This window comes from Ruegeria sp. AM4, assembly GCF_056540665.1.
Genome location: NZ_JBQFXD010000013.1, coordinates 1 through 55,373, shown reverse-complemented (window position 1 = coordinate 55,373; position 55,373 = coordinate 1). Strand labels below are relative to the sequence as shown.

General features: G+C 60.4%; 57 protein-coding genes (1 of these 57 running past the window's edge). 33 read left to right on the top strand and 24 right to left on the bottom strand.

The window, feature by feature from the left end; genetic code table 11:
- Together ACR0JA_RS19315 and ACR0JA_RS19310 are read left to right on the top strand one after the other, a co-directional pair.
- Positions 1 to 191, top strand: partial view of an enoyl-CoA hydratase/isomerase family protein gene (locus tag ACR0JA_RS19315; RefSeq protein ID WP_480578573.1) — the 3' portion only. Its footprint begins 418 nt before the window's first position; only the last 191 of its 609 coding nucleotides appear in the window; its start codon lies beyond the left edge, outside the window; the stop codon is at positions 189 to 191.
- A complete protein-coding gene (locus ACR0JA_RS19310) occupies positions 188 to 925 on the top strand; it encodes a VOC family protein (RefSeq protein ID WP_480578571.1) in 738 nt (245 codons plus the stop codon). The genes ACR0JA_RS19315 and ACR0JA_RS19310 overlap by 4 nt, the downstream gene beginning before the upstream one ends.
- On the opposite strand, the gene ACR0JA_RS19305 is transcribed toward ACR0JA_RS19310, so the two are convergent.
- Positions 922 to 1,218, bottom strand: a complete 297-nt coding sequence (locus ACR0JA_RS19305) for an HNH endonuclease (RefSeq protein ID WP_480578569.1) — start codon at positions 1,216 to 1,218, stop codon at positions 922 to 924. The two genes, ACR0JA_RS19310 and ACR0JA_RS19305, sit on opposite strands and share 4 nt — an antisense overlap.
- A gap of 46 nt (positions 1,219 to 1,264) precedes the next feature.
- On the opposite strand from ACR0JA_RS19305, the gene ACR0JA_RS19300 reads away from it, so the two are divergent.
- Complete coding sequence (locus tag ACR0JA_RS19300) at positions 1,265 to 2,440, top strand: TIGR03862 family flavoprotein (RefSeq protein WP_480578567.1); 1,176 nt, start codon at positions 1,265 to 1,267, stop codon at positions 2,438 to 2,440.
- On the opposite strand, the gene holA is transcribed toward ACR0JA_RS19300, so the two are convergent.
- From holA to ACR0JA_RS19280, 4 genes are all read right to left on the bottom strand, one after another.
- Positions 2,437 to 3,465, bottom strand: a complete 1,029-nt coding sequence (gene holA, locus ACR0JA_RS19295; protein WP_480578565.1) for a DNA polymerase III subunit delta — start codon at positions 3,463 to 3,465, stop codon at positions 2,437 to 2,439. The genes ACR0JA_RS19300 and holA overlap by 4 nt on opposite strands.
- Positions 3,462 to 3,953, bottom strand: coding sequence for an LPS assembly lipoprotein LptE (gene lptE / locus ACR0JA_RS19290; protein ID WP_480578563.1), 492 nt, complete (start codon positions 3,951 to 3,953; stop codon positions 3,462 to 3,464). The genes holA and lptE overlap by 4 nt, the downstream gene beginning before the upstream one ends.
- Entirely contained in the window at positions 3,940 to 6,492 is a 2,553-nt protein-coding gene (gene leuS / locus ACR0JA_RS19285; RefSeq protein ID WP_480578561.1) for a leucine--tRNA ligase, read from the bottom strand. Before leuS ends, lptE begins: the two co-directional genes overlap by 14 nt.
- A gap of 72 nt (positions 6,493 to 6,564) precedes the next feature.
- The gene (locus ACR0JA_RS19280) at positions 6,565 to 7,047 is read right to left on the bottom strand and encodes a DUF3576 domain-containing protein (RefSeq protein WP_480578559.1); all 483 of its coding nucleotides are present in this window, start codon (positions 7,045 to 7,047) and stop codon (positions 6,565 to 6,567) included.
- A gap of 280 nt (positions 7,048 to 7,327) precedes the next feature.
- Here ACR0JA_RS19280 and ACR0JA_RS19275 point away from each other — a divergent pair, with 280 nt between their 5' ends.
- Entirely contained in the window at positions 7,328 to 8,275 is a 948-nt protein-coding gene (locus tag ACR0JA_RS19275) for a porin (protein WP_480578557.1), read from the top strand.
- Between the two features lie 102 nt (positions 8,276 to 8,377).
- Positions 8,378 to 9,037, top strand: coding sequence for a YggS family pyridoxal phosphate-dependent enzyme (locus ACR0JA_RS19270; protein ID WP_480578555.1), 660 nt, complete (start codon positions 8,378 to 8,380; stop codon positions 9,035 to 9,037).
- Here ACR0JA_RS19270 and ACR0JA_RS19265 read toward each other — a convergent pair.
- The gene (locus tag ACR0JA_RS19265; RefSeq protein WP_480578553.1) at positions 9,021 to 9,521 is read right to left on the bottom strand and encodes a L,D-transpeptidase family protein; all 501 of its coding nucleotides are present in this window, start codon (positions 9,519 to 9,521) and stop codon (positions 9,021 to 9,023) included. The genes ACR0JA_RS19270 and ACR0JA_RS19265 overlap by 17 nt on opposite strands.
- Entirely contained in the window at positions 9,518 to 10,612 is a 1,095-nt protein-coding gene (gene ribA / locus ACR0JA_RS19260) for a GTP cyclohydrolase II (RefSeq protein ID WP_480578551.1), read from the bottom strand. The genes ACR0JA_RS19265 and ribA overlap by 4 nt, the downstream gene beginning before the upstream one ends.
- 161 nt (positions 10,613 to 10,773) lie before the next feature.
- Between ribA and ACR0JA_RS19255 the strand changes: the two genes are divergently transcribed.
- Positions 10,774 to 11,460, top strand: coding sequence for a response regulator transcription factor (locus ACR0JA_RS19255; protein ID WP_424831655.1), 687 nt, complete (start codon positions 10,774 to 10,776; stop codon positions 11,458 to 11,460).
- A 150-nt stretch (positions 11,461 to 11,610) separates the two neighbouring features.
- On the opposite strand, the gene ACR0JA_RS19250 is transcribed toward ACR0JA_RS19255, so the two are convergent.
- On the bottom strand, positions 11,611 to 12,066 hold the full coding sequence (locus tag ACR0JA_RS19250; RefSeq protein WP_480578549.1) for a hypothetical protein: 456 nt from the start codon (positions 12,064 to 12,066) through the stop codon (positions 11,611 to 11,613).
- 211 nt (positions 12,067 to 12,277) lie between these two features.
- Between ACR0JA_RS19250 and ACR0JA_RS19245 the strand changes: the two genes are divergently transcribed.
- From ACR0JA_RS19245 to ACR0JA_RS19230, 4 genes are all read left to right on the top strand, one after another.
- Positions 12,278 to 13,066: an exodeoxyribonuclease III gene (locus ACR0JA_RS19245; protein ID WP_480578547.1), complete on the top strand. Its 789-nt coding sequence runs from the start codon at positions 12,278 to 12,280 to the stop codon at positions 13,064 to 13,066.
- Between the two features lie 76 nt (positions 13,067 to 13,142).
- Positions 13,143 to 14,060, top strand: a complete 918-nt coding sequence (trxA, locus tag ACR0JA_RS19240) for a thioredoxin (RefSeq protein ID WP_480578545.1) — start codon at positions 13,143 to 13,145, stop codon at positions 14,058 to 14,060.
- A 27-nt stretch (positions 14,061 to 14,087) separates the two neighbouring features.
- Entirely contained in the window at positions 14,088 to 14,729 is a 642-nt protein-coding gene (locus ACR0JA_RS19235; protein ID WP_480578543.1) for an LON peptidase substrate-binding domain-containing protein, read from the top strand.
- Positions 14,726 to 14,911 carry a Trm112 family protein gene (locus ACR0JA_RS19230; protein ID WP_480578541.1) on the top strand — a complete coding sequence of 62 codons (186 nt, stop codon included), beginning with the start codon at positions 14,726 to 14,728 and terminating at the stop codon, positions 14,909 to 14,911. The genes ACR0JA_RS19235 and ACR0JA_RS19230 overlap by 4 nt, the downstream gene beginning before the upstream one ends.
- On the opposite strand, the gene ACR0JA_RS19225 is transcribed toward ACR0JA_RS19230, so the two are convergent.
- Complete coding sequence (locus tag ACR0JA_RS19225) at positions 14,908 to 16,170, bottom strand: FAD-dependent monooxygenase (RefSeq protein WP_480578539.1); 1,263 nt, start codon at positions 16,168 to 16,170, stop codon at positions 14,908 to 14,910. The two genes, ACR0JA_RS19230 and ACR0JA_RS19225, sit on opposite strands and share 4 nt — an antisense overlap.
- 54 nt (positions 16,171 to 16,224) lie before the next feature.
- Between ACR0JA_RS19225 and ACR0JA_RS19220 the strand changes: the two genes are divergently transcribed.
- The 4 genes from ACR0JA_RS19220 to ACR0JA_RS19205 all read left to right on the top strand — a co-directional run bounded on the left by ACR0JA_RS19220 (position 16,225) and on the right by ACR0JA_RS19205 (position 22,397).
- Entirely contained in the window at positions 16,225 to 17,553 is a 1,329-nt protein-coding gene (locus ACR0JA_RS19220; protein ID WP_480578537.1) for an amidase, read from the top strand.
- Between the two features lie 108 nt (positions 17,554 to 17,661).
- Positions 17,662 to 18,843: an aminotransferase class I/II-fold pyridoxal phosphate-dependent enzyme gene (locus ACR0JA_RS19215; RefSeq protein ID WP_480578535.1), complete on the top strand. Its 1,182-nt coding sequence runs from the start codon at positions 17,662 to 17,664 to the stop codon at positions 18,841 to 18,843.
- 14 nt (positions 18,844 to 18,857) lie between these two features.
- A complete protein-coding gene (locus tag ACR0JA_RS19210) occupies positions 18,858 to 21,761 on the top strand; it encodes a DNA translocase FtsK (RefSeq protein ID WP_480578533.1) in 2,904 nt (967 codons plus the stop codon).
- A 39-nt stretch (positions 21,762 to 21,800) separates the two neighbouring features.
- Positions 21,801 to 22,397 carry a LolA family protein gene (locus tag ACR0JA_RS19205; RefSeq protein WP_480578531.1) on the top strand — a complete coding sequence of 199 codons (597 nt, stop codon included), beginning with the start codon at positions 21,801 to 21,803 and terminating at the stop codon, positions 22,395 to 22,397.
- Positions 22,398 to 22,407: 10 nt separating this feature from the next.
- Here the strand turns inward: ACR0JA_RS19205 and ACR0JA_RS19200 are convergent, their stop codons facing one another.
- On the bottom strand, positions 22,408 to 22,989 hold the full coding sequence (locus ACR0JA_RS19200) for a transglycosylase SLT domain-containing protein (RefSeq protein ID WP_480578529.1): 582 nt from the start codon (positions 22,987 to 22,989) through the stop codon (positions 22,408 to 22,410).
- A gap of 219 nt (positions 22,990 to 23,208) precedes the next feature.
- Between ACR0JA_RS19200 and hspQ the strand changes: the two genes are divergently transcribed.
- Complete coding sequence (gene hspQ / locus ACR0JA_RS19195; RefSeq protein WP_480578527.1) at positions 23,209 to 23,535, top strand: heat shock protein HspQ; 327 nt, start codon at positions 23,209 to 23,211, stop codon at positions 23,533 to 23,535.
- A gap of 24 nt (positions 23,536 to 23,559) precedes the next feature.
- Here the strand turns inward: hspQ and ACR0JA_RS19190 are convergent, their stop codons facing one another.
- From ACR0JA_RS19190 to ACR0JA_RS19180, 3 genes are all read right to left on the bottom strand, one after another.
- Positions 23,560 to 25,137 (bottom strand): gamma-glutamyltransferase family protein, encoded by a 1,578-nt coding sequence (locus tag ACR0JA_RS19190; protein ID WP_480578525.1) that lies wholly within the window; start codon positions 25,135 to 25,137, stop codon positions 23,560 to 23,562.
- A gap of 217 nt (positions 25,138 to 25,354) precedes the next feature.
- On the bottom strand, positions 25,355 to 25,804 hold the full coding sequence (locus ACR0JA_RS19185; protein ID WP_480578523.1) for an ATP-binding protein: 450 nt from the start codon (positions 25,802 to 25,804) through the stop codon (positions 25,355 to 25,357).
- Positions 25,805 to 25,826: 22 nt separating this feature from the next.
- Entirely contained in the window at positions 25,827 to 26,165 is a 339-nt protein-coding gene (locus ACR0JA_RS19180; protein ID WP_480578521.1) for an STAS domain-containing protein, read from the bottom strand.
- A gap of 101 nt (positions 26,166 to 26,266) precedes the next feature.
- Between ACR0JA_RS19180 and ACR0JA_RS19175 the strand changes: the two genes are divergently transcribed.
- On the top strand, positions 26,267 to 27,439 hold the full coding sequence (locus tag ACR0JA_RS19175; protein WP_480578519.1) for an acetyl-CoA C-acyltransferase: 1,173 nt from the start codon (positions 26,267 to 26,269) through the stop codon (positions 27,437 to 27,439).
- A gap of 61 nt (positions 27,440 to 27,500) precedes the next feature.
- Positions 27,501 to 28,019, top strand: a complete 519-nt coding sequence (locus ACR0JA_RS19170) for a GNAT family N-acetyltransferase (RefSeq protein WP_480578517.1) — start codon at positions 27,501 to 27,503, stop codon at positions 28,017 to 28,019.
- Between the two features lie 22 nt (positions 28,020 to 28,041).
- On the opposite strand, the gene ACR0JA_RS19165 is transcribed toward ACR0JA_RS19170, so the two are convergent.
- Positions 28,042 to 28,386 carry a DUF1294 domain-containing protein gene (locus ACR0JA_RS19165; protein WP_480578515.1) on the bottom strand — a complete coding sequence of 115 codons (345 nt, stop codon included), beginning with the start codon at positions 28,384 to 28,386 and terminating at the stop codon, positions 28,042 to 28,044.
- Between the two features lie 55 nt (positions 28,387 to 28,441).
- On the opposite strand from ACR0JA_RS19165, the gene ACR0JA_RS19160 reads away from it, so the two are divergent.
- Positions 28,442 to 29,011: a helix-turn-helix domain-containing protein gene (locus ACR0JA_RS19160; protein ID WP_480578513.1), complete on the top strand. Its 570-nt coding sequence runs from the start codon at positions 28,442 to 28,444 to the stop codon at positions 29,009 to 29,011.
- On the opposite strand, the gene ACR0JA_RS19155 is transcribed toward ACR0JA_RS19160, so the two are convergent.
- Complete coding sequence (locus tag ACR0JA_RS19155; protein WP_480578511.1) at positions 29,005 to 29,154, bottom strand: hypothetical protein; 150 nt, start codon at positions 29,152 to 29,154, stop codon at positions 29,005 to 29,007. The two genes, ACR0JA_RS19160 and ACR0JA_RS19155, sit on opposite strands and share 7 nt — an antisense overlap.
- Here ACR0JA_RS19155 and ACR0JA_RS19150 point away from each other — a divergent pair.
- From ACR0JA_RS19150 to rarD, 7 genes are all read left to right on the top strand, one after another.
- Positions 29,148 to 29,528: a GFA family protein gene (locus tag ACR0JA_RS19150; RefSeq protein ID WP_480578509.1), complete on the top strand. Its 381-nt coding sequence runs from the start codon at positions 29,148 to 29,150 to the stop codon at positions 29,526 to 29,528. The two genes, ACR0JA_RS19155 and ACR0JA_RS19150, sit on opposite strands and share 7 nt — an antisense overlap.
- A gap of 15 nt (positions 29,529 to 29,543) precedes the next feature.
- Positions 29,544 to 31,997, top strand: coding sequence for a GcvT family protein (locus ACR0JA_RS19145; protein ID WP_480578507.1), 2,454 nt, complete (start codon positions 29,544 to 29,546; stop codon positions 31,995 to 31,997).
- A 2-nt stretch (positions 31,998 to 31,999) separates the two neighbouring features.
- Positions 32,000 to 33,052: an alcohol dehydrogenase family protein gene (locus ACR0JA_RS19140; RefSeq protein WP_480578505.1), complete on the top strand. Its 1,053-nt coding sequence runs from the start codon at positions 32,000 to 32,002 to the stop codon at positions 33,050 to 33,052.
- Between the two features lie 11 nt (positions 33,053 to 33,063).
- On the top strand, positions 33,064 to 33,957 hold the full coding sequence (locus ACR0JA_RS19135) for a homocysteine S-methyltransferase family protein (RefSeq protein WP_480578503.1): 894 nt from the start codon (positions 33,064 to 33,066) through the stop codon (positions 33,955 to 33,957).
- Positions 33,958 to 33,968: 11 nt separating this feature from the next.
- Positions 33,969 to 34,952, top strand: a complete 984-nt coding sequence (locus ACR0JA_RS19130) for a GlxA family transcriptional regulator (RefSeq protein ID WP_480578501.1) — start codon at positions 33,969 to 33,971, stop codon at positions 34,950 to 34,952.
- Positions 34,953 to 35,040: 88 nt separating this feature from the next.
- A complete protein-coding gene (locus tag ACR0JA_RS19125) occupies positions 35,041 to 37,494 on the top strand; it encodes a GcvT family protein (protein WP_480578499.1) in 2,454 nt (817 codons plus the stop codon).
- A 181-nt stretch (positions 37,495 to 37,675) separates the two neighbouring features.
- Entirely contained in the window at positions 37,676 to 38,581 is a 906-nt protein-coding gene (rarD, locus tag ACR0JA_RS19120) for an EamA family transporter RarD (RefSeq protein WP_480578497.1), read from the top strand.
- Here rarD and ACR0JA_RS19115 read toward each other — a convergent pair.
- Both ACR0JA_RS19115 and ACR0JA_RS19110 read right to left on the bottom strand, forming a co-directional pair.
- Complete coding sequence (locus ACR0JA_RS19115; protein ID WP_480578495.1) at positions 38,572 to 39,282, bottom strand: SGNH/GDSL hydrolase family protein; 711 nt, start codon at positions 39,280 to 39,282, stop codon at positions 38,572 to 38,574. The genes rarD and ACR0JA_RS19115 overlap by 10 nt on opposite strands.
- A 2-nt stretch (positions 39,283 to 39,284) precedes the next feature.
- Entirely contained in the window at positions 39,285 to 39,695 is a 411-nt protein-coding gene (locus tag ACR0JA_RS19110) for a nuclear transport factor 2 family protein (protein WP_480578493.1), read from the bottom strand.
- A gap of 97 nt (positions 39,696 to 39,792) precedes the next feature.
- Here ACR0JA_RS19110 and ACR0JA_RS19105 point away from each other — a divergent pair, with 97 nt between their 5' ends.
- On the top strand, positions 39,793 to 40,440 hold the full coding sequence (locus ACR0JA_RS19105) for an RluA family pseudouridine synthase (protein WP_480578491.1): 648 nt from the start codon (positions 39,793 to 39,795) through the stop codon (positions 40,438 to 40,440).
- 2 nt (positions 40,441 to 40,442) lie between these two features.
- Here the strand turns inward: ACR0JA_RS19105 and ACR0JA_RS19100 are convergent, their stop codons facing one another.
- A complete protein-coding gene (locus ACR0JA_RS19100; protein WP_480578489.1) occupies positions 40,443 to 40,634 on the bottom strand; it encodes a hypothetical protein in 192 nt (63 codons plus the stop codon).
- Between the two features lie 105 nt (positions 40,635 to 40,739).
- On the opposite strand from ACR0JA_RS19100, the gene ACR0JA_RS19095 reads away from it, so the two are divergent.
- From ACR0JA_RS19095 to ACR0JA_RS19080, 4 genes are all read left to right on the top strand, one after another.
- Entirely contained in the window at positions 40,740 to 41,441 is a 702-nt protein-coding gene (locus ACR0JA_RS19095) for a helix-turn-helix transcriptional regulator (RefSeq protein ID WP_480578487.1), read from the top strand.
- 118 nt (positions 41,442 to 41,559) lie between these two features.
- Positions 41,560 to 42,231 (top strand): YiaD family glycine zipper/OmpA-like lipoprotein, encoded by a 672-nt coding sequence (locus tag ACR0JA_RS19090; protein ID WP_480578485.1) that lies wholly within the window; start codon positions 41,560 to 41,562, stop codon positions 42,229 to 42,231.
- Between the two features lie 135 nt (positions 42,232 to 42,366).
- Positions 42,367 to 42,909 (top strand): NADPH-dependent FMN reductase, encoded by a 543-nt coding sequence (locus tag ACR0JA_RS19085; RefSeq protein ID WP_480578483.1) that lies wholly within the window; start codon positions 42,367 to 42,369, stop codon positions 42,907 to 42,909.
- Positions 42,910 to 42,953: 44 nt separating this feature from the next.
- Positions 42,954 to 43,766: an HTD2 family dehydratase gene (locus ACR0JA_RS19080; RefSeq protein ID WP_480578481.1), complete on the top strand. Its 813-nt coding sequence runs from the start codon at positions 42,954 to 42,956 to the stop codon at positions 43,764 to 43,766.
- Here ACR0JA_RS19080 and ACR0JA_RS19075 read toward each other — a convergent pair.
- Complete coding sequence (locus tag ACR0JA_RS19075) at positions 43,758 to 44,792, bottom strand: NAD(P)/FAD-dependent oxidoreductase (RefSeq protein WP_480578479.1); 1,035 nt, start codon at positions 44,790 to 44,792, stop codon at positions 43,758 to 43,760. The genes ACR0JA_RS19080 and ACR0JA_RS19075 overlap by 9 nt on opposite strands.
- A 55-nt stretch (positions 44,793 to 44,847) precedes the next feature.
- Between ACR0JA_RS19075 and mnmC2 the strand changes: the two genes are divergently transcribed.
- A complete protein-coding gene (gene mnmC2, locus ACR0JA_RS19070) occupies positions 44,848 to 45,513 on the top strand; it encodes a tRNA (5-methylaminomethyl-2-thiouridine)(34)-methyltransferase MnmC2 (RefSeq protein WP_480578477.1) in 666 nt (221 codons plus the stop codon).
- The gene (locus ACR0JA_RS19065) at positions 45,510 to 46,379 is read left to right on the top strand and encodes a DMT family transporter (protein ID WP_480578475.1); all 870 of its coding nucleotides are present in this window, start codon (positions 45,510 to 45,512) and stop codon (positions 46,377 to 46,379) included. Before mnmC2 ends, ACR0JA_RS19065 begins: the two co-directional genes overlap by 4 nt.
- On the opposite strand, the gene ACR0JA_RS19060 is transcribed toward ACR0JA_RS19065, so the two are convergent.
- The gene (locus ACR0JA_RS19060; RefSeq protein ID WP_480578473.1) at positions 46,353 to 48,326 is read right to left on the bottom strand and encodes a lytic transglycosylase domain-containing protein; all 1,974 of its coding nucleotides are present in this window, start codon (positions 48,324 to 48,326) and stop codon (positions 46,353 to 46,355) included. The two genes, ACR0JA_RS19065 and ACR0JA_RS19060, sit on opposite strands and share 27 nt — an antisense overlap.
- A gap of 135 nt (positions 48,327 to 48,461) precedes the next feature.
- Here ACR0JA_RS19060 and dapA point away from each other — a divergent pair, with 135 nt between their 5' ends.
- The gene (dapA, locus tag ACR0JA_RS19055; protein WP_480578471.1) at positions 48,462 to 49,334 is read left to right on the top strand and encodes a 4-hydroxy-tetrahydrodipicolinate synthase; all 873 of its coding nucleotides are present in this window, start codon (positions 48,462 to 48,464) and stop codon (positions 49,332 to 49,334) included.
- 126 nt (positions 49,335 to 49,460) lie between these two features.
- Here dapA and ACR0JA_RS19050 read toward each other — a convergent pair whose 3' ends face one another.
- The 4 genes from ACR0JA_RS19050 to pta form a co-directional block, all read right to left on the bottom strand.
- Complete coding sequence (locus tag ACR0JA_RS19050) at positions 49,461 to 50,348, bottom strand: dimethyl sulfoxide reductase anchor subunit family protein (RefSeq protein WP_480578469.1); 888 nt, start codon at positions 50,346 to 50,348, stop codon at positions 49,461 to 49,463.
- Positions 50,348 to 51,097, bottom strand: coding sequence for a 4Fe-4S dicluster domain-containing protein (locus ACR0JA_RS19045; protein ID WP_480578467.1), 750 nt, complete (start codon positions 51,095 to 51,097; stop codon positions 50,348 to 50,350). Before ACR0JA_RS19045 ends, ACR0JA_RS19050 begins: the two co-directional genes overlap by 1 nt.
- Positions 51,094 to 53,913 (bottom strand): molybdopterin oxidoreductase family protein, encoded by a 2,820-nt coding sequence (locus tag ACR0JA_RS19040; protein WP_480578465.1) that lies wholly within the window; start codon positions 53,911 to 53,913, stop codon positions 51,094 to 51,096. Before ACR0JA_RS19040 ends, ACR0JA_RS19045 begins: the two co-directional genes overlap by 4 nt.
- A gap of 358 nt (positions 53,914 to 54,271) precedes the next feature.
- On the bottom strand, positions 54,272 to 55,279 hold the full coding sequence (gene pta / locus ACR0JA_RS19035) for a phosphate acetyltransferase (protein WP_480578463.1): 1,008 nt from the start codon (positions 55,277 to 55,279) through the stop codon (positions 54,272 to 54,274).
- Between the last annotated feature and the right edge of the window lie 94 nt (positions 55,280 to 55,373).

The window sequence follows — 55,373 nt, the reverse complement described above, 5'->3', positions numbered from 1 at the left end:
TCGGTCCGGCGCGGACGAAGCTGATTCTGATGGCGGGACAGAAGATTACCGCTCAGCAAGCCTATGATTTTGGTCTGGTAGACCGGATCGTCGAACCGGACTCGCTGATGCCGACGGCCCGCGATCTGGCGGCAGATAGCTTGGCGGCCAAGCCCGACATCGCCGCTGGCATCGCGGGGTTGTGCAGATGAGGCTTTCAGCCCTTCGCCTTCGAGTGGCACACCCCGAGACGCTGGCGGCGTTCTATCGCGATATTCTGGGTATGTCCGTCAATGAGGAAGGCGCAAACTGGCGCGTTGGCTACCTCGGTGCGGACGCGGATTTGCTGCTGATGCCGGGCGGTGGCGGCTATGCCCATGACCGTGGGCAACGATATTGGAAGATCGGCATCACGTTGCCGGATGTCGATCTTGCCGCAGCACATCTGCGCAACAAAGGGTTGGCCGTCAGCGCGCCGGGTCAATTTCTGGACATCGGCTATATGTGCCACCTGTCCGACCCCGAAGGGTTCTCGATCGAACTGTTGCAACATGATTTCGAGGGTAATCGCCCGGCAAACGCGGCGGACCCCGACGCCCCGTTCGGCAAGGCGCGCATCGGTCAGATCACCCTGCGCACCGGTGACATCGCAGCCGAGGACGCGTTCTGCCGCGATCTGGGGATGCGCCTTTTGTCGATGCAAGGGGTCGCCCCATACGGGTTTGACCTGCATTTCTATGGCTTAACCAATGATCACCCGCCCGAGCGCGATCTGTGGTCGGTTGGAATCCGCGAGTGGTTGTGGAAGCGCCCCTACACAACGCTGGAATTTCAGCACATTGCGGGCGCGCAATTTGCTCCGGTACCGGATTTCAGAGGGATTGAGGTCGAGGGCTTGGCCAAGCCGCTGACCGACGCAATTGGCGACCCGGTTCTGCCCGGCTAGCGTCCGCGTCGTTTTCCGGGGACTTTCGAACGGAACCCGGGCGGACGTTTTTGAACCCAGCTCAGGAACTTGGCCAGCCTGGGATGCGCGCGCAACGCCTCGATAGTGTTGAATTCGCGCGCGAGCTCGGCTTCGGTCAGGGTGGCGTGAACCTCTTTGTGACAGATCTGGTGCAGCAGGACCGTCGGACCACCCTTGCCTCCTTTGAGTTTTGGGATCAGATGGTGCAGGCTGCCGCCCCCGTCGGGGATCGGGCGGTCGCATAGCGGGCAGATCGGTACGTCATCACTCATGATGGCAGCAAACACTTTGACCCGCAGGCAAGGCAAGAGGGCGGTGATGGCGCAGACAGTTGTGATCGGGGCAGGCCCTGCCGGGCTGATGGCGGCTGACGAACTTGCTGCGGCAGGTCACGACGTTCTGGTTGCCGAAGCCAAACCCTCGGTTGCGCGCAAGTTTCTGATGGCGGGTAAATCCGGGTTGAACCTGACCAAGGATGAACCGTTTGAGACCTTGATGACCACCTACGGCGAGGCAGAGCCCTGGCTGCGCCCGATGATTGCCGATATGGATGCCGAGGCCGTTCAGAACTGGGCGCGGGGACTGGGGCAGGAGTTGTTTACCGGCTCGACCGGTCGCGTGTTTCCGCAGGCGATGAAAGCCTCGCCTCTGTTGCGCTCGTGGCTTGCGCGGCTGGACGGGCAGGGTGTCCAGATCAGAACACGCTGGCGCTGGCTGGGATGGAATGAAGGCGACCTGCTGTTTCGCACGCCTGAGGGCAAACAGCGCGTCCGCGCTGACGCAACCGTTCTGGCGCTGGGCGGCGCAAGCTGGGCGCGGCTGGGGTCTGACGGGGCATGGGCGGAAATTCTGGCGCTCGAGGACGTGCGGCTTACACCATTTGCACCCGCCAATTCGGCGATCTCGGTGGATTGGAGCCCGCATATGCATCGCCATCTCGGCGCGGCATTGAAATCGGTTCGCTGGATGGCCGGAGATTTGGACAGCCGGGGTGAAGCAACAATTAGTGCTACAGGATTGGAAGGCGGCGGGCTGTATCCGTTGACACCGGCACTGCGGTCCGGCGCGCCTCTCTTCGTCGATCTGGTGCCCGATCTGGATGATCAGACGTTGTTGGCGCGGATTGCTTCGAAGGCCCCCAAAACCACGCTGTCACTATGGTTAAAAAAATCCCTGCGCCTGTCGTCGCAGAAAATTGCACTGTTCCACGAGATGGCAAAGCGAGACACGCAGCCTCTGATAAACTCGATCAAGCGCTTGCCCGTTCAGCATTCCGGTCTGCGCCCAATGGATGAGGCGATCTCAACCGCTGGCGGAGTGGCACGATCCGCGCTGAATGACAGGTTGATGCTGACCGCGTTGCCCGGTGTGTTCTGTGCCGGAGAGATGCTGGATTGGGAGGCTCCGACCGGTGGCTACCTGTTGACGGCCTGTCTGGCGACTGGTCGCTGGGCAGGGCGGTCGGCTGCGGACTGGGCGCGACGCGGCGGCTAGCGCGACCGCGCCAGCATGGCCAGCCGGATCATGGCGCGCTCCACCAGCGCCATCGCAGGCGCGGTTTGCCCGGCCGAGCGCAGCGACAGGTCCGTATCCGTCAGCACGGTCAACGCGGTCTGCAATTTCGGCGCGCCCCAGCTTTGCGCCTGCCGCAGAATCCGATCCCGCCGCTTGCCGTAAACCGGCGGGCGGAGCTTGCCGATCCCTTGCGCAGCGCCGCCCGGATCGGACGCGCAGGCGTACAGCGTTCTGAAATGGCGCGTCGCCCCGATACACAGCGTCACCCCGTTCGTGCCTTGCGCCTGCAATCGACGGATCAGCGGCCCGATCTGACCGGCCTGACCTTCGGCGACGGTGTTCAGCACGTCATCCAACGCTGCCTCGGTCGAGCGCGGCGCGCAGGCGTCAATGTCTTCGATGGACAGCTCAGCTGTGTCACCGCGCTTGTAAAGCGACAGCTTTTCAACGGTTTGCGCAAAGTCCCCGGGGCTGAGCGACACCGCAAGTTCGGATAGTGCCGACATCGAATCGCGGGGAATGTTGCCCAGGCCCGCCTGGCTGAGAACCCGTTCGACCTCGGCCCGCGACGGCGGATCATCATAAATGCCCACCGCATAGGCCGCTGGGTGCGATTCGAACGCTTTGCGAATTTTCGAGCTTGGTTTCAACTGCCCGGCGGTCACGATGATCTGGGCGTCCCCGGGGGCCCAGTCCTCGAGCGCAGCTAGCAGCGCGGGGGCCGCGGTCTCGGTCGTATCTTCGACAAACACCGCGCGCGGGCCGGGGAAAAAGCCGACCGCCTTGACCGCATCCAGCACCAGCGCCGGATCGCCGCGCAGGTCGGCACCGGGGATGCGGGTCAGGCGCATCTCTTCTTCGGCCGCAGGTCCTAGCAGAGCGCCCAGGACCTGCTGCCGTTTCAGGGCCACCCGCATGGCGTCGGCGCCATAAATCAGTAACCCAAGCTTGTCCGCGTCCGGTTTGGCAAAATACCCTTCGGCCTCGCGCGGGCTCAGCTTCATGAGGCAAGGCCTGGCGTTGAGTAAAGACGGGCAATGATCTGGTCCGACAGGATCACCATCAACCGCTCGGTCGCGGCGCGTTCGTCGGCAAGCGTGGAAACGGTTGATCCGGCGGCCGAGTAGGACACGAAATCGGCCACCTGACCGGATGTCAGAACCTGCCCGGTCTCGTCAGATGACAGGGAATAGCGAGCAATCCCATTGATGGAATAACGGTCGGTCTCATTCGAGGTGGTGATCGAGACGGCGCGGGTGGTTGTCGAGACGCTGACCGCAAGCTTGTAGTCGCTGCCCGAAGTGGCACTGCGCCCTAGCTGCTGCTCAAGGTTCTGAACCAGCAAAAAGCTTTCGACCGTATTGGGTGCCGAAACCGCCACTCTGCCGTTCAGCGCAGCCCCGGCCCCGCCCGGCGCGTAAACCGGTTGAAAGCCGCAGGCAGCAAGCGCCAGCGGCATCAGCAGCAAGGTTCTGCGGTCAAACGACGACATTGACGATACGGCCCGGAACAACGATCACTTTCTTCGGTGCAGCGCCCTCCAGCGCCTTTTGCACAGCTTCGGTGCTGAGCGCGATTTTTTCAACCTCTGCCTTGTCTAGATCTTTGGCCACGCTGATTTCCGCGCGGCGCTTGCCGTTGATCTGGATCGGCAGAGTGATGGTGTCATCGACCAGCATCGCCTCGTCTGCGACGGGCCAGGCGGCGGTTGCGACCAGTCCTTCGCCGCCCAGCATCTGCCACAACTCTTCGGACAGGTGCGGTGTCATCGGCGACATCAGCTGTGCCAGCGTCTTGGTCGCCTCGCGCTTGGCGGCGGTGCCTGCCTTGGATTTCGCCAGCGTATTGGTAAAGGCATAAAGCTTGGCGATCGAGGCGTTGAAACCGAAGGATTCGACCCCGCCGGTCACATCATGGATCGCTTTGTGCATCTCGCGCAGCAGGGTTTCGTCCTCGGCGTTGGCTGGATTGTCCGAGTCCGCGATCTCGGACGCGATGCGGTGCACGCGGCTGAGATGCTTGAACGCAGCCTCGGCCCCGGATGCGGTCCATTCCACGTCACGTTCAGGCGGCGAATCGGACAGCACGAACCAACGCGCGGTATCGGCCCCGAAGGCCGAGATGATACTGACCGGGTCGACCACGTTCTTTTTGGATTTCGACATCTTGGCCGAAGGGATGACCTCGACCTCGGTGCCGTCGGCCAGTTTGCCGTCGGTGACGTCTTCGGGAAGGTGATAGACCGGTCGGCCCTTGGCGTCGCGGGTCTGGAAGATCTCGTGCGTAACCATGCCTTGGGTGAACAGCGCATTGAAGGGCTCAATCGCTTTTTTCGGCAGGTGGCCGGTGATGTTCATGGCCCGCGCGAAGAAACGGGAATAGAGCAGGTGCAGAATCGCATGCTCAATACCACCGATATACTGGTCGACGTTCATCCAGTATTCGGCCTCGGCCAGATCGGTGGGCGTTTCCGCACGAGGGGCAGTGAAACGGGCGAAATACCACGACGAATCGACGAATGTGTCCATCGTGTCGGTTTCGCGCTTGGCCGGAGCGCCGCAAGACGGACACGGGGTATCACGCCAATTGGGATGGCGGTCCAGCGGATTGCCGGGAATCGAAAAGTCGATCGGTTGGCCGTTGCCGTCGTCATACGGCAGCTGAATCGGCAGATTCTCTTTCTTTTCAGGGACGGTGCCGCATTTGTCGCAGTGCACAACGGGAATCGGGCAACCCCAATACCGCTGGCGGCTCAGACCCCAGTCGCGCAGGCGGTACTTGGTGACCCCTTCACCCCAACCTGCCTTTTCGGCGAAATCGACGGTGGCATTGATCGCCTCGTCGCCGGTTGCTTCGGTCAGACCGGCAAAGTGATTCACCCAACGGACTTTTTCAGTTTTTGGCGGCACAAAGGCGATTTTGTCGACGGGCGTTGCGTCGTCCAGTGCAAAGAACGTGTCGATCACCGGCAGGCCGTATTTGCGGCAAAAATCCAGATCGCGCTGGTCGTGAGCCGGGCAGGCAAAGATTGCGCCGGTGCCGTAATCCATCAGGATGAAATTGGCGATCCAGACCGGCAGTTCCCAGCTTGGGTCCAGCGGGTGTTTGACGCGGATACCGGTGTCGTAACCCAGCTTTTCGGCGGTTTCGATGGCCTCTTCGGTGGTGCCGCCTTTGCGGCATTCGGCAACAAATTCAGCAACTTCGGGGTTTTCAGCCTCAAGCTGTTTGGCAATCGGGTGATCCGGTGAGATACCGACAAAAGACGCACCCAACAACGTATCGGGCCGAGTCGTATAGACAGTGATCGGCGCGCCGCCATCGGTGCGTTCGAAGCCAAATTGCAACCCGCGCGACTTGCCGATCCAGTTTTCCTGCATCAGACGGACCTTGGCGGGCCAGTTGTCCAGAGTGTCCAGCGCATCCAGCAGTTCCTCGGAATAATCCGAGATTTTGAAGAACCACTGCGTCAGTTCCCGACGTTCCACCAACGCGCCCGAACGCCACCCTCGGCCGTTTTCAACCTGTTCGTTCGCCAGAACGGTCATATCGACCGGGTCCCAGTTCACTACGGCGTTTTTGCGATAGACCAACCCGGCTTCAAGCATATCGAGGAACAGAGCCTGCTGCTGGCCGTAATATTCCGGGTCACAAGTCGCGAACTCACGCGACCAATCGATGGACAGGCCCAGAGGTTTCATCTGCCCGCGCATGTCGGCGATATTGTCATAGGTCCAGTCTTTGGGATGGCCGCCGATTGCCATCGCGGCGTTTTCCGCTGGCATTCCAAAGGCATCCCAGCCCATCGGGTGCAGAACATTGTGTCCGGTCGCCAGCTTGTGCCGCGCGATCACGTCACCCATCGTGTAGTTTCGCACGTGGCCCATATGGATACGACCAGACGGGTAGGGGAACATCTCAAGCACATAGTATTTCGGCTTGTCCGCCTTGTGATTGGCGGTGAAGATTTCGGCCTTGTCCCAGGCTTCCTGCCATTTTGCTTCGATTTCGGTGGCCGAGTAGCGAGACATCATGCGGTCCTTCGTAAATGCAAACGCCGGGTAGGAACCCGGCGTGGTCATAGAGTGATTTTCGGCGGGTTACTAGAACTTGTTGTCCGCAATCCGCAGCTGACGCGCCCGAGAGAGAATCGCATCCTCGACCGCGCGGGTGGTGGCGGCGCTTACCGGTGCCCCTCCGCTGGTCTGCAATGCAACGGACAGGGATCGCGCCGCAAGGGCCGGGTCGCTGATATGAACCGTTGCGCGGTAAGACCGTCCTCCACCCGGCGGCGTGCCATAGCCGGTCACGATTACGCCGGTGAACGGATCCACCTCTTGCAGGGGCAGAAAGTTCAGCACATCCAGCGAGGCGGTCCACAGATAGCGGTTGACGTTGGTGATCCGCTCGGCCTCGCCCCGGTCGAAAATATCCCAGATGGTTGACCGGTTGGGATCGTTCAGTTCCCGTTCATCCGTCGTGCCGCCAATGAGGTTCGGGTTTACAGTCGAGGTGCTGCGATTCTGTCCGCAAGCCGAAAGGGTTGCAGTCAGCACGATCAAAGACAAAATCGTCGGCAGGCGCATTGTAAGCGGGTCCTGTTTCACTGGTAAGGCTTTTGCTGGGGCATACTCCTAGCCAAGGACCCAGTCAGCAACAAGCCTATTCTTTTGAAATGTCCGTGCGTCGCGCCGATTGGGGGGTAAAATTGACTGTGGCATCCTTGCACCAATTTGGGCCGAATGACGGAATGTCGCTCATGCCAAGCTTGCGCTTTGGGGGCAAAAAGAGCGAAACGGTGTCCGTGCTGAGACATATGCTTTGCATGTGTCGAGTAGAAAAACCTTTGAAACCGAGGGAAACAAGATGAAAAAAGTTCTCTTCGCAACGACGGCGCTGGTAGCGACCGCAGGCGTTGCTGCAGCAGAAGTCAAACTGGGCGGTTACGGCCGTTTTGGTATTGGCTACCTGGAAGACCGTTCGACCGACGACAACGTAGACGACACCATCCTGGTTTCGCGCTTCCGTCTGAACATCGACGGCATCACCGAAACCGACGGTGGCGTACGCTTTGAAGGCCGTGTTCGTCTGCAAGCCGACGACGACGCATCGACCGGCGAGCAAGGCGCAGCTGGCCTGAACGGCGCACGCTTCTCGGTCATCTTCGGCGGTCTGCGTGTTGACGCGGGCAACGTCGCAGGTTCGTTCGACAACCTGGCAAACTACTACGGTAACGAGCCTGGTCTGGAAGCGTTCATCGGTCAGTACTCCGGTGTTGACTATGACTTCCTGGGCTATTCGTCGACCGGTACGGGCGCAAACGCTGTGTTCTTCCAGTACGCAGTTGGCGATTTCGCATTTGGCGCTTCGTATGACACCGACGCAACCGATGGTGCAGACCGCTGGGACATCAGCGCAACCTACACCTTCAACAACGTGACTGCGGCTCTGGCCTATGGTCAGACCGACGAAGGTGACAGCGGCACCGACGATCAGAGCCTGCTGGTTCTGACTCTGGGCGCAGAATTCGGCGACTTCTCAGGTACCCTGTTTGTTGCTGACGATGACGTTGCAGACGACGATCGTAACGGCACTGCATGGGGTCTGTCGCTGGCCTACAACGTTGGCGCAGCAACCACCATCACCGCTGCATACGGTGACGGTAACGCTGACGACGACAACCAGCAGTACGGCATTGGCGCGATCTACGATCTGGGCGGCGGTGCATCGCTGCGCGGCGGTATCGGCCACCAGGAGCGTGGTGACGCAGACGGTCAAATCCGTGCCGACTTTGGTGCTCAGTTCAACTTCTAAGTTGACCTGAACCACAAGGTTCAAGGGCAGGTCTTCGGGCCTGCCCTTTTCTTTTGCGCCAACATGGTGTTTTGCTGCGGCAAACGCAGAATGAGAGGCCCCATGTCGCTGCAAGATATCACCGACCGTATTGCCAAAGCCGAATCCGCTGCAGGGCGCGCAAAAGGATCCGTGCAATTGATCGCGGTGTCTAAAGTGCAACCCAATGACCGGGTCGAAGCGGTGTTGCAGCAGGGCCATAGGTGTTTTGGCGAGAATCGCGTGCAGGAAGCCGCCGGAAAATGGCCAGAGTTCAAGGAGCGCTTCTCGGGCATCGATCTGCACCTGATCGGGCCGTTGCAGACCAACAAGGCGCGGCAGGCGATGGAGCTGTGTGATTCCATCCATTCAGTGGATCGGCCCAAATTGGCAAAGACGCTTGCGCGACTGGCGCAAGAGATCGGCACGTGCCCGGATCTGTTCATTCAGGTCAACACGGGTGAAGAAGATCAGAAAGCAGGGGTTCTGCCTTCTGAAGCGGATAACTTCATCACTGATTGCCGGGGACTGGACCTGCCGATCAAGGGGCTTATGTGCATTCCACCGGTCGAGGAGGAACCCGCTCTGCATTTCGCCCTGTTGGCCAAGATCGCCGATCGGAACGGTTTGCAGGGGCTGTCCATGGGGATGAGCGGTGATTTTGAATCGGCCATTGCGCTGGGGGCAACCCATGTGCGTGTGGGGTCGGCCATCTTCGGCGCGCGCGTCAAACCTGAGGGATAATCAACCGTGTGCCCGGCAGGATCTGGCGGGCAATCCAATGCAGATGGCTTCGGCTGAAGGCAACACAGCCTTCAGTGGGATAACCCGAGCGACGCCATTGATGCAGGAAGATGGCCGATCCAGACCCGGGTATGGCATTGGGCCAGTTCCAATCGGTTATCAGCACCAGATCATATAGCGGGTCCGCACGGCGCAACCTTTCGTGGCTGGGCGCATATGGGGCCTGAACCAGATGGTTATAATCCTCGTCCGACGGGTCATCTGACCACAGATCCCAGGGCCCGATCGGACGCGCCCAACGGGCAGGGCGCGCGATCCGGTCCGCGCGATACAACATGCCGACGATTCGGTGCGTTCCGGTCGGCGTGGCACCGTCGCCTTCGCGTTTGGTATTGCTCAGGCCGCCTTTGCCGATAGCGCAAGGAAAGGGCCGCCCCAGAAACCGAACGCCCTGTGGGGTCAGCACAAGGTCGCCCGGCGTCACAGCAAATGGCCCGACTTTGCGGCCTTGGTCGCAAGGTAGCCACGATTATGGGCCGTCTCGCCCACTTTCAGCGGAACACGTTCGGTGACGGCGATCCCGGTCCGCTCCATCATCGCGATCTTGGCGGGGTTGTTCGTCAGCAGTCGCACCGAGCCGAAGCCCAGCGATTTCAAGATGTCCGAACCCAAGCGAAAGTCGCGCTCGTCGTCTTCGAAACCCAGACGATGGTTGGCTTCGACCGTATCGAACCCCTGATCTTGCAGGAAATAGGCCCGCATCTTGTTGGCCAGACCGATCCCGCGCCCCTCTTGATTGAGGTAGAGCAGAACACCCGCTCCCTCGGTCCCCATCTGCGCCAGGGCGCCGCGCAATTGCGGACCGCAATCACATTTCAGGCTGCCCATCAGGTCGCCGGTGAAACAGGCCGAATGCAACCGGGCCAGAACCGGTTTATCCCGATCCGGGCGACCAATTTCGACGGCATAATGCTCCTCTCCGCCATCTTCGGGGCGGAAGACGTGCAGGCGACCGGCTTCGGACACTTCCATCGGCAAGCGCGCGGCCACAATCTCGTGCAGTGCACTGCGATCCGCCAGATGTGGTGCCGCAGCGGTGTGGTCGATGCGCGTCAACCCGTGGGTTGCGGCAAGGCCGGGGCCATCGGGGATCGCTGCGACCACTGCGGCGGGCAGCAGCCGCGCGGATTTGGTTAGGGCAATAGCGATCCGATGCAGATGAGCATTCCCCTGCCGTTCGGTCATCAGGGGGCCCTTCATCGGCGCGCTCAGGTCGTCCGACGGATCCGCCACCGCCTGCACCCAGGCGTGATCCGCATCTGCCGGGATGACAACGCGCGCCAGATCTCCGTCATAGGCCCGCGCCTTCAACGTTTCCGCGCGGCGGACGGTGATGGCGACCACCGGCGTGCCACCCAACGCCCGCAAATCCGCCAAACGCTGCGGGCTCAATGTTTCCGACGCCACGGCCAGCACGCTGCCACCGCCATCGTCGGTCAGAACAACGGGAACGCCCATGCGCAGATCAGCCCGCGCGCGCGCAAGCAATTCGGTGATGTCGGGAGTGAGACTCATTCCTGCTACCCGGTAACGTTTCGTCATTCTCCTACCCCGATCATGGAGAAATGTGAAACATTTCCTCTGCATCAGACACGAGGGCGTGAGACACTTGCAGCAAAGCTTGCTGATTGCATTCTCTGTACGCAAGTGATGGAAAAGGCTTAGGAGGACCGCACATGGCTCAGCTCAAGAAAATCCTGCTGGTGGATGACGACGAAGACTTGCGCGAAGCGCTTAGTGAGCAATTGGTGATGACCGAGGATTTCGACGTGTTCGAAGCATCCGACGGTGCCTCGGCCATGGAACGCGCGCGCGAAGCGATTTACGACCTTGTCATCCTGGATGTGGGACTGCCCGACACGGACGGGCGTGAACTGTGCCGCCTGATGCGCAAACAGGGCGTCAAAAGCCCGATCCTGATGCTGACCGGCCATGACAGCGACGCCGACACGATCCTGGGTCTGGACGCGGGCGCGAATGACTATGTCAGCAAGCCGTTCAAGTTCCCGGTGCTGCTGGCCCGTATCCGCGCGCAACTGCGCCAGCACGAACAATCCGAGGATGCGGTTTTTGTGCTGGGTCCATATACGTTCAAACCGGCCATGAAGATGCTGATGACCGAGGATGACCGCAAAATCCGCCTGACCGAGAAAGAAACGAACATACTCAAGTTTCTCTACCGCTCGACCGATGGCGTTGTGGCGCGGGACGTCCTGTTGCACGAGGTTTGGGGCTATAACGCGGGTGTAACCACGCATACGCTTGAAACACACATCTACCGGTTGCGGCAGAAAATCGAGCCTGATCCATCAAATGCTCGCCTTTTGGTCACAGAATCGGGCGGATATCGCCTGGTTTCTTGATCTATAGTGGATTGACGCGGATCAAAGTGATACTCTGGGTGCAAGTATAGGTTACTCCCAACCCGCGCATGTCCGGGTCAAGACATGCACCTCCCTGTTGGACTGCCGGGCCGAAAGGCCCGGCTTTTTTTGGTCGGGTAGCGGGTCTTTCTAGCTTGCGTTACCATTCTCCAAAACAGTGCTGTAGGTTATGCCACTGTTAAGGCTACGAAAATCGGCGTAAATTTTACCGTCCTCAAAGGTGGCGTCGATCAAGCCATTGACATGGCGGTCTTCCCCCACCCGACTTTCAACCATAGCGATAGAGCCCGAGCCGTCGCGGCTGATCGTGCCGGTCACCTGACCTTCGTTCCAACGATCCGAGCTTGTCCGACTCCATTTGCTGGTGCCCCAGAACACGTTATCCTGTTGCTCCTTGATCTCAAGAACCCATTCGGACTGGTTGAAACGCGGGGCTCCATCGCTGTTTTCGTTGGGCAAGGCCGCAACTGTGTGGGTTCCGCTCCAAACGCCGCGCAGGTCGGGCGTGCTGTCGGCTGCCGCTAGGGTTGCAAAGGCAAAGGTGCTCGCCAGAGCAGCGGCACCAAGCGTCTTGAGTCTGGTCATGATCTCCTCCGTCTTGAATACCTTGAATGTTGGCGGCCGAGGGTCGGATTTCTATGTGGGTTGCGGAATATAAAGGGGAATTCATCTACACTTCATAGGCGCTTGGAGATTGCCGAGGGCGCATCTGAAAACTCATCACTGGCGTTCATTAGGCATGGTGCCGGGCTGAGCACCACGCTAACCTGCGCCAACCGCGACAAAGGAATCCCCCATGCCCTTCACTCTTGCCACCTGGAACATCAATTCGGTCCGCCTGCGCGAGCCTATCGTGTTGAAACTGCTGCAGGAAGAAGCGCCGGATGTTCTGTGCCTGCAAGAATGCAAGTCGCCGGTGGAAAAGATCCCGACCGATGGATTTGCCGAGTTGGGATATACTCACATGGTCGCGCGGGGGCAGAAGGGTTACAACGGCGTCGCCATCCTGTCACGCCTGCCGATGGTCGAGGTCGGTGACAAGGACTTCGCCGGTCTGGGCCATGCCCGCCACATTGCGGGACGGCTGGAAAATGGTGTGACGATTCACAACTTTTATGTCCCGGCGGGCGGGGACATACCGGATCGCGAAAAGAACGAGAAATTCGGACAAAAGCTGGATTATCTGACCGGCATGCGTGATTGGTTCCATGCGGAAAAGCCCGAAAAATCCATATTGGTTGGCGATCTGAACATCGCCCCGCGCGAGGATGACGTCTGGTCGCACAAACAACTGCTCAAGGTCGTGTCGCACACGCCGATCGAGGTTGAACATCTGGCCGAAACGCAGGATGCGGGTGGATGGGTCGACATTACGCGGCAGGATATTCCCGAAGGCAACCTCTATAGTTGGTGGTCATACCGGGCGCGCGATTGGGATGCGGCTGACAAGGGGCGACGGCTGGATCACGTCTGGGCGACCCCCGATATCTCGAACGCGGGCCATTCCAGCCGCATCCTGCGCGATGCGCGCGGATGGGAGAAGCCCAGCGATCACGCCCCGGTTTTTGCGACTTTCGATCTGTAAAGGGGCAACTCTGCCCTTGGTTTCCGCGCCCGACGGTTGCATATAAGGCGCAACTTCGAACCAGAGAGTGAATGCAATGGATCTTCTGAACGGCGCTGACAGTGCCCAAGCCACCGATCTGATCAAAGACGGGACCGAGGCCACATTCATGGCCGACGTGATCGAAGCCTCGCAGGAAACCCCGGTAATCGTGGATTTCTGGGCACCGTGGTGTGGCCCGTGCAAAACGTTGGGTCCGTTGCTGGAAGAGGCCGTGACCGCCGCTAAAGGCGCGGTGAAGATGGTCAAGATCAACGTGGACGAGGCGCAGATGATTGCCTCGCAAATGCGCATTCAGTCGATCCCGACGGTCTATGCCTTCCACAAGGGCCAGCCGGTGGACGGGTTTCAGGGTGCTGTGCCTGGGTCCGAGATCAAGGCCTTTGTCGATCGGGTGATCGAAACCACCGGCGGCGAAAGCCCAGGCGGGCAGCTTGAGGATGCGGTTCAGGCCGCCGAAGAGATGCTGGCCGAGGGGGCTGCCGTGGACGCTGCGCAGACATTTGCAGCCATTCTGGGTGAAGACGCGAACCACGCCGGTGCCTATGGCGGCCTTGTACGCGCGCATATCGCCCTGGATGATCTGGAGCAGGCCGAGGCCATCCTGAACGGAGCGCCCGCCGAGATTTCGTCGTCGCCCGAGATTGAAGCTGCGCATGCGCAGTTGGAACTGGCCAAGCAAGCCGCAGATGCCGGGCCGGTCGGCGAACTGACCGCTGCCGTCGAGGCCGAGCCCGACAACCATCAGGCGCGCTTCGATTTGGCGCAAGCACTGCACGCCAACGGTGACGTTGACGAAGCGGTTGCGCAATTGCTGGAACTGTTCCGTCGCGACCGCGAATGGAACGAGGGTGCCGCCAAGACGCAACTCTTCACGATCTTTGATGCGCTCAAGCCCAATGATCCGGTTGTTTTGAACGGACGTCGCAAACTCAGCTCGATGATATTTGCCTAAATCCCGATCAGGGCTAGACTTGAGGCTATGATGCATCCCGCTGATTTGCCGGAATCGGTTTCTGTTTTTCCACTGCCCGGGGCGCTGCTGCTGCCGCGGGCGCGCCTGCCGCTGCACATATTCGAGCCGCGCTATCTGCAGATGCTGGATGATGCGCTCAAGACCAAGGAACGGCTGATAGGTATGGTTCAACCCAACACCTGTCAGGGCGACGAAACCAAGCTGCACCAGATCGGATGCGCTGGTCGTGTCACGCAGTTCTCCGAAACCGAAGACGGTCGATATATGATCACGCTGACCGGCATCTCGCGGTTCCGGGTGATGTCCGAGCTTGAGGGGTTCACACCTTATCGCCGTTGCGCGGTTTCGTGGAAGGGGTTTGATCGCGATCTGGGCAAGTCGGAAACCGATGACGGCTTTGACCGCACGGGTTTTCTGCTGCTGCTTGAACGCTTTTTCGCCTCCAAACAGTTGTCGACCGATTGGGAGACGATGAAAGACGCCGATGACGAATTACTGGTCAACTCCCTGTCGATGCTGCTGGATTTCGACCCCGAGGACAAACAAGCGCTGCTCGAGGCTCCATGCCTGCGCACCCGGCGCGAAACGCTGGTGACGCTGATCGAATTCGCCATGCGCGGCGGTTCAAACGAGGAAAAACTGCAATGACCGAAACGGACCATGCGTTCGACCGCCACATGCTTGAGGCGCTGATCTGCCCCAAGACACAGACGACCCTGCATTACGATGCGGACCGGCAGGAACTGGTGTCCAAAGCGGCAGGGCTGGCCTTTCCGATCCGCAACGGTATCCCGGTGATGCTGGTGGATGAGGCGCGCGAACTGGACTAGATTGCCTGGCCCTGCAGAAGTTTCGGCAAGTCTCCGGTCAGTCCGGCAGCCTCGCGGACAAATCCGCGCCGCAGCCCCGGCAGCGATCCGACGATGCCCATCCCGATGTCACGACCAATGCGCAGCAGGGGGTTGTCGTTGGAAAACAGCCGGTTGAACACATCTGTGGCCATCGCCAGCGACGCGGTGTCGAACCGCCGCCATTCCTGATAGCGCTCCAGAACCAGGGTCGAGCCGATATCTTCGCCGCGTCGTCCGGCCAGCGTGACCACCTCGGCCAGCGCGCCGACGTCCCGTAGACCGGCGTTCAGGCCCTGACCGGCAATCGGGTGCATCCCGTGTGCGGCGTCGCCGACCAAAGCCAGACGATCTGCGATGAACGAATTGGCGATGGTCAGGTTCAGGGGATAGGTAAACCGGTCTCCGGCCAATTGGATGTCACCCAGAAAATCGCCAAATCGCGGGCGCAGAACCTGCAGGTAGTCATCCTCGGTTAAGGCATTGATGTGTTGGGCGGTTTCGGTGCGTTCGCTCCAGACAATCGAACTGCGGTTGCCGGTCAGCGGCAAAATCGCCAGCGGACCCGGTGGCATGAAGAACTGATGCGCGGTGCCGTGATGAGGCAGGTCATGCTCGATGGCGCAGACCAACGCGGTCTGGCCGTAATCCCAGCCGGTACGCTTGATGCCCGCCCGCTTGGCAGTACTGCTGGCGCGACCGTCGCACCCGACCAGCAGCCCCCCCGGTACCGAAGCCCCGTCATCCAAAGTTAGCATCACACCAGTTGCGGTGGTGTCTTGTGCGGTGACGGTTCTGCCGTTGATCTGCGTTATCGCCGCTGTGTCGCCCAAAGCATCCAGAAAGGCGCGTCGCAGGTGGCGATCTTCGACCATGTAGCCCATAGGCCCCTCTTCGATCTCGGCATGGTCGAAATGCATGAAGAACGGGGATGGTCCGGCCCCTGCATGGCCATCGGTGACCTTGATGTCCAACATCGGCTGGGCGTGTTCGGCAACGCGGTCCCAAACGCCGATTGCTTCCAACAGCCGTTTTGACGCCAACGCCAGCGCATAGGCCCGCCCGTCAAAGGCGGTGTCCCGGCGGGATTGTTCGGCCAGCGCGTCGATGACGGTGACCGAATGCCCCGTCTGAGCCAGTGCAAGGGCCAGCGCCGGGCCGTTCAGCCCGCCGCCGACGATCAGGATATCGGAACCTTGTGTCATGCCCTGCAATATGCGCGCCCTTTCGGGATTGTCCATGTGCGGTCCTGTCGCTACCGTCCGGGACACGCAAGAAAGTCAGGAGGGTGCAGGATGCAGGACTGGTTGACCATGACCGCATGTGATCTGGGTCGGGGGATCGGCATGGGGCAGATTGATCCCGTCGAGCTGACCGAAACCTACCTGAACGCCATCGACTCCCATCCGCATCGCGATACGATCTATGCGTGTGTAACCCATGACCGGGCCAGGGCCGAAGCGAAGGCCGCGCAGGATCGCGTCACATCCGGGTTGCGGCGATCTCTGCTTGACGGCGTGCCGATCAGTTGGAAGGACCTGTTCGACACCGCCGATATCGGCACCGAAGCGGGTTCGGCGCTGTTGAAAGGCCGGGTGCCGGACGCCGACGCTCTGGTCGTGCGGAACGCAACCGCGATGGGCACGGTCTGTCTGGGCAAGACGCATATGAGCGAACTGGCCTTCTCGGGCCTTGGCCTGAACCCGATCACGGCCACGCCGCCCTGTATTCACGACGAAAGCGCGATACCGGGGGGGTCTTCTTCGGGGGCTGCGGCGTCGGTTGCCTGGGGTCTGGCCGCATGTGGCATAGGGTCGGATACCGGCGGATCGGTGCGCATTCCTGCCGCCTGGAACGATCTGGTTGGTCTGAAAACAACCTCGGGTCGGCTCAGCCTTGAAGGCGTTGTGCCTTTGTGCCTGCGCTTCGACACGGTCGGCCCGCTGACCCGATCGGTCGAAGACGCTGCGCATATGCTGGCGCTGCTTGAAGGCGGCACCCCTGCCGATCTGCGCGGGGCGTCATTGCAAGGCCGTCGATTTGCGGATCTGCAGACAGTAGCGCGGGATGACTTGCGCGATGATCCTGGCCGCGCTTACGAGGACGCCTTGGAAAAGCTCAGGGCCGCCGGTGCCGAGATCGTACCGCTTGACGTCCCTGAATTAGCCGATGCGATGAGCCTGTCCGGAGTGCTTTACACGACCGAAGCCTACGGCCTCTGGCGTGACGTGATCGAGGCCAATCCCGACGCGATGTATCCCGAGATCCTCGAACGGTTCCGGGCCGGCAGGGATGTATCCGGCCCGGAATACCTGGCCGCCTGGTCCAAACTCAAGGCCTGCCGCAGCGCGTGGGATGCGGCAACCGCAGGGTTTGATGCCGTGCTTGCGCCCACCGCGCCGATCCTGCCCCCCAATCTCGAGCGGCTGATGTCCGACCATGACTATTACGTCACCGAAAACCTGCTGGCCCTGCGTAACACCCGGATCGGCAATCTGATGGGGCTGGCGGCATTGACGCTTCCGACCGGGACACCAAGCTGTGGGCTGATGTTGTTGGGGTATCCGGGCTCGGAAGAAGCGCTTTTGCGGTTGGGATCGGCGGCTGAATCCGCGTTGGCCTGAATGCCACAATCCCCTGATTCGGAACCTCTTTGTCTGGACTGTGGGATGTTCGATCTGTAATCTGCCAGAAAACGGGGCGAAAACGATCCCGGTATTGAGGCAGTTGTTATGAATTTCCCCGAGCGGTTTTCGGACCTACCGGCATATGCATTCCCGCGTCTTCGCGCCCTGTTGGATCATCATCAGCCGGGCGGTGAAGTCATTCATATGACCATTGGTGCGCCGACCCATGATTTTCCGGCCTGGGTGACGGATGTGATCATGGAAAACGCCGCCGGATTTCAGGGATACCCGCCCAATGAAGGTTCACCCGAGTTGCGCGGGGCCATCACCGACTGGATCAAGCGCCGCTATGGCGTGACGATGGACCCAGAGGCCAATGTCATGGCCCTGAACGGCACCCGCGAGGGGCTATATAATGCCGCGATGGCACTGTGCCCGGAACAGAAAAACGGCCAACAGCCGATCGTCCTGTGTCCTAATCCGTTCTATCAGGTCTATATGGTGGCTTCGATTTCGGTCGGTGCGCAGCCGCATTTTGTGCCTGCCACAGCAGCGACTGGACACCTGCCGGATTATGCGGGCCTGCCCGATGAGGTTCTGAACCGAACAGCGGTTGCTTATATTTGCTCTCCCGCCAACCCGCAGGGCGCGGTTGCGTCGCGTGAGTATTGGGTCGAACTGATCCGTCTGGCCGAACACTATGATTTCCGCATTTTCGCAGATGAATGTTACTCGGAAATCTACCGCGACACCGCGCCCGTCGGCGTGTTGACGGTGGCACAGGAATTGGGGGCCGATCCCGAACGGATCACCCTGTTCAACTCGTTGTCGAAGCGGTCGAATCTGGCCGGTTTGCGGTCGGGCCTGATTGCGGGCGGCCCCGAGACGATCAAGCACGCCAAGAAATTGCGCACCTATGCGGGCGCGCCGCTGCCGCTACCGTTGCAGGCCGCGGCAGCAAAGGTCTGGGCGGATGAACAGCACGTGCAGGAAAACCGCGCGCTCTATCAAGAGAAATACGCCGTCGCGGATGAGGTCTTTGCCGGTGTGCAGGGCTACATGTCGCCCGAAGCCGGGTTTTTTCTATGGCTGCCGGTGGATAACGGCGAGGAAACCGCATTGAAAGTCTGGCAGGACACCGGAGTACGGGTTCTGCCGGGCGCATATCTTTCTCAAGGTGATCCGGGGCAAAACCCGGGCGAAAACTTTATCCGGGTCGCGTTGGTGGCCCCAAAAACCGAAGTGCAGCGCGGGCTGATCAAGCTCCGCGACTGCATCTTTTCGTGAGGTACGAGGGCAAAATGGCATCATTGAACGCGCGAAACCGTGATCCGTTGCTGGACAGCACCACGCAGGCCGCCATCGAACGGCGCAGCAAGGAACTGATCGGGATCGCCCTGATCCTGCTGGGTCTGGCGGCGGCGGCGATGATCTGGTCCTACACGCCGGACGATCCCAACTGGATGGTCTCGACAGATGCACCTGTGCAGAACTGGATGGGGCGGATTGGGGCCTCGATTGCGGCGCCGTTGTTCATGATCGTTGGATGGGGCAGCTGGGGTATCGCCCTGGTGCTGATCGGTTGGGGCGTGCGCTTTACCAGCCACTTCGCCGAAGAGCGCGCCATTGCCCGCCTGATCTTTGCACCGATCTGGATCGCGGTTGTGTCGGTCTATGCAGCAACATTGGTGCCGGGTGACACGTGGCGTGCAACGCATAGCTATGGGCTGGGCGGCCTGTTTGGCGACACGGTCATGGGCGCCTTGCTGACCCTTTTGCCGATCTCCTCTCATTTCCTGGTCAAACTGATGTCGTTGGCCATGGCGCTGGGCATGCTGATGCTGGGCGTTTTTGTGCTGGGCTTCACCAAAACGGACGTCAAACGCGGCTTCCGCGCATTCCTGCTCGGACTGGTGATGGCCTATGATCTGCTAATGAACATGCTGGGCCGAGGGGCCTCGGCCACCGCACAGGCGGCGCGGGATCGCCGCGCCCAGTGGGCTGAACGCAAGGCCGAACGCGCCGTTCCGGTTCAAGCCGAGTTCGACGATGACCTTGCCTATGCCGACCCGGTGTTTGACGAACCCTTGATCGAAGAACCCGAGCCTGCGCCAAAACCCGGTTTGCTTGCGCGGATGCCCTCGCTGATCCGTCGCCCGGATCCGTTGCCCGAACCCGAGTTGGTGACGCAGGACCCGGTGCAGGGCTATGAGGAGATGCCGGGCGAAGATCGCATCCGGTCGAAGATTTCCGCCGCTGTGCGCAATCGCAAGGTTGCCGCTGGTGAAATGACACCGGAACATGATCCCAACCGACCCCTGACAAAGGGGCGCGGGCGAGGGCCCGATCCGTTGATCCTGAACGACGGCCCGGTCAGCGACCTGCCGCCGGAACCGCCAATGACGTCGGCGGGCTTGCCGCCCGAGCCGATGCTGACAGCCGACGCAGAACCCGTATGGGAAGATCCGATTCATCAAGACTATGCGCCCGAGCCCGATTTTGACGATGAAGCGGTGTTTGAAGATGCGCCGATGGCAGATCAGGTACAGCCGCCGCGTCAGGCTGTGAAAATCCCGGTTGCCGAGCCGCGTAAACCAGTCGTGGCACAGCCCGTGCGTCGCACGCCGCCCCCGTCACGCCGGGCACAGGCCGAGGCGCAGCCTGCGCTGTCTTTTGAAGAAAAGCATTCCGATTTCGAACTGCCCCCGCTGGGCTTGCTGTCCAACCCGGCCAGCATTCAACGCCATCACCTGAGCGATGAGGCGCTGGAGGAAAACGCGCGGATGCTGGAAAACGTGCTGGACGATTATGGCGTCAAGGGTGAGATCGTCAGCGTCCGCCCGGGCCCGGTCGTAACCATGTACGAATTGGAGCCTGCACCCGGTCTGAAGGCCAGCCGCGTGATCGGTCTGGCGGATGACATCGCCCGGTCAATGTCGGCCCTGTCTGCGCGGGTTTCAACCTTGCCGGGGCGTTCGGTCATCGGGATCGAACTGCCGAATGAAAATCGCGAGATGGTGGTGTTGCGCGAGATTCTCGCCAGTCGCGATTTCGGCGATGGCAACCACGCGCTGCCTTTGGCCTTGGGCAAGGATATTGGCGGTGAGTCCGTTGTTGCGAACCTGGCCAAGATGCCCCACCTGCTGATCGCCGGCACGACCGGTTCCGGTAAGTCGGTGGCGATCAACACGATGATCCTGTCGCTGCTGTATAAGCTGTCACCGGATGAATGCCGTCTGATCATGATCGACCCGAAGATGCTGGAACTCAGCGTCTATGATGGCATCCCGCACTTGTTGTCGCCCGTCGTGACCGACCCGAAAAAAGCGGTTGTCGCTCTGAAATGGGTCGTGGGCGAGATGGAGGATCGTTACCGCAAGATGTCCAAGATGGGCGTCCGCAATATCGCCGGCTACAACGGCCGAGTGAAGGATGCCCTGTCTAAGGGCGAGATGTTCAGCCGCACGGTCCAGACCGGGTTTGATGATGAAACCGGTGAGCCGATGTTCGAGACCGAAGAATTCGCGCCCGAGGCGATGCCCTATATCGTTGTCATCGTCGACGAAATGGCCGACCTGATGATGGTCGCGGGCAAAGAGATCGAAGCCTGCATTCAGCGCCTGGCACAAATGGCGCGGGCCTCGGGCATTCACCTGATTATGGCCACGCAGCGTCCGTCCGTGGACGTGATCACTGGTACGATCAAGGCGAACTTCCCGACCCGGATTTCGTTCCAGGTGACCTCGAAGGTCGATAGCCGCACCATTCTGGGAGAGATGGGCGCCGAACAACTTCTGGGGCAGGGCGACATGCTGTATATGGCGGGCGGGGCCAAGATCACCCGTTGCCACGGGCCGTTCGTCTCGGACGAAGAGGTCGAGGAAATCGTCAACCATCTGAAACAGTTCGGCCCGCCCGATTACATGAGCGGTGTCGTCGATGGACCGGCCGAGGAAAAGGCCGACAATATCGACGCGGTTCTGGGCCTGAACACAGGTGGCAACACGAACGGAGAGGATGCGCTGTACGATCAGGCGGTTGCGATTGTGATCAAGGATCGCAAATGTTCGACCTCGTATATCCAGCGGAAACTCGCCATCGGTTACAACAAAGCTGCGCGGCTTGTTGAGCAGATGGAGGACGAAGGCGTTGTTTCCGGGGCAAATCACGTCGGTAAACGCGAAATACTCGTCCCCGAGCAATAGGATATTTAATAACAAGGGCGGAACGCTTATCTGGGTCCTATGAAACAGATTGCTTTTGCCCTTGCTTTGACATTGGCCGCGCCTGCGGCCTGGGCGGCGGACAAGTTGCCGCTGTCGCAAATTTCGAATTACCTGAACGGTTTGAAAACGGTTCAGACGACCTTTACGCAAGTGAATGACGATGGTTCACTCAGCACCGGAAAGCTGTGGTTGCAGCGTCCGGGCAAGATGCGGTTCGAATATGATCCGCCAAATGATGCTGTGGTTCTGGCGCGATCGGGGTCGGTTCTGATCTTTGATACCAAGTCGAACCAGCCGCCCGAGCAATACCCGTTAAAGCGTACACCGCTGTCGCTGGTGCTGGCCCGCAATGTCAATCTTGGGCAGGCGAATATGGTGGTGGGCCACGACTTTGACGGCACCGCCACCGTAGTCACGGCGCAAGACCCGAAAAACCCCGATAGCGGTCGCATCGAACTGATGTTCACAAGTAACCCGGTCGAACTGCGGAAATGGGTGATCCATGACAATGCGGGCACCCAGACCACAGTTCTGCTGGGCCCGCTGACCGAAGGTGGTCGTCTGGATCAGAATCTGTTCTCGGATGGAAAAAAACGTGGATCAGCTGACCGCTGATCCACTATTTTTAGTACCAGCAACCTGCCAGTTGCGCCTGATACATTTGCGCCCGCACATCCACGTCATCGGCCACATTCAGCAACCATGACTTGCGATTATAGCTGCCGCGTGCATAACCGGTATGGCCTTCGTGATAGGCCAGATACTGGTTGCGCGTGTCTGTCGGGTGGATGCCGTTCCGCTCGTAGCTTTTGTTCATGTACCAGCCGATAAAGTCCGAGGCATCGCGAATGCGATCCCGCTTGGCGCGGCGTTTGCCGGTTTCGCGCTGATACTCTTTCCACGTGCCGTCCAGCGCCTGGCTGAACCCATAGGCGCTGCTTTGGCGGCCCATCGGGATGACGCCCAGCACGTATTTGTGCGGCGTGCGCGCATCGTGCTTGTAGCGGCTTTCCTGATAGATCGTCGCCATCTGAACGTGAACGGGGACGCCCCATTTCCGTTCGGTCTTTTGGAACGCCTTGATATAATCCGGCTTTTCGCGCGCAATGCTGCACGCGTCGTTCAATCTGCTGGGCGGTTGGTTCGAACCGCCCCCACAGGATGCCAAAAGCAGCACCCCGAAGAGTACGAAAAGAATTCTGCTCATGTGCCTCGTGCCTTTTTTCTTTATTCTAGCGCAGATTGAGCTGCGAGGGAATCACAATCGTTTCAGAATAATGGGTGCAATTGTCAGTATTGCCACTTTCCACAGCGCGCCGCTCGGGCACTGTCATAAGGATGTTCACAGACTGTTTCCCGAAATCTCCGATCAAGGATTGGCAATTTGGCCCGGAACAATGTAGAAAATACATTGGGGGCAAGGACAATGCTAAAGACAAACGCCAAGTACCGCCTGGGTCAGGTGGTTCGACATCGTAGACATCCCTTCCGAGGGGTGATTTTTGACGTGGACCCTGAATTTTCGAATTCAGAAGAATGGTACCAGGCCATCCCCGAAGACAGCCGTCCGATCAAGGATCAACCGTTCTATCACCTTCTGGCCGAGAACGACCAATCCTTCTATGTGGCTTATGTTTCAGAACAAAATCTGGTTGAGGACCAATCGGGTGAGCCTGTGGACCATCCCGACATTCCCAATATGTTCGGTCCGTTTCAGGACGGGTCCTACCCGCTGCATTTCCAGTTGAACTGATTTCTCTGGCGCTTTGGCGCGCCGCTAATATCCCAGCGCGCAACCGTCCTTGCGAGGATCGCTGGCCCCTTCAAGAACACCGTCTTCACGGATTCGGATCGCCTGTGCCCCGCCCAGTGGCGCGGGTGGAATTTCAACAATATGCCCCAGATTGGACAATTGTTCCCGAACAGTGTCGGGGTAACCCCGTTCGACTTTAAGTATGCCGCCATCCGCAAAGGCGCGGGGGGCATCAATGCTTTGCTGCAGGCCGAGATCAAAGTCCGTCAGGTTCGACACAAATCGCGCATGGCCGGTCGGTTGGTAAGCGCCGCCCATGACCCCAAAAGGCATCAGAACACGGGAGTGCTGACGCAGCATGCCAGGAATGATCGTATGCATCGGGCGCTTTCCGCCCGCCAATTCGTTCGGGTGACCTGCCTCCAGCGTGAACCCGGCACCGCGGTTCTGTAGCAGGATGCCGAACTTTTCCGATGCGATACCGGACCCGAAACCGTGAAAAATAGAGTAGATCAGCGACACGGCCATCCGGTCCCGATCGACAACAGTGATATAGATTGTGTCTTTGTGAATAGCTTCGGTCAGGGGCGCCGGGGCGGGCATCGCTCGGTTCGGGTCGATCAGGGCCGCCAGACGGGTTGCTGTTTCAGGGGCCAAAAAATGCGCCATCCGAGCGGTGTGATCGGGATCTGCGATAAAACGGTTGCGGGCGTCATAGGCCAGTTTGGTGGCCTCGGCTTCGATGTGAATACGCTCGGCCCCCCACGGATCCATCGCTGACATGTCGAAATGCGAGAGAATGTTCAACAAAAGCAACGCGGTCGCGCCCTGACCATTGGGCGGATGCTCCAGCAATTCGACACCGGCGTAGTTGCTGCCAACGGGCTTGGTTTCATCGCAGGTGGTTGCGGCAAAGTCGTCGGTCGTATGAACGCCACCCAGCTTTGTCAGAGCGTCCACCATGTCCTGCGCAATTTCGCCGGTATAGAACGCATCCCTGCCATCCTTTGCGATGCGGCGCAGAACTTCGGCCTGGCCAGGCGCACGAAAGACTTGGCCGATTCGCGGTACGGTCCCGTCGCTCAGAAAGTGCTGGCGGGCAGCGCCCTGCAACGTTGCTTCGCCTTCGGCCCAGTCGAATGCGACGCGAGGTGCGACTGGGACCCCGGTATCGGCATAGTGGATGGCCGGTTGCAGGATTGCGTCCAGGCCCATACGACCTTCGGTTCCGGCAAGATGGCAAAACGCATCCACTGCGCCCGGGATCGTCACGGCGTCTGGGCTGTTTATGGGGACGGTGGTTAGCCCCCTTTCCCGCAAAGTCGCGGCATCCGCAGCCATCGGCGCGCGACCAGAGCCGTTTAGCGCGCGAACCTTGTCCTCGCCCGCGCGGTTGAACAGCACAAAACAATCGCCGCCAAGCCCGGTCATCTGCGGTTCGCAAAGTCCCAACAGGACGGCGCCGGCGATGGCCGCATCCATGGCATTGCCGCCGCGCGCCAGGATGTCCAATGCCGTTTTGGCGGCCAGAGGATGTGATGTAGCACACATGCCTTGTGTCGACAGAACCTCGGATCGGCCGGGCAGATGCAGGTCGCGCATTGTGATGTCCCCTGAATTGGTCAGGCGAACTCTAAGCCCGGATGCCGGGTTGTCCAATAAATTCAAAGAGAGAGGGAGGTCCTCGGCGCCGTTCACTGGGTGGGGGCTGTGACGCTAGGCGCCGAGGGAAGCTATCTGAGCTACCCTGCCTTTCTGACCGGGGTTTGCGGCGCGACAATGGTTCGATCTGGGCCTTATTGTGACCATTTGGTGCCCGTTACGACGCGTCGGAAAAACGAAACGACAAACACAGGCGGTTAAACCCGTCATGTCTTTCATACCGAACTGCGCTGGCCAGATTGTGAATCATGAACCAGCCAAAGCCCCCTTCGGGCAGGTCTTTGCGTGCAACTTCGACCGTGGGCGGGGGGCCGTCCGGCGGCTGAAGACCGGGCATCGGGTTGCCGGTATCCACGATCTCGACTTCAAGAAACTCGCCCGACAGACGGCAGCAAATCCGCACTTCATCGGGCATCAACCCGTCATAGGCGTGTTCCACCACGTTGTTGATTGCCTCGGCCAGCGCGATCTTAACGCCATCGGCCCGATCTGTCGGAACCCCATGCGCCATCAACTGGCGGCTGAGGTCTGCGATTCCTGCGCTCGCCTCGGCCTCGGTGGCGGGAAAGCTCAGGTCGATGCAGCCATTTTTGCAGTTTTGGGCCACGCCTATTCACTCCCGACCGGTGTCAGTGGCAACCTGCGGCCAGCGCATCGTCCAGTGAGGCAAACAACCGGAACACCGTATCCATGCGTGTCAATCGAAACACCTTTTCGACGACAGGATGCAATCCCGCCAGATCCAGACGGCGTGCATCCCCCAACTGTTTCATCGAGGCGACGATCGCCCCCAGCCCACTGGAATCGATGAATTCAACCGAGGACAGATCCAGGATCACGCGCAGGCTGTCGTTTTCGGTTTCCGTCCGCATGTCTTCCTTGAACTGAATGGCCATTGCGGCATCTATCCGGTCGCAATGAACGGAAATCACCTGCGCATCGTTGGTCATGCTGCTGCTGAGCTTCATGGACAGCCACCCCTGCGGTTTGAAAACAGATCGTAGAAATACGCTAGACGGCAATTCTTACCATTCGGTATCCAAGAGAGGAAAACGCTGGGAGGCATCAGATGAACGAAGTTGTGATCGCGGGGGCCGCCCGCACGCCGATGGGTGGGTTTCAGGGCATGTTTGACGGCGTCCCTGCTGCGGAATTAGGCGGCGCAGCCATCCGCGCAGCGCTGGAAGGTGCAGGGGCGCAGTCGGTCGACGAAGTTCTGATGGGCTGCGTTCTGCCCGCCGGTCAGGGTCAGGCCCCGGCGCGGCAAGCCGGATTTGCCGCCGGTCTGGGCGAAGACGTGCCCGCGACTACTCTCAACAAGATGTGCGGATCGGGGATGAAGGCCGCGATGATGGCTTTTGACCAGATTGCCCTGGGCCATGCGGACACCATGGTCGCGGGCGGGATGGAGAGCATGACCAACGCTCCGTATCTGCTGCCCAAGATGCGGGGCGGTGCGCGGATCGGTCATGGTCAGGTGGTGGATCACATGTTCCTTGATGGGCTTGAAGATGCCTATGACAAGGGCCGCCTGATGGGCACTTTCGCCGAAGATTGTGCCGAAACCTATCAGTTCACGCGTCAGGCGCAGGACGAATATGCGCTGCAATCCCTCTCAAACGCCATCAGTGCGCAGCAAAGCGGCGCGTTCGACCGTGAAATCACGCCCGTGACGGTTCGGGCGCGCAAAGGCGACCTCATGCAAAGCACAGACGAGCAACCTCAATCCGCGCGGCCTGAGAAAATTCCAACCCTGAAACCGGCCTTTCGCAAGGATGGAACAGTGACAGCGGCCAATTCCTCTTCGATCTCGGACGGTGCGGCGGCGCTTGTTCTGGCGTCGGCGGCCGCGGCGCAGGCACAGGGACTGACGGTCCGTGCCCGTATTGTGGGTCATGCCAGTCACGCGCAGGCTCCGGGCCTGTTCACCACTGCGCCGGTGCCTGCGGCGCAGAAACTTTTGGATCGTATCGGCTGGTCCAAAAACGATGTTGATCTGTGGGAGGTCAACGAGGCCTTTGCCGTGGTTCCCATGGCCTTCATGCGCGAAATGGGTTTGTCGCGCGAGATCGTGAACGTGAACGGCGGTGCCTGCGCATTGGGCCATCCAATCGGAGCATCCGGTGCGCGGATCATAGTGACGTTGTTGAATGCGCTTGAAACCCGCGATCTGCAACGCGGCGTCGCCGCGATCTGCATCGGTGGCGGCGAAGGTACGGCCATAGCGATCGAGCGGGTCTAACGTTTTGCTTTGGCAAAGGACCTGCTAGATTTTGAAAATTCTGTAATCCGCTGGATCACGCATGATACCGAACCAATTCCTCACGCCGCGCCTTTCGGTCAGGCATTGGGACGTTGAGCTTTCAGAGCCGCAAGCGAGGCGCAGGCTGACCGAAGAGCTTGCCGCGCTGCTGACCCCTGCCGTTTTTGAGACTTTGCCGCCACCCGTGCACCTGACAGATCAGGGCGTGCCCGACTGGATCGCGGCCCGCCGCGCCGAAAGCGAGATCTTGCTGGTTCGCCAAAGCAGCGACGCTCAGCTGATCGGATTGTTGGTGTTGGCTGGTGACTTTGATGCCGGTGCAGTCCCGGATATCCATATCGGTTACCTGTTTGCAGAAAGTGCATGGGGAAAGGGCTACGCCTCAGAGCTGCTCAAGGGGCTTCTGTCCGCATTGACATCTGGCCCGTCACTGCGATTGGTTGCCGGTGTCGGACGCGACAACCCGGCCTCGGCCCGCGTTCTGCAAAAGTCCGGCTTCAAACTTTGGCCGGAACGCTCGAACCATAGCACTGAGATGTATGTTCGCGAGTTCGGCTGATTGAACGCCCACCAGGGCAAAGTCATGGCGCAAGGGTCGGTACGCCGAAGCTGAATGCAAAATACAAGGCCGTGAACTGTAGGGCGGCCACCCCGAACAACCAGGCGGAAAAGCCGCGCTTTCGGGATTTGTGCCCGAACAGCCATCGCCCCAACAGCGCGCCCGGGCTGCCGCCCAGCGCTGCGAGCCATAGCAACCTGCGTTCGGGCACGCGGCGTTTGCGCCGCTTTGCCCGGGCTTCGTCCCAGCCGAAACACAGCAAAGTCAGACCGTTAATTGCCCAAAGATAGATCACTGCAATCCACATGCCCGGGACATAGCCAATCGGGCATAGCGACCCAAGTGAAAAAATGCTTGGAAATTTCACCGATTCGCGCCATCGTGAAAAACGAGGAGAAAATTTCACGAGAATCGGAGCGGCCGTGAACAGCCAGGCCCCCCAAAGTGCGACACTCGGAGCGGACATCCGCGCGCTGCGAAAAGCGCGCGGGTTGACCTTGGTTGACATCGCCGCGCGTCTGGATCGTTCGGTCGGGTGGTTCAGTCAGGTTGAGCGTGACAAATCGGACCCCTCGATCTCGGACCTGCGCCAGATTGCGCAATGCCTGGGGGTTCCGATGTCGATGCTGTTTGCCCATTCAGCAGCCCCGGCGGATGAGCAGGGCTATGTCGTGCGCGCTGGCGCGCGCCGCCCGATGGGGTCGAACCGCGAAGGATTGATCGAGGAACTTCTGTCACCTGATCTGACCGATGATTTTGAGATGGTCCATTCCACGTTCGAACCGCAATCAAAAATGCAAACTCCGGCCAACCGACCGACGCAAGAGGTCGGATACGTGGTCTCGGGGCGTCTGGATCTGACCATTGGTACGCGTAGCTTCACCGTTGGAGAGGGCGACAGTTTTCGCATCAAACACGAACCCTATCAATGGGCAAACCCGTATGATGAGCCCGCTGTGGCCATCTGGGTCATCGCCCCGCCGGTCTACTGATGAGCGTTGAAGTCTGGACCATAATCGCCCTGTTCTGGGTGGTGTTCGTCACCACGCCGGGTCATCGCGGTTTGTTTCATCATCTGCAGCATATTGCTGGGTGCCAACACCACGTCCACAGCAAATGGGAGATCATATGACAATCGGTTCCTGCCTCTGCGGCGCGGTCGCATTTGCGGTCGAGGGAGAACTGTCGCCGCCTTCGGCCTGCCATTGCGGTCAGTGCCGCAAGCAGTCGGGTCATTTCTGGTCGTCGACATCGACCCATCAAGACAACCTGCGCTTCACAGCCAGCGACACGCTGCGCTGGTTCCGCGCCTCGGACACCGCGCGGCGCGGATTCTGCGCGCAATGCGGTTCGTTCCTCTTCTGGCAGCATAACGACGAGGACACGATTTCGATTTCCATGGGGGCGTTTGACAACCCCACGGGCCTTTCGCTCGCCAAGCACATCTTCGTGGCGGACAAGGGCGACTATTACGACATCACGGACGATCTGCCCCGACGGGCACAGTAACAGGGATCAAGACACATGAGTGATTTTCCGACAAAAGCCCGCGTGGTCATTATCGGTGGCGGTGTGGTGGGGACCTCCTCGCTGTATCATCTGGCCAAGAAAGGCTGGACAGACTGCGTGCTGCTGGAAAAGAACGAACTGACCGCAGGTTCGACCTGGCACGCGGCGGGCAACGTTCCGACCTTTTCGACCTCGTGGGCGATCATGAATATGCAGCGCTATTCAACCGAGCTGTATTCTCGGCTGGCGGAAGAGGTCGACTATCCGATGAATTACCACGTATCGGGCTCGATCCGTCTGGCGCACAGCAAAGAGCGGATGCAGGAATTCGAGCGTGCCATGGCGATGGGCCGCTATCAGGGCATCCCGATGGAGATGTGGACGCCGGAAGAAGCCAAGAAACGTTATCCGTTTCTGGAAACGCATGATCTGGAAGGCGTCCTGTATGACCCGACCGATGGCGATATCGATCCGGCCCAGTTGACTCAGGCATTGGCCAAGGGCGCGCGCGATATGGGCCAGAAAATCATCCGTTTCTGCCCGGCTACGGGCGTGACCCAGCACGATGACGGAACCTGGACGGTGCACACAGATAAGGGCGACATTGCGTGTGACTATGTCGTCAACGCCGCCGGATACTACGCGCAGCGTGTGGGCGAATGGTTCAAGCCCTTCGGTGGCCGCACAGTTCCCGCGATGGTCATGAGCCATCAGTACCTTCTGACAGACGAAATCCCCGAGATCGAGGCGTGGTCCAAGGAAAACGGCAGCAAGCTGCCTCTGCTGCGCGACGTGGATATTTCGTACTATCTGCGGCAGGAAAAGAACGGCTTCAACCTTGGTCCCTACGAGCCCAACTGCAAGGGCCATTGGATGACCGAGGATGACCCGATGCCTGAAGATTTCTCGTTCCAGCTGTGGAATGACGATCTGGACCGCATCGAAGACATTGTGACCGACGCGATGGAAAGGGTGCCGCTGATGGCAAGCTCGGGGGTTGGCCGTGTCATCAACGGCCCGATCCCCTACGCACCGGATGGCTTGCCGCTGATCGGTCCGATGCCCGGTGTGAACAACGCGTTTGAGGCGCACACCTTTACCTTCGGCATCGCGCAGGGCGGTGGCGCCGGCAAAGTGCTGGCGGAATGGATCGTCGATGGTGCGACCGAATGGGATATGTGGGCCGTCGATCCGCGTCGCTATACCGACTACACAGATCAGGATTACTGCAACCAAAAGGGCATGGAGGTTTATGGCAACGAATATGCCATGCACTTCCCGCACCATGAATGGCCTGCGGCGCGCGACAAGAAACTGTCGCCGGTGCATGACAAGGTCAAAGCGCTGGGTGGCGTTATGGGTGCCTATAACGGCTGGGAACGCGCCAACTGGTTCGCAAAGCCGGGCGATGACACCTCGCTGAACGCAACCCATACCTGGGGTCGTTCTGGCCCGTGGGAGCAGCGCATCAAGGAAGAATGCGAGGCCGTTCGTGACCATTGCGGCGTGCTGGACCTGCCAGGTTTTTCCCGGTTCAAAATCCAGGGTCCGGGCGCGGATGAATGGCTTCGCGGTCTGGTGGCTGGATCGCTGCCCAAGATCGGCCGAGTCGGGCTGGTCTATTTCTCGGATGATCGCGGGCGTATTCTGACCGAGATGTCCGTGACACGCGAGGCCGAAGACCTGTTCGTGCTGGTGACAGCGGCGACGGCGCAATGGCACGACCGGGAATGGCTGGAGCGCCGCATTCCCGCTGGCGCGGGCTTCACCTTGGAAGACTGGACCACGCGGATGGATACGCTGATCGTAACCGGCCCCAAATCCCGCGAGGTTCTTGCCAAGGTCTGCGATGCCGACCTGACCCTGCCGTGGCTCAGTTTTCAGGAAAGCGAAATCAAAGGCGGTTGGGTTGCGCTTTTGCGGGTATCCTTTGCCGGTGAATTGGGGTGGGAGGTTCATGCCGAAAACGCAGACATGCCCGCCATTTACGACGCAATTCTTGCGGCAGGTGCCAAGCCGTTCGGCATGTATGCCCTGAACTCGCTGCGCATCGAAAAAGGTTACCGCGCGTGGAAGGGCGATCTGTCGACCGACTACTCGCTTCTGGAAGGCGGTCTGGAACGCTTTGTCAAACTGGACAAGCCGCAAGACTTTCCGGGCAAAGCGGCAATCCAGAACGAAAAGCAGCAGGGCGTGAAGAAAGCCTTTGTGACGCTGACGGTTGAGGCCGGTGACTGCGATGCGCCTTACATGTCCTGCATCTGGCAGAATGGTGAGATCGTGGGTGAGACAACCTCGGGCGCTTGGGGCTATCGTGTCGGAAAATCCATCGCGCTGGGCATGGTCAAGACCGACGCCGCCCAGCCCGGGACAGAGCTTGAGGTCGAAATCTACGGCCAGAAATGCCGCGCTGTGGTGCAAGAGGATCAACCGCTCTGGGATCCCGCGAACGAGAGGCTGCGGGCCTGACCATGGCGGAGCAGCGCACCATGTCCGGCGTCTATCTGACCCGCCACGGCGGGCCAGATGCGCTGGAATGGCGCAAGGACATCCCCGTGCCGGTGCCCGGCCCCGGTCAGGTTCTGGTCCGGGTTACCGCAGCGGGGGTGAACAACACCGATATCAACACGCGCATCGGCTGGTATTCGTCCGATGTGACCGGCGCGACCGATGACGTGGATCAGGATGTCGAAGCGGGTGGCTGGGGCGGTGCCCTGACCTTTCCGCGCATACAAGGCGGCGATTTGTGCGGAATCGTCGGGGTCGCTGGACCCGAGACCGGGTTCAAAGCAGGTCAAAGGGTGACATGTCCGATAAACCTGCCGCGCCCGCGCCCGGGCAATCCGCAAGGCTTCATCGCGCTGGGCTCGGAAATCGACGGGGCGTTTGCGCAATATTGTCTGGTCGAGGCAGATGATCTTTATGACGTAACCGCCTCGCCTCTGTCAGATGTCGAAATCGCCGCAATCCCCTGTGCCTTTGGGACCGCCGAAAACCTGCTGAGCCGCGCAGGTGTCACGGCGGGGCACAAGGTCCTTGTCACGGGCGCTTCGGGTGGTGTGGGGCTGGCCGCCGTGCAACTTGCCTCGCTGCGCGGGGCAACCGTCTGGGGTGTGACCGGGGCGGCCAAGGCCGAGGTGGTCAAGGCGCAGGGTGTACAGGGCACATTCGACCGTGACGCGCCTCTGCCCAAGGACATGTTCGACATCGTGATAGACGTTGTCGGCGGCCCCGCCTGGCCGGGCCTGATCCTCGCGTTAAGGCCAGGGGGACATTATGCGGTATCAGGGGCAATCGCAGGGCCGATGGTTCAGGCCGATCTGCGCGATATCTACCTGCGCGACATTACGATTCACGGCTGTACCCATCAGAGCTATGACGTCTTCGCCCGGCTGGTCGGGCTGATGAATGCGGGCAGCATCCGGCCGTTGATCTCGAAAACCTATCCGCTGCGTGATATCGAACAGGCTCAGAAAGAGTTTCAGTCCAAGGCATTGCCGGGGAAACTCGTTTTGATTCCATAAGGAGGCTGGTTTTGGCAGATATCACACTTCTTGATGGGTCGATCGGGCAGGAACTGGTCCACCGCAGCGGCGAGAAGCCAACGCCGCTATGGTCCACACGCGTCATGATGGATCGCCCTGATCTGGTCGGGGATGTGCATGCCGAATATTTTCGGCGCGGTGCCACGGTTGCGACCACGAATACCTATGCCGTGCATCGGTCCCGGCTTGAAAGGGTCGGCCTGGAAGATCAGCTTCCGACCCTGATCAATGCCGCCGTATCACAGGCCGAGCGCGCTCGTGATGGTGGTCACGGCAGGATCGCTGGGTCATTGGGGCCGTTGCTGGCCAGCTACCGGCCCGATCTGAACCCCGATCCGAATGATGCCGCAGCGAAATACGCCGAACTGGTTACGTTGATGGCGCATCGCGTCGATGTATTTCTGATCGAAACGGTGTCATCCCTGCAAGAGGCCGAAGGCACCCTGTTGGGCACGCAGAATTGCGGCAAACCTGTCTGGCTGGCCCTGACCGTTCTGGATGACGACGGCAATCGCTTGCGATCGGGCGAAGCCTTGTCCGACGTCGCGCCGCTGGTCGCGCGGTTCAAACCGCAGGCATTGTTGATCAATTGTTCGCGCCCCGAAGCGATCCCGGCTGCGCTGGCCGTCATCGCGGCTATGGGAGTGCCCATTGGGGCCTATGCCAATGGGTTCACCGGCATCTCGGATGGGTTTTTGCAGGACGCGCCAACCGTGGACGCGTTAGAGCGGCGTCACGATCTTGGACCGGATGCCTACGCCGATCACGCAATGCGTTGGGTGGATCAGGGCGCGACACTGGTCGGTGGCTGCTGCGAGGTTGGCCCGGACCACATCGAGGTTCTGGCCGAACGGCTGCGCAGCGCCGGGCACAGGATTGTTTGAGGGAACCAACCATGCAAGCCCGTTCGTCATTCGGTAACGCAGAAAGGACCGGCGAACAGATCCATTTCGATATTCTCGTCGCACCGGGATACGTGCTGCTCGAATTTGCCTCGCTGGTCGAGGTGCTGCGTCTGGCCAACCGGGTCTGTCCCCGGCCACCCTTCAGCTACACCTACCGGTCGCTGAAAGGCGGACCTGTCGATAGCAGCAGTTGCGCGAAAATTCCCACCGAACCGATCCCGGCCAGACCGCGAGCGAACTATTTGTTTGTAATCGGCAATTCGGACCCGGATCAGCCGGACTTGTCGCTTGGGCGGACGGTTTCCGATTACACCTATCACGGCGCGCAGGTGTTTCTGCTGGCCGAGGCCGCCAGTCGCTATATCGACGAAAAAGGCAGCGCTGATCTGGCGACCCATTGGGAAAACGCCTCGTTCCTGCGGGAACGCGGTGCCCGGTTCGAGGCGAAGCTTTCGCTTGCGACCGAACAGGGTGCTGTGGTCACCTGCGCTGGGATGGAGGCGACGACCGATGTCATCCTTGCCGTGATCGGCAGGCATATTTCGGGCCCGGCAAAAATGACGGTCGCCGATATCATGTTGCATGAAAACATCCGGGATTTCTCGTCGCTGCAACCGTTTTCGGGCTTCAAGAACACCGCTACCGGCGACGCCAAACTGGATCAATGCATCAAACAGATGCAGGCCAATATCGAAGACCCTCTGCCGATCAATGAAATCGTCGAAGCGCTGGGCCTGTCCAACCGTTCGCTGGAGCGCAAGTTCAGGTCCTTTTTCGGCACCACGCCCAACGGGTTCTATCGCGAGATGCGGCTGGCCAAGGCGAACAACCTGCTTCTGAACACCACCATGAGCGTGCGTGAAATCGGATTGGCCTGCGGGTTTCCCAATGGGTTCTCATCGATCTACAAGAGCTTCTTCGGCGTCACACCGGTCGCCCAAAGGCGCGCGAGACGGCAATCTGCACAAAGGTGATTTTTGCGCGGCAATTGACGTTTTTCACACATTTGCCGTCGCCTATCCGTGCCATTTTGGCGAAAACCTCTAATGCGGAGTCATCAGAATGGCGGATCTTCCCAACAAGGCACGTGTCGTCATCATCGGCGGTGGCGTGATCGGATGCTCGGTTGCCTATCACCTGACCAAGAAAGGCTGGAACGATGTTGTTTTGCTGGAGCGCAAGCAACTGACCAGCGGCACCACCTGGCACGCAGCGGGCCTGATCGCGCAGCTGCGCGCGACAGCGAATATGACCAAACTGGCGAAATACAGCCAGGAACTCTACGGTTCGCTGGAAGAGGAAACCGGCGTTGCCACCGGGTTCAAGCGCTGCGGCTCGATCACTGTTGCGCTGACGGATGAGCGCAAGGAAGAGATCTATCGCCAGGCGGCAATGGCGCGTGCCTTTGGTGTCGAGGTCGAAGAAATCTCGAACGAGCGGGTGGCCGAGCTTTATCCGCATCTGAATATCGAAGACGTGAAAGGCGCGGTTTATCTGCCGCTTGACGGGCAGGGTGATCCGGCGAACATCGCCCTGGCACTGGCCAAAGGTGCGCGTCAGCGTGGGGGCATCGTCAAGGAACGCGTGAAAGTCACTGAAATAATCAGGCAGGGACGTAAAGTGACCGGCGTTGATTGGGTCGCAGATGACGGCAGCGCCTCGGGTCATATCGAATGTGACATGGTGGTGAACTGTGCGGGTATGTGGGGCCACGAAGTCGGCCGCATGGCGGGCGTCAATGTTCCGCTGCATGCCTGCGAACATTTCTACATCGTCACCGAGGGCATCGATGGATTGAAACAACTGCCGGTGCTGCGGGTTCCGGATGAATGCGCCTACTACAAGGAAGACGCGGGAAAAATCCTGCTGGGTGCCTTTGAACCCAACGCCAAGCCCTGGGGAATGGATGGCATTCCGGACAGTTTTGAATTTGACCAGCTGCCTGAGGATTTCGACCATTTCGAACCGATCCTCGAAGCTGCAGTGAACCGGATGCCGATGTTGGCGGAGGCCGGGATTCATACCTTCTTCAACGGCCCGGAATCCTTTACACCAGACGACGCCTACCATCTGGGGCTTGCGCCCGAGATGGACAATGTCTGGGTCGCTGCCGGGTTCAACTCGATTGGCATCCAGTCGGCAGGTGGTGCCGGTATGGCCTTGGCCGAGTGGATGGATACCGGTGAGAAGCCCTTTGACCTGGGCGATGTTGACATCAGCCGGATGCAGCCGTTTCAGGGCAACAAGAAATATCTGTTCGAACGCTCGAAAGAGACTTTGGGCCTGCTTTATGCGGATCACTTCCCCTATTTGCAAAAGGCGACCGCCCGGGGTGTGCGTCGCACTCCGTTCCACCATCACCTGTTGGAACAGGGCGCTGTCATGGGTGAAATCGCCGGTTGGGAACGCGCCAACTGGTTTGCGACCGAAGGGCAAGAGCGCGAATACAAGTATAGCTGGAAGCGCCAGAACTGGTTCGAAAACTCGGCGGCCGAACACCGCGCGGTCCGCGAAAATGTCGGCATGTATGACATGTCGTCCTTCGGCAAGGTCCGCGTCGAAGGCTCCGATGCCGAGGCGTTTCTGAATTACATCGGCGGCGGCGACTATTCGGTGCCGAACGGTAAGATCGTCTATACTCAATTCCTGAACCGCACCGGCGGAATCGAGGCGGATGTGACCGTCACGCGCCTATCTGAGACTGCCTATCTGGTGGTGACACCGGCGGCGACGCGTCTTGCAGATCAGACATGGATGATGCGCCACGTGGGCGACTTCAGGGTGGTCATCACAGATGTAACCGCAGGTGAGGGCGTTCTAGCGGTCATGGGGCCAAACGCGCGCGCCTTGCTTGAAAAGGTCTCGCCCAACGACTTTTCGAATGCGACCAACCCCTTTGGCACCGCGCAAGAGATCGAGCTTGGCATGGGGCTGGCCCGGGCACATCGTGTGACCTATGTCGGCGAACTCGGCTGGGAGATCTATGTCTCTGCTGACATGGCTGGTCACGCATTCGAAACCCTGCACGAAGCCGGGCAGGGAATGGGGCTGAAGCTGTGCGGGATGCACATGATGGACAGTTGCCGCATCGAGAAAGGTTTCCGCCATTTCGGGCATGACATCACCTGCGAAGACCACGTCGTTGACGCGGGGCTAGGCTTTGCGGTCAAGGTCGACAAAGGCTGTGATTTCATCGGGCGCGAGGCGGTCATCGCCCGCAAGGAGAGTGGTCCGAAAGCCCGATTGGTTCAGTTCAAACTGACGGACCCCGAACCCTTGCTGTTCCACAACGAACCGATCGTACGGGACGGAGAGTATGTGGGATATCTGAGCTCGGGCAATTATGGCCACACGCTCGGCGGTGCCATAGGTTTGGGTTATGTTCCTTGCGACGGCGAGAAGGCGGCGGACGTGCTGGCGTCGAGCTATGAGATCGACGTCTGCGGTGTCAAGGTCAAAGCCGAAGCGTCGCTAAAGCCGATGTATGACCCCAAATCCGAGCGGGTCAAAACCTGACCCGCGACTAAGACGGCCGCTGTCCCCGCCGCGTGTACCGAAACAGACCTCTGTTACGGGCGGCGGGGGTGCGCACAGGTGCGACATATCAGAATTCCTGATGACCGGCTTCACAGTTTTCGCAGTTCCCAACCCGGTCTGATTTGCCGTAGAGAAACACGGTATCAATCGGAGATCTGTGATGGCGACCCCTCAAACACCGCCGCAGAACGTGGACACGCCCAAAGGGTTGGCTTTGGCGGTGACGGCCTATGTTTTGTGGGGCTTCCTGCCGCTTTACATGAAGGCGATGGCCCATATCGGCCCGGTTGAGATCGTCGCACACCGGGTCATCTGGTCCGTTCCGGTGGCTGGATTGTTGCTGATCGCGCTTGGGCGTACCAAAGACCTGAAGGCAGCACTGCGGAGCCCTCAGATGCTGGGAATGGGCTGCCTGACAGCGGCGCTGATTTCGGTGAACTGGGGCATCTTTGTCTGGGCGATTGCAAACGGCAAAGCTTTGGATGCGGCGCTGGGGTACTACATCAACCCGCTGTTCAGCATCGCGTTGGGAGCAATCTTGCTGCGAGAGCCGCTGAACCGGACCCAGTTGATGGCTGTTGGGCTGGCGGCGCTTGGGGTGCTTGTGCTGGTGCTTGAGGCGGGTAGGCTGCCATGGGCCGCGCTGGGCCTGATGGTCAGTTGGGGCTTTTACGCGTTTTTCAAACGCTCGTTGCCCATCGGACCCAATCAGGGGTTTTTGCTGGAAGTTCTGATCCTGCTGATCCCAGCTCTGGCCTATGTAACCTGGCTGGGTGCAAGCGGTACCGGGCACTTCGGAGGCGCGTCCGCCGATACGATGTTGCTGGTAGGAGCCGGGGTGGTTACGGCGGTTCCATTGCTGGTTTACGCAAACGGGGCCAAGCTGGTGCGGCTGTCGACGATGGGCATCTTGCAGTACATTGCGCCGACCATGATCTTCGTTACCGCGATTACGGTGTTCGGCGAGCAAATAGACCGCGGCCGGATGATCGCGTTTCCGCTGATCTGGACAGCTCTTGTTGTCTATAGCGTGCCCATGATCCGGCAAATGCGAGCTCAGGCCTGACGTAGCAGCAGAGCGGCAGCCTCGGCCCATAGCCGATAGGCTTTGGGGCTGGGGTGATACCCGTCCGATGCGGCCAGTGCGGGGTCGTCAGGCAGGTTCAGCGAGAGATGCCGGGCACCCGGGAACGCAGCCGCGACCTGTTGCAAGCCCCGATCCAGCCGAGCGGCCTGCCGCCCGAGGACCCAGGCCAGTGGATACGGCAGCGCCGGAAACCGGTTCATCTGCGGCACTCCGGTAACTACAACGCGGCGCGCGCGCAGAGCACCGGTCAGATGGGTCAGCAGGAGCGTTTGCTGTGCTATGAACTGCCGCTGCGTGACGGCGCGCGTCACATCGTTCACGCCCAAAGCGGTGACCGCAGCATCAAAGGTGTTTTCCAGAGCCTCCAACCGGCTCAGCGTATCCAAGGTCGTGTGCCCGGTTGTTGCCTCAAGTCGCCATTCAACGCTGTAGTGACGGGCCAGAGCAGCCACCAGCTGACCCGACAGCGCCTGATCTTGTGTGCCTGCGCCAACCCCGGCTGCTGAGCTGTCGCCGGTAATCAGCAGTCGCAACCGGGGGCCGCGCCCGGCGCGCCCTTCGCGTGGTCCTGTGGGTTCCGGCATCAACGTTGCATTGCGGCGCACCGCAATCGCCTGTGCAGCAAGCACCGGTAGCAAGGGGATACGCAGAACCTGATCGGCAGACACCAGCGTTGGCATGATCAGCCAAGAGCGTCTTTGAAGGCAAGAAACCTCGGGTCCGTTGTGACCCGCGCCATCATCGCATCGCGCAACGCTCCGGTGGTTTTGTAGGGGCGCATGACAACCTCGAACTCTTGTATCAATCCGTCGTCATTCAGGGTGATCAGGTCGACACCGACGGCGTCAAGGTCACCCACTTTGCACTGAAACTCCAACGCCCAATCTTTGCCTTCGCCCATGATCCGCCGGTAGTGGAAGTCCGAGAACACCTGTCCAACATGCCCTAACACCGCCGCCACTGGCGCACGGCCCGTCCAGGTGCTGTAGTAGGTTGGCGGTGAAAACCGCACATCTTCGGCCAGCAGCTCGAGAATCAAGCTTTCATCGCCTTTGGCGACTACTTCCTGCATGCGTGCGATTGTGGGGTGCATGATGTCTCCTCTCTGCCTGCGGGCAGAGTTGCCGAATGACTGCCACCAGGCAAGGACGACGTTGCGGGAGGTCGCGCACTGCGTTAGTCAGGCGCGCATGAGTGAGACCTATGACCCTCCGACGACCCCTCTGGACGTGCTGCACGAGGATGAGCAGCTGATTGTGGTGAACAAACCCCCGGGGTTGCTGTCGGTTCCCGGACGGGGCGAACATCTGGCGGATTGTCTGCTAACCCGGGTACAGGTTGCTTTTCCACAGGCGTTGTTGGTTCATCGGCTGGATCGCGACACTTCGGGGGTCATGGTCTTTGCCCAGTCTCCGCATGCGCAGCGCCATCTGGGGTTGCAGTTCGAAAAACGCCAGACCCGCAAGACCTATATTGCGCGGGTCTGGGGGCAGGTCTCTGCTAAGACCGGTACGGTGGACTTGCCGCTGATCGTGGACTGGCCCAATCGTCCACGCCAGATGGTGTGTCATGATACCGGCAAGCCGGCGGTGACCGACTGGCGCGTGGTTCGGACCGAAGGTGACACGACCCGCATCCGCCTGTTTCCCAAGACGGGCCGATCGCATCAACTGCGGGTACACATGCAGGCGCTTGGGCATCCGATCCTGGGTGACCCCTTTTACGCTGAAGGGGCGGCCCGGGACTTCCCCCGACTTATGCTGCATTCCGAGGAATTGCGCCTGAAACACCCCGAAGGTGGCATTGCGATGAAGTTTCGGGCACGGCCTGACTTTTGATCTCAGGCCCAGGCTGTCCACAGCGTTTTCAGGTTCCCCAATGAAAAGCGCCGTGTGCGTTTCCGGGGCCGCGCAGATACGCGATTGCGGGTGGCGGCCAGTTCGCGCTCGATCTCGAACCCGCGCAAGGTGTGATCCTGTGCCCAGCGGTCCAGTTTCAGGGTCATCATAACGTGGTTGTCGCGGCTTGGCATGGCAATCTCCTTTCTTGAAAGCTGGGGTCAATATGGCCAAGCGCTCCTGACACCACGCTGTCAGGGGGATGTGCTAAACTGTCAGCAGACGATAGGGAGGTGGCGATGCGCAGATCAGCTCGTCTGTTTGAAATCATTCAGATTCTTCGCGCATCGGCTGGGCCGGTGACGGCGGAAGAACTGGCGACAAAGCTCGAAGTGTCAGTGCGCACGGTCTATCGCGATATTGCCGCCTTGCAGGCGCAGCGCACACCCATCGAAGGCGAGGCTGGCGTGGGGTATCTGATGCGGCGCGGCTATGATCTGCCGCCGCTGAATTTTGATGCCGAAGAGGTCGAGGCTTTGTGGGTTGGTCTGTCGATGCTGGCCCGCACCGGGGACAGCACGTTACAACGGGCCGCAAATCGCGTGTGCCGCAAGATCGAGGCGCTGCGCGCGCCCGCAGACTGGTTGCAGGTCGCTCCCTGGGGCGCCCCGCTGGATGATCCGGCCAAGGGATGCGTGACCATAGCGACCTACCGCGAGGCGATCCGGGCCGAGCAGAAAATTCGGATCACCTATCAGGCCTCGGATGATAGCCGCACGGAACGGGTCATCCGTCCCGTTGCGCTGATCTACCATATCGAATGTACGATGCTGGCCGGGTGGTGCGAGTTGCGCAATGGATTCCGGCATTTCAGAACCGACCGCATCTGGTCTTGCGATCTGGTCGATGATCACTTTAGCGGGCAGGGCGAGCCGCTGAGGTCGCTTTGGCAGGAACAGAACCGCTGGAGCGATACAAACGAATCCCACGGTGTGGCCTAGGCGGCAGGTATTTGCCGATCTCACCGATTTGTTGCTTGAGACCCCCTGCGGACCGAATGCTATACTGCGCCGAACGAAGCAAACCCGGCAAACGGGTATCGGAGCAGAAGGTGATTTTATGACCATTTCCAAGTATGTACTGCCTTTAGGGCTGTGTTCGGCGTTGGTGCTGGGGGCCTGTACGGACCCGGGAACCCTGAACCTGCCCAGCGACCCCAATCAAAATGCCAAACAAGGTGCGATTCTGGGCGGTCTTGTCGGAGCAGGTGTCGGCGCCATTGCCAATGACTCGGACCCGTTGTTGGGTGCGCTGGCCGGAGGCGCCATCGGCGCGGCCGGTGGCGGGTTGATCGGCAATCAACTGGACAAACAGGCCGCAGAACTGCGCCAGCAGCTGGCCAATGACGGCATAACCATCGTCAACGCCGGTGACCGCCTGATCGTGACCGTGCCGAACGACATCACCTTTGACACCGACAGCGCCACCGTGCGCCCGGCTCTGCGTTCAGATCTGGTGCGGGTTGGGCAGAACTTGGTCAACTACCCGAATTCGAACGTGCAGATCATCGGACACACCGACAGCGACGGGGATGCGGCCTATAATCAGGGACTCTCGGTTCGTCGTGCCAATGCGGTGGCGGATATCCTTCAAGCCAACGGCGTCAGCTATGGCCGCATCACCACAATCGGGCAGGGTGAAAACAACCCGATCGCGTCCAACCTGACGCCGGAAGGCAAAGCGCAGAACCGCCGCGTCGAGATTGTCATCGTCCCCAGCGGCAACGCCTGATCCAGGACCTGCGTGGATGCAGGGCTCTGCGATACGGTGCCCTGGCCCGCGCGCAGTGACTGTGCGTCAACGGGTATTTAGCTGATCCCTATCCGGGTGTAGACAGGTAACCGCAACAAACCGGAGTTTCCCCCGATGTCCGAACCGATCCTGCTTGGCCTGTCCGGGTCGCTGCGCCAAAACGCGACCAACCGCAAATTGATGCGTGAAGCCGCCCGCCTGTTCGAACCCGGCAGTTTTATCGAGGCCGATCTGAACCTGCCTCTTTATGACGGTGATCTGGAAGAAGGCGAGGGCATCCCCACAGCGGTACAGACGCTCGCCGATCAGATTGCACAGGCCCATGCAGTCGTCATTTCGACCCCCGAATACAACAAAGGCCCGTCGGGCGTGCTGAAAAACGCGCTGGACTGGGTCAGTCGGACCAAGGGCAACCCGTGGGCCAACAAGCCCGTGGCCGTGATGTCCGCCGCAGCGGGCCGCGCCGGTGGCGAGCGTGCGCAGATGATCCTGCGCGCCTGCATGGTGCCGTTTCAGCCCTGTATCCTGCAGGGCCCGGAAATTCATCTGGCCAACAGCTCCAACGAGTTTGACGAGCAAGGCAAACTGGTCAACGAGCGCTACGAGAAAAGCCTGCACACACTGATGCAAAAGCTGCGTGCAACTGCCGGGTTCTGAACCGGCAGCTTGTTACTGCACCGCGCGCCGCCTAGTCTCGCCGCATGGAAATTAGCAAGCCCGAAGAGACCCGGCACGACGTGATCGACCCCGCGCGCGCTGCCGCGCTGCAAACGGCGCTGTCGCAGGACATCACGATTGCCGATGGCGTGCCGCTGCCGCCGTTCTTTCATCGGCTTTATTTTTGGTCGCCGCAGCAACCGGATGATCTCGGGCGCGACGGGCATCCGAAAGTGGGGCAGGGCCTGATTCCGGACATGGGCCTGCTGAGACGCATGTGGGCGGGTGGTCGGCTGCTATTTCACGCGCCGCTAGTGGCAGGAACCCGGGCGCAACGCCGGTCGGTTCTGGAACAGGCGCAATCCAAGACGGGCAGGTCGGGGCCGCTGGGTTTCGTGACGCTGCGCCACGAGGTTTGGCAGCGGGATGAGTTATGCGTGACCGAATGGCAGGACCTGGTCTATCGGCACGATCCGGCAGAGGGCGCGCCGACACCAACGCCGCCCATCGCCCGGAAGGACGAAACCGACCGCAAGGAAGTCACGTTCGATTCAACCCTGCTGTTTCGCTATTCGGCGCTGACCTTCAACGGACACAGGATTCACTATGATCTGGACTATGCCCGCGACGTCGAAGGCTATGCCGGGCTGGTCGTGCATGGCCCATTGCTGGCGCAGCTGCTGATGTTGTTTGCCACCGAGTTGATCGGACCTTTGGCGGCGTTCTCGTTTCGGGGGACGTCCCCGCTTGTTCATTTTGAAACCGCAACCTTGTGTCGAAACGGAAATGCGTTCTGGGTGCGCGGTCCCGACGGGCGGCAATGCATGCTGGCCGAGGCGACAGCGGGGTCAGAGTGACGCTTCGGGTCGAAACTCGGGTGCGATCGTGTCGCGATCTTCCAGAACCAGATCAGCCATAACCGCGGCCACTTTCGGGGCCATACCGAACCCGATCTTGAAACCGCCATTGGCGATAAACTGCCCCTCGTGCAGCGGATGCGCCCCCAGCATCGGCGCGCGGCTTTTGCTGCGGGGGCGAACTCCGGCCCAGCGTTCAATGACCTCAGCCCCGTGCAAAACCGGAACCGCACGCATGGCGCGCTCGATCACGTCATCGAGTTGCGTGTCCGTGCTGGTGGGATCGTCGTAGTCGCGTTCCGAGGTCGACCCGATGGCCAGAGTGCCGTCCGCATGCGGCACGATATGGATCGCGTCGGCGAACAGTTGCGGGGCGTCGCCCGCATCAAATCGTAACAGCGCGGCCTGGCCTTTGACGCCGTTGCCAACCGTTTTGCCGAAGGCGGTACTCAGCTCGATCAGCCCTGCGACGCCGGTGGCATGGATGACTTGCCCTTTGTCCGCGGCATCAGTGACAACCTGGATCCCCATGACGCCCAATGCCGCCACAAGCGCGGCGCAGGCGCGGCGCGGATGCATACGCGCGCTGAGGGTGTCGTGGATGACAAAACCTGTCGGGCTGGGCGGGCACCACGCTCCAACCTCGTCCACCGACCTGACACGCCATACCGCACGGCCTTGCCACAGGTCTTCGGCGCTGGTTTCGCGGGCGCGTGCCAATTCGAGCGTACGGGCGTCGGCGATGGGTTGGATCCGCCCCAATCGACCATACCCCGGAGACACGCCGCCGGTTGCCTCGACCTGTTTCCAGAACGGCTCGGCCATGATCAGGCTATCGAATTGAAACGCCTTCTTGCTGTTCCAGTTTTCCGGCACATGCGGGGCCAACGCGCCAACCAGACCCCCGCTGGATCCCGATCCGGCACCGTAGGGGTCGACGATCTGAACTTTGGCGCCGCGTCGGGCGCAGGCCCAGGCGATCGACAGGCCGAAAATCCCCGCACCACGCACTGTTACATCGACCATTGCCAATCCTCATTTCCTTGTTCAGTGTCGCGCGGTCTAGCTACAGGAATACCCGATGGCAAACCAGCGTGCCAATTTGACGTGGACCGAGGATCAGATTCCGGTCTCGGACCAGTTCGACGACCCGTATTACTCGTTGCAGAACGGGTTGGAAGAGACGCGCCACGTCTTCCTGGCGGGCAACGATCTGCCCGCGCGGTTCGCGCCGGGGTTTCATATTGCAGAGCTTGGTTTTGGCACCGGCCTGAACATGCTGACCGCCTGGTCCGAGTGGGAAAACACCGGCCAGACCACGCCTTTGCGCTTTACCAGTTTCGAGGCGTTCCCGATGGACCCTGCCGACATGTCCCGCGCGCTGGAGGCCTTCCCGGAACTGGCCGCGTGGAGCACGCGGTTTCTGGCGCGCTGGCAAGGGGGGCATTGCGATCTCGGTACGTTGCAATTGCAAGTGGTCGAGGGCGACGCGCGCCGCACCCTGCCTGATTGGGAGGGATCCGTCGACGCCTGGTTTCTGGACGGGTTCTCTCCGGCCAAAAACCCCGAACTATGGGGGGCGGACCTGATGCAGGCGGTTGCCGATCACACGATGCAGGGCGGCACCGCAGCCACCTATACTGCGGCTGGTTTTGTGCGGCGCGGATTGCAGGAGGCCGGCTTTGACGTTACCCGAACGCCCGGATATGGCCGCAAGCGCCACATGACACGGGCGTTCAAGGCATGACGCAACAGAACAACGTTCGCGCAGGCATTGCGCTGATGATCGCGGCCACTGTGGTTTTTGCGTTGCAGGACGGTATCTCGCGCCATCTGGCGGGGGCGTACAACACGTACATGGTGGTCATGATCCGATATTGGTTTTTTGCCGCGTTTGTCGTGGCGCTGGCGTTGCGCGCGACCGGAGGGATCAAGGCAACAGCGCGGACCAGCCAGTTGGGGTTGCAAATCGTACGCGGTGTGTTGCTGGCAACCGAGATCTGCGTCGCCGTTTATGCCTTTACGATCCTTGGCCTCATCGAAAGCCAGGCGGTGTTCATCTGTTATCCGCTGCTGATCGCTGCACTCAGCGGGCCGGTTCTGGGTGAACGGGTCGGTTGGCGCAGATGGGTGGCCATCGGCGTGGGCTGCGTGGGTGTGCTGATCATTCTGCAACCCGGGGCAGGGGTCTTTAACCCCTGGGCCGTGATCCCTCTGATCTCGGCATTTATGTTCGCGGTCTACGGGCTGTTGACCCGCTATGCGGCCCGCCGCGACAGCGCCGCAACCAGCTTTTTCTGGACCGGCGTTGCCGGAGCCGCCGCAATGACCGTCATAGGTGTCTGGTTTTGGGAGCCGATGCGCCCGCACGACTGGGGCTGGATGGGCCTGCTGTGCGTGACCGGCGTTCTTGGCCACGGTCTGCTGATCAAATGTTATGAAGTGGCCGAAGCCAGCGCGGTCCAGCCCTTTGCCTATTTCCACCTGATGTGGAGCGCGATCCTCGGGATCTCGGTCTTTGGCGAAGCCCTGCGCCCGGCGGTTGTTATCGGCGCCGGGCTAGTGATCGCGGCTGGCCTGTTTACCCTATGGCGCGAACGACGCCAGAGTTGATCCGGTCAGCTCTTGCGAAAACGGCACCGGCAATGCTGGCTTGCCCAGTCGTGCGCGATAGACCGGCAGGCTTTCGGCCACGCGCATCACGTAGTTGCGGGTTTCGGTGAACGGGATCATCTCGATCCAGTCGATCACGTCAATGTCGCCTCGGCGCGGGTCCCCGAAACGATCCATCCACGACATTGGGCGTTTAGGTCCTGCGTTATACCCGGCGGCCATCATGACCACATTGCCGTTGAAATCCGCCGCCAGGCCCGACAGGTAATTGGCCCCCAGCTTGGCATTGTACTGCCAGTCCGAGGTCAACCGTCCCGTCTGATGACCACTGAGAATGCCCAGTTCCTTGGCCACCAGCTTGGCCGTCGCAGGCATCACCTGCATCAGCCCCCGCGCGCCCGCGCCGCTGACCACCACTGGGTCAAACTCGCTTTCGCGACGGGCGATCGCCAAAGTCATCTCTTTCGCCATGGGCAGACCCATATCGGCCACCGGATGCACCGGGTAGTAGGCGGCTGGCAGCACAGTGCCAGTCGTTGCCGCGCGTTTGGCGATCATGACCGCAAGGTGAGGTTCCTTCAGCTCGATCACCAGATCGCCCAATTGGTTGGCTTGCACTGGATCAAGGCTTTCCACCAGATGGGTCAGATAGCGTTCTGCCAGATTGCCCTCACCTGCGCGCAGCAGCAGCAAACCGGCCTCGAGCACGCTGGAGTTAGCGAAATCGGCCTGTTTCCAATGCGCAGCGCGTCGGGGATTGGCCAGTTCGGTGTCAAAGGGACGCCCGATCTGCTCTGCCGCCAACAGGCCATAGAACGAGGTTTGATAATCCGCGCCCAAAGCATAAGCCTCATAGGCTTTGTCCGAATTACCCTGCGCTGCATAGGCCCGGCCCAACCAATACCCGCCACGACCTTTCGAGATCGGAGATTGCACGGCCGAGATGAAGTTCTGGAAATGGCGAACGGCAGTGTCCGGGTCATTCAGTCTGCGCAACGCCAGAAAGCCGGACAACCATTCAAGATCGGCATAGCCATATCCCATCTCAGGCGTCATGTGATGGTTTGCGGTGATATCATAGGCGCGCGCGGCGTTGCCCTGCCGCATAACCAGTCGCGCAAGACGTCGGCGCCCTTCGGCCCATTTGTCCGGCTCGCCCAATGCCTCGGGCCCGGTCGAACGTTGCAGCATCAGGTCAATGGCGCTGTCGTCCAGCTCTTTCTTGTCGCGCCAGACGAACCGGTCGAAGGCCAGTCCCGGGGCATCGGCCAAAGATGCAGGCACCGCCTTGACCTTGGCGTCCACACCCGGCTGGCGCTTTTGCAGCGCAATTCGTGCTTCGGCCAGCTTGCGCTGATCGCTGCTGACCAGGGGCAACATGTTTCCGGCGCTTACAAGGTGGCCGTCCCACAACATCCGGTCCAGCCGAGCCTCGTGATGGGGTTTCAGAAGCGTGCCGAAATTCTCCAGATAGTCGGTCTGCAACCCGGACCCCATCGGCATCGTCCGCCACGCGGCAACGATATCGGCCTGTGCTTCGCCCTGCTGACCCTGGGCCATCAGGGCAACCGCGTGGTTCAGGGCCCCTTCGGCGGTTTGCGGCGGCGTGTCGGCATAAAACTTCAGAACCCGGTCAGGATCGGCGCCGGTAAAGGCGGGTTCGCTTTTGCGCCGCAGCCAGTTCAGGCCGGGCCAATCGGGGCGGCGGTCCAGAAACACCAGCACGTCCCCGGACGAGCCGAACCCCTCGCGCAGCCAGTGCCATACGATGATGTCGCGCGAAACCGACCCGCGTGATCCCGACACCCGCAGCGCCGCGTTCCAATCGCCTTTGCGCATTTCATAAAGACCGGCGCGTAAATCCCCGGCCGCATCCGCACGCGCAACCTGAGGGTGCAGCGCGACGATCAAAATCACCGTCATCAACAGGGCTAGAAAGCGTGTCATCCCTTGCATTTCCCAACCAACCAAGGATAGAGCCATTCAGGATAAGCCTTGCGCCGCCGGGATCAACTCACAATCCGCAAAACCTTGGGTCCTGAGGCGCAAATACCGTAATTCGCACCTTGAAGGAGCGCACCCATGTTCTCAGGCTCGATGCCAGCCCTCGTCACCCCGTTCCGCAACGGCGAGCTGGACCTGGATACGCTCAAACAGCTGGTGGAATGGCAAATTCAGGAAGGCTCGACCGGTCTGGTGCCCGTCGGTACCACCGGTGAAAGCCCGACGCTCAGCCATGAGGAACACGAAACCGTCGTGGCCGAGGTCGTCAAGACCGCTGCGGGTCGTGTCCCGGTGATCGCGGGCGCGGGGTCGAATAACACTGTCGAAGCGATCCGATTCGTCCAATTCGCCAAATCCGTTGGTGCCGATGCGGCGCTGGTCGTGACGCCCTATTACAACAAGCCGACCCAGAAAGGTCTGCTGGCGCATTTCCGCACGCTGCATGATTGCGCCGATATTCCGATCATCATCTACAACATCCCGGGCCGATCGATCATCGATATGACCCCCGCAACAATGGGAGAACTGGCCAAGCTGCCGCGTATCATTGGCGTCAAAGATGCAACCGGCGACCTGGCCCGCGTCAGCCAACAGCGGGCAAGCTGCGGTGCAGAGTTCTGCCAACTGTCGGGCGAGGACGGTACGGCGCTTGGTTTCAACGCCCATGGTGGTGTTGGCTGCATCTCGGTGACCGCCAATGTTGCGCCGAAACTTTGTGCTGATTTCCAGCAGGCCACGCTGGACGGCGACTACGGCAAGGCCTTGGCCTACCAAGACCGACTGATGCCGCTGCACGAGGCGATCTTCATCGAGCCGGGACTGGTGGGTGCGAAATACGCACTCAGCAAACTGGGTCGTTGCAGCGACGAGGTTCGCTCGCCTCTGACGATGCTGGAAGACAGCACCAAATCCGCAATCGATGCCGCAATTGCGCATGCAGGGCTGATCTAAGGCCTTTCCGCAATCTGAATAAGGGCGGCCTCGAAAATCGAGCGCCGCCCCTTTTAGATCCGTTCTTCATCTGGCTGAAAATAATTCGGGGACGGCGCGGCTTGCTGCGCTGGGGCAGACCCCCTTCTATCTTTTCCCGTAGTACAGGCCGACGACGTGTTCTGCCTGAGCGAAGAACAGCCAGCGTGAGACTGCGACGCCTGCGAGGTGGGACATTACGGCGAGCAAGGCAAAGATGTGCTTGATCGCGACGCCTCCGACCGGGGTTACGATCAGCAGCAAGGGCAGAACAAAGGCGAGCCCGAAGGATATCACACGCAATTTCTGGGCATGCTTCCGGCCGACGACATGGACGAATTCACGCAGCAGATAGTTTGTGCCGGTATGGGGCGGCTCAAACGCGCGGACGGTGCCACGGGTGCCCAAACCGGTGGCGGTGCCCAGATTGGTGCCGGAGGCAGCCAGAGCCTGGTCGCCCTTGGCCCAGTATGCAAGTTGTACCGCACCGGCGATGGCCAACAGCCATGGGGCCAGCGCCTCGGCACCCGATAGCAGCGCGCCGCCGGCGAGGCTGAAGGACAGGAACATGGCTGGCGTCAGGTTCATGTTCCAGCGCGGGACGGTCTTGAGCTGGGTGTAGATCATTGAGGTGGTGAACACGGTCGCCAGCGAGAACAGGGATCCGATCCAGCCCAGCAGGCCCCATCGCTGGCCCAGAAACACCGCGCCGACCGCGTATAGCCCCATGACGATCAGGGCGAGCACAGCGCACCAGCCTTCACGGCTGAGCCAGCTGGATCGCCACTGGGTAAAGGCTTTCATCGCCCGTTCGGGATGGCCCAGGTGAAAGGTCGACGCCATCAGGCCGCCGACCGCCAGCCCATAAGCGATGGCAAAGAAAACAAACGCCACCCAGCCCGAGACGTCTGGTTGACCGAGGCCCAGAAAGAACAGCAGGCCAAAGCCCAGACCTGACAAAGTGGTGAAGATGATAACGGAAGGTGCGGGATGCATCAGAGCTTCTCCAATGTCTTGTCGATCCAGCCGAGGAAGCCCTTGGGCTCTTCCGCGACCGGGGCCAGCAGCGGAGCCAGGATGTCGATCTGTTCTTCGACGCGGTCCTTGGGGCGCGGCGGCAGGTATTTGTTGACGGGCTTGGTGCCCTGTTCTGGCATCAGGTCCATGCCGTCGCGCTCGGCGACTAGCTTGCTGACCTCGCTGTCGGGATCGCCAAGATCACCGAAGTGGCGGGCCCCCGCCGGGCAGGTGCGCACACAAGACGGAATGCGATCCACTTCCGGCAGGTTTTCATTGTAGATGCGATCGACGCAGAGGGTGCATTTCTTCATCACACCTTCGGCCTGATCCAATTCGCGCGCGCCATAGGGGCAGGACCATGCGCAGAGCCCGCAGCCGATACAGTCACTTTCATTGACCAGAACGATGCCATCCTCGACCCGCTTGTAGCTGGCCCCGGTGGGGCAGACGGTGACGCAGGGGGCGTCTTCGCAATGCAGGCAGGATTTCGGGAAGTGGATCAATTGGGCGTGACCTTCGGCGGGCTGCACCTCGTAGGAATGCACCCGGTTCAGGAATGTGCCCGAAGGGTTGCCGCCATAGGCATCCTGATCGGATAGCGGCGCGCCATAGTTCTCGGTGTTCCAGCCCTTGCACGAGATCACGCAGGCATGACAGCCGACACAGGTATCGAGGTCGATGACCAGACCCAGCTTGCGCTCGGTGGATTGGGGGAGTTGGGTCATTTGCCTACCTTCCACGCCAGATCTTTGGGGCCGCTGCCAACAGGTGACTTGATTGGGCCAAACTCGGGCTGGCTTTCCGCGTCACTCGGGGCATCGGCTTTTTCGATTTTCACTTTCAGGTCGAACCAGGCGGCCTGGCCGGTGATCGGGTCGGAGTTCGCCCATCGCAGGCCGTCACCCTTGGCTGGCAGCAGTTCGTGGATCAGGTGGTTCAGCAAGAAGCCCTTGGTGGCCTCGGGCGCGTCTTCCTGCAGCGCCCAGGCCCCTTTGCGTTTGCCGATGGCATTCCAGGTCCAGACGGTGTTTTCGTTCAGCGCCGCCATCTCCATGACCGGCACCGTGATCTCGCCATGCGGCGATGTCACCTTGGCCCAGTCGCCGTCCTGCAGCCCGTGTTCGCGCATCAGCTTTGTCGGCACGTAGAGCGGGTTGCGCCCGTGCAACTGGCGCAGCCAGGCGTTCTGGGTGCCCCAACTGTGATACATCGCCATCGGGCGTTGGGTCAGGGCGTTGACGGTGAAGCCATCATTACCGTGCTGATCGGTTTCATACCAGATCGGCAGCGGGTCCATTGTGTCCTTGATGCGTTGGCGCAGATGTTCGGGCGGTTGCCGCTCTCCGTGCCCTTCGGCGGCCAGCTGGAACTTGCGCATCGGCTCGGAATAGAGCTGGAACAGATAGGGCTGCGGGCTGTCATAGATGCCCATGCCAACGGCCCAATCCTGATAGGCCACGTTCCAGGGTTTGTAGTAATCCGCACCCTCGGGGATATGCGCCACATAAAAGCCGCCGTTTTCGATATAGCGGTTCAGCTGCTCGGGGTTGACCTCGCCCCGGCCTTCCTTGTCGCCATCGGCGCCGCGGAACCCGGCCAGCGGGCCGATGCCCGGACGGCGTTCGTGATTGACGATATAGTCAGCGTAATCCGTCCATTTGGGCGAGCCGTCCTCGTTGGTAAAGCCCGGCAGGCTCATGCGGTTGGCCAATTCGATCAGCACCGACTGGAACCCGCGCACATCGCGATCGGGCTCGACCACCGGCCAGCGGATCGCGTCTGCGGCGGCGTCGGCCTCGCAGATCGGGCGGTCGAGCAGCGAGATACAATCGTGACGTTCCAGATAGGTGGTGTCGGGCAGGATCAGATCGGCATAAGCCACCATCTCCGACGAATAGGCATCGGAATAGATGATGTTGGGAATGACATAGTTGCCATCGTCATCCTTGGCGGTCAGCATCTCCATCACGCCCTTGGTGTTCATGGATGAGTTCCAAGACATGTTCGCCATGTACATGAACAGCGTGTCGATCTTGTAGGGATCACCTGCAGCGGCGTTCGAGATCACCATATGCATCAGCCCGTGGGCCGACATCGGGTTTTCCCAGGTGAATGCCTTGTCGATGCGAATAGGGCTGCCGTCATCATCCAGCAGCAGATCGTCGGGACCGCGCGGGAAGCCCAGATGCGGGCCGTTCAGCGGACGCCCGGGCCGGCGGTCGCCATGTGGTGTCGGATGCGCCTCGACCGGCTTGGGATAGGGCGGTTTGAAGCGGAAGCCGCCGGGAACCTCGACCGTACCAAGCAGGATTTGCAACACATGCAGCGCGCGGCAGGTCTGGAACCCGTTGGCATGGGCCGATACGCCGCGCATCGAGTGGAAGCTGACCGGGCGGCCGATCATCTTGCTGTGCGTTTCCCCTCGGAAATCGGTCCATTCGTGGTCCAGTTCGATCGCCTCGTCAAAGGCGACGCGGGCGATCTCTGCCGCGATGGCGCGGATGCGTTTGGCGGGAATGCCGCAGCGCTCGGCCACGGCCTCGGGCGCGTGATCGTCGCTGAGGTATTTCTCGGCCATCAGGTGGAAGACCGGGCGGTGGGTGACGCCGCCCTTCTCGTAGGTTGCCGACAGATCGGGGCGCACACCCGGCTTGTCAAAGGCGGTGGGCTCACCCGTCTTGCGATCAATCACCAGCGGCTTGCCATCCGCGTCGCGCAGGAACAGGCCCTTATCCGGGCCTTCGGCGGCATTCACCAGCACCGGAGCATTCGTATAGCGGCTGAGGTAATCCAGATCGATTTTGCCCGCCTTCATCAGCACATGGATCAGCGACAGGATAAACAGCCCATCCGTGCCGGGCGTGATGCCCACCCAGTCATCGGCCACCGCGTTATAGCCGGATCGGATCGGGTTTACCCCGATCACACGCGCACCGCGCGCCTTGATCTTGCCGATGCCCATCTTGATCGGGTTGCTGTCGTGATCCTCGGCTACGCCGAACAACATGAACAGTTTGGTGTGTTCCCAGTCGGGCTGGCCAAATTCCCAAAACGCCCCACCCATCGTGTAGATGCCGCCCGCAGCCATATTGACCGAACAGAACCCGCCATGGGCCGCGTAGTTGGGCGTGCCGAAGTTCTGGGCCCAAAACGATGTGAAGCTTTGGCTCTGATCGCGGCCGGTGAAAAATGCAAGCTTTTGCGGCGCGGTCTCATGCAGCTCGTTCAGCCAGCCAACGGCGGTGCTGATCGCCTCATCCCATTCGATCTCGCGGAACTCACCAGATCCGCGCGGGCCGACCCGGCGCAGCGGTTTGCGCAGACGCGAAGGCGCGTTGACCTGCATGATCCCCGCCGAGCCTTTGGCGCAGAGAACGCCCTTGTTCACGGGGTGATCCCGGTTGCCCTCGATATAGGCGACCTTGCCATCCTTCATGTGCACGTTAATGCCACAGCGACAGGCGCACATGTAACATGTGGTTCTACGGACCTCGTCCGAGACCTTGGGTGAGGTCTCGACCTTGGGTTGCTGGAATGTCATCTGGCCTCCCTTAGTATTATTGCGTCAGGTCAAAACGTGTGTCCCTGTCAGGATCAGACCTGCGATCGTTAGTGTTTTCATTGTTATTATTGCAATCATGTCCCTATTGATGAGCCGCATTGCAGGGCTCGCATCGTGGTCGGCCAGTATCTGGGCGTTTGCTGCAACGATGCCGGAAACGGCGATACCCGTAAACCGCGTTCCGACTGTTTGCGCGGAGCGTAGGTTCTTTGGATATCGCGGTGTCAACGTTACCGGCATCTCTGGGACATTATTCCTTTGTCTTTGCCGAACAAGCCCGGCCTGTGAGGTCTGGGCATTGGCGCGACGCCGGGCCCGGTGGGTCGTCTCTGCCGGGCTACGGCGTCGAGTTTTGGGCCTGAACGGCGGTGACCGCAATCATGTGCAGGACATCCTGCGCCGAGCAACCACGGGACAGGTCATTTGCGGGTTTGGCCAAACCTTGCAGGACCGGCCCGATTGCTTCCGCGCCGCCGATGCGTTGGGCGATCTTGTAGCCCAGATTGCCCGCGTCGAGGTTCGGGAACACAAAGACGTTCGCCTCTCCGCGCAGGGGCGAGTCCTTGGCTTTCTTGGCGGCGACTTCCGGTACAAAAGCGGCGTCGAACTGCAACTCGCCGTCGATCAGCAGATCGGGATCGGCCGATTTCGCTATCTCGGTGGCCTCGGTAACCTTGCTGACATTCGGGTGGCTGGCGCTGCCGCTGGTGGAAAAGGACAGCATTGCAACGCGCGGAGTTTCCGATGTCAGCGATCGGAAAGACGCGGCCGAGGCGCGCGCGATTTCCGCCAGTTCCTGCGCGTTCGGATCAACGACCAGTCCGCAATCGGCAAAGATATGCGCGCCCCGAACCGTATGGTGATCCCGGCAATACAGCATCAGGAAAAAGCTGGATACCATCGCCGAACCGGGGGCTTTGCCGATGATTTGCAGCGCTGCGCGGACGGTGTCGCCGGTGGTTTCAACAGCGCCGCCAACGGTTCCGTCTGCAAGCCCCGTATGCACCAGCATCGCCGCATAGTTCAAACGGTGGGTGATCTGCTGGGCGGCTTTTTCTGGCGTCATGCCCTTGTGCTTGCGCCGTTCGTGAAGTTCGGCGGCAAAGGCTTGGGCATGCGGTGAATCGCTTGGATCGTGAATGTCGATCCCGTCGACATCCTGTCCGTTCTGCTCGGCCAGTCGGGCCGTTACTTTTGCCTTGTCGCCGACCAGGATGATGCGTGCAACACCTTCCTCGCGGGCTTTCAGGGCACCTTCAACAACACGTGGATCATCGCCCTCGGCGAGGGCGATGATCTTGTCGGAACTGCCAGCAGTTCCGAGAATTGTGCGCAGTGGCTTCACGCGCTTACGCCTCGACTTGGGGTGTCATGTCGGAAGCTTCGATGCCTGCGACGGCGACGGGTTTTTTCATGGCGTCGCGGCGGAAGGGCTCGCC

Coding starts and splice junctions, on each gene's coding strand:
- ribA (WP_480578551.1), bottom strand. CDS start 10,612: ATGAGTCTCACTCCCGACATCACCGAATTGCTTGCGCGCGCGCGGGCT.
- mnmC2 (WP_480578477.1), top strand. CDS start 44,848: ATGGCAAACCAGCGTGCCAATTTGACGTGGACCGAGGATCAGATTCCG.
- ACR0JA_RS19075 (WP_480578479.1), bottom strand. CDS start 44,792: ATGGTCGATGTAACAGTGCGTGGTGCGGGGATTTTCGGCCTGTCGATC.
- ACR0JA_RS19230 (WP_480578541.1), top strand. CDS start 14,726: ATGACCGAAACGGACCATGCGTTCGACCGCCACATGCTTGAGGCGCTG.
- ACR0JA_RS19150 (WP_480578509.1), top strand. CDS start 29,148: ATGACAATCGGTTCCTGCCTCTGCGGCGCGGTCGCATTTGCGGTCGAG.
- ACR0JA_RS19040 (WP_480578465.1), bottom strand. CDS start 53,913: ATGACATTCCAGCAACCCAAGGTCGAGACCTCACCCAAGGTCTCGGAC.
- ACR0JA_RS19280 (WP_480578559.1), bottom strand. CDS start 7,047: ATGCGCCTGCCGACGATTTTGTCTTTGATCGTGCTGACTGCAACCCTT.
- ACR0JA_RS19220 (WP_480578537.1), top strand. CDS start 16,225: ATGCAGGACTGGTTGACCATGACCGCATGTGATCTGGGTCGGGGGATC.
- ACR0JA_RS19050 (WP_480578469.1), bottom strand. CDS start 50,348: ATGCATCCCGCACCTTCCGTTATCATCTTCACCACTTTGTCAGGTCTG.
- ACR0JA_RS19190 (WP_480578525.1), bottom strand. CDS start 25,137: ATGCGCGACCTGCATCTGCCCGGCCGATCCGAGGTTCTGTCGACACAA.
- ACR0JA_RS19245 (WP_480578547.1), top strand. CDS start 12,278: ATGCCCTTCACTCTTGCCACCTGGAACATCAATTCGGTCCGCCTGCGC.
- ACR0JA_RS19270 (WP_480578555.1), top strand. CDS start 8,378: ATGTCGCTGCAAGATATCACCGACCGTATTGCCAAAGCCGAATCCGCT.
- ACR0JA_RS19080 (WP_480578481.1), top strand. CDS start 42,954: ATGGAAATTAGCAAGCCCGAAGAGACCCGGCACGACGTGATCGACCCC.
- ACR0JA_RS19105 (WP_480578491.1), top strand. CDS start 39,793: ATGAGTGAGACCTATGACCCTCCGACGACCCCTCTGGACGTGCTGCAC.
- ACR0JA_RS19130 (WP_480578501.1), top strand. CDS start 33,969: ATGCAAGCCCGTTCGTCATTCGGTAACGCAGAAAGGACCGGCGAACAG.
- ACR0JA_RS19145 (WP_480578507.1), top strand. CDS start 29,544: ATGAGTGATTTTCCGACAAAAGCCCGCGTGGTCATTATCGGTGGCGGT.
- ACR0JA_RS19255 (WP_424831655.1), top strand. CDS start 10,774: ATGGCTCAGCTCAAGAAAATCCTGCTGGTGGATGACGACGAAGACTTG.
- ACR0JA_RS19215 (WP_480578535.1), top strand. CDS start 17,662: ATGAATTTCCCCGAGCGGTTTTCGGACCTACCGGCATATGCATTCCCG.
- ACR0JA_RS19275 (WP_480578557.1), top strand. CDS start 7,328: ATGAAAAAAGTTCTCTTCGCAACGACGGCGCTGGTAGCGACCGCAGGC.
- ACR0JA_RS19175 (WP_480578519.1), top strand. CDS start 26,267: ATGAACGAAGTTGTGATCGCGGGGGCCGCCCGCACGCCGATGGGTGGG.
- ACR0JA_RS19140 (WP_480578505.1), top strand. CDS start 32,000: ATGGCGGAGCAGCGCACCATGTCCGGCGTCTATCTGACCCGCCACGGC.
- ACR0JA_RS19305 (WP_480578569.1), bottom strand. CDS start 1,218: ATGAGTGATGACGTACCGATCTGCCCGCTATGCGACCGCCCGATCCCC.
- ACR0JA_RS19110 (WP_480578493.1), bottom strand. CDS start 39,695: ATGCACCCCACAATCGCACGCATGCAGGAAGTAGTCGCCAAAGGCGAT.
- ACR0JA_RS19090 (WP_480578485.1), top strand. CDS start 41,560: ATGACCATTTCCAAGTATGTACTGCCTTTAGGGCTGTGTTCGGCGTTG.
- lptE (WP_480578563.1), bottom strand. CDS start 3,953: ATGTCGTCGTTTGACCGCAGAACCTTGCTGCTGATGCCGCTGGCGCTT.
- ACR0JA_RS19085 (WP_480578483.1), top strand. CDS start 42,367: ATGTCCGAACCGATCCTGCTTGGCCTGTCCGGGTCGCTGCGCCAAAAC.
- ACR0JA_RS19205 (WP_480578531.1), top strand. CDS start 21,801: ATGAAACAGATTGCTTTTGCCCTTGCTTTGACATTGGCCGCGCCTGCG.
- rarD (WP_480578497.1), top strand. CDS start 37,676: ATGGCGACCCCTCAAACACCGCCGCAGAACGTGGACACGCCCAAAGGG.
- ACR0JA_RS19180 (WP_480578521.1), bottom strand. CDS start 26,165: ATGAAGCTCAGCAGCAGCATGACCAACGATGCGCAGGTGATTTCCGTT.
- holA (WP_480578565.1), bottom strand. CDS start 3,465: ATGAAGCTGAGCCCGCGCGAGGCCGAAGGGTATTTTGCCAAACCGGAC.
- trxA (WP_480578545.1), top strand. CDS start 13,143: ATGGATCTTCTGAACGGCGCTGACAGTGCCCAAGCCACCGATCTGATC.
- ACR0JA_RS19170 (WP_480578517.1), top strand. CDS start 27,501: ATGATACCGAACCAATTCCTCACGCCGCGCCTTTCGGTCAGGCATTGG.
- ACR0JA_RS19095 (WP_480578487.1), top strand. CDS start 40,740: ATGCGCAGATCAGCTCGTCTGTTTGAAATCATTCAGATTCTTCGCGCA.
- ACR0JA_RS19225 (WP_480578539.1), bottom strand. CDS start 16,170: ATGGACAATCCCGAAAGGGCGCGCATATTGCAGGGCATGACACAAGGT.
- ACR0JA_RS19045 (WP_480578467.1), bottom strand. CDS start 51,097: ATGACCCAACTCCCCCAATCCACCGAGCGCAAGCTGGGTCTGGTCATC.
- ACR0JA_RS19065 (WP_480578475.1), top strand. CDS start 45,510: ATGACGCAACAGAACAACGTTCGCGCAGGCATTGCGCTGATGATCGCG.
- ACR0JA_RS19115 (WP_480578495.1), bottom strand. CDS start 39,282: ATGCCAACGCTGGTGTCTGCCGATCAGGTTCTGCGTATCCCCTTGCTA.
- ACR0JA_RS19235 (WP_480578543.1), top strand. CDS start 14,088: ATGATGCATCCCGCTGATTTGCCGGAATCGGTTTCTGTTTTTCCACTG.
- ACR0JA_RS19300 (WP_480578567.1), top strand. CDS start 1,265: ATGGCGCAGACAGTTGTGATCGGGGCAGGCCCTGCCGGGCTGATGGCG.
- leuS (WP_480578561.1), bottom strand. CDS start 6,492: ATGTCTCGCTACTCGGCCACCGAAATCGAAGCAAAATGGCAGGAAGCC.
- ACR0JA_RS19200 (WP_480578529.1), bottom strand. CDS start 22,989: ATGAGCAGAATTCTTTTCGTACTCTTCGGGGTGCTGCTTTTGGCATCC.
- ACR0JA_RS19125 (WP_480578499.1), top strand. CDS start 35,041: ATGGCGGATCTTCCCAACAAGGCACGTGTCGTCATCATCGGCGGTGGC.
- ACR0JA_RS19100 (WP_480578489.1), bottom strand. CDS start 40,634: ATGCCAAGCCGCGACAACCACGTTATGATGACCCTGAAACTGGACCGC.
- hspQ (WP_480578527.1), top strand. CDS start 23,209: ATGCTAAAGACAAACGCCAAGTACCGCCTGGGTCAGGTGGTTCGACAT.
- dapA (WP_480578471.1), top strand. CDS start 48,462: ATGTTCTCAGGCTCGATGCCAGCCCTCGTCACCCCGTTCCGCAACGGC.
- ACR0JA_RS19310 (WP_480578571.1), top strand. CDS start 188: ATGAGGCTTTCAGCCCTTCGCCTTCGAGTGGCACACCCCGAGACGCTG.
- ACR0JA_RS19060 (WP_480578473.1), bottom strand. CDS start 48,326: ATGACACGCTTTCTAGCCCTGTTGATGACGGTGATTTTGATCGTCGCG.
- ACR0JA_RS19210 (WP_480578533.1), top strand. CDS start 18,858: ATGGCATCATTGAACGCGCGAAACCGTGATCCGTTGCTGGACAGCACC.
- ACR0JA_RS19250 (WP_480578549.1), bottom strand. CDS start 12,066: ATGACCAGACTCAAGACGCTTGGTGCCGCTGCTCTGGCGAGCACCTTT.